56 protein-coding genes (1 of these 56 only partly in view) are annotated in these 56,933 nt (G+C 56.1%); 35 read left to right on the top strand and 21 right to left on the bottom strand.

Features of this window, described 5'->3' with window-relative positions:
• On the top strand, positions 1–1,060 hold the 3' portion of the coding sequence (osmV, locus tag E3U32_RS19555) for an osmoprotectant ABC transporter ATP-binding protein OsmV (RefSeq protein ID WP_134350091.1). The gene continues 89 nt to the left of window position 1, outside the view; 1,060 of the gene's 1,149 nt are visible here — the last part of the coding sequence; its start codon lies beyond the left edge, outside the window; the stop codon is at positions 1,058–1,060.
• 102 nt (positions 1,061–1,162) lie between these two features.
• Entirely contained in the window at positions 1,163–2,473 is a 1,311-nt protein-coding gene (gene clcB / locus E3U32_RS19550) for a voltage-gated ClC-type chloride channel ClcB (RefSeq protein ID WP_134350090.1), read from the top strand.
• On the opposite strand, the gene bioD is transcribed toward clcB, so the two are convergent.
• From bioD to E3U32_RS19535, 3 genes are all read right to left on the bottom strand, one after another.
• Positions 2,408–3,103: a dethiobiotin synthase gene (gene bioD / locus E3U32_RS19545; protein WP_111965730.1), complete on the bottom strand. Its 696-nt coding sequence runs from the start codon at positions 3,101–3,103 to the stop codon at positions 2,408–2,410. The genes clcB and bioD overlap by 66 nt on opposite strands.
• Before the next feature lie 130 nt (positions 3,104–3,233).
• On the bottom strand, positions 3,234–4,454 hold the full coding sequence (mlc, locus tag E3U32_RS19540) for a sugar metabolism global transcriptional regulator Mlc (RefSeq protein WP_134350089.1): 1,221 nt from the start codon (positions 4,452–4,454) through the stop codon (positions 3,234–3,236).
• Between the two features lie 94 nt (positions 4,455–4,548).
• The gene (locus E3U32_RS19535; protein ID WP_134350088.1) at positions 4,549–5,481 is read right to left on the bottom strand and encodes a LysR family transcriptional regulator; all 933 of its coding nucleotides are present in this window, start codon (positions 5,479–5,481) and stop codon (positions 4,549–4,551) included.
• 121 nt (positions 5,482–5,602) lie between these two features.
• Between E3U32_RS19535 and E3U32_RS19530 the strand changes: the two genes are divergently transcribed.
• From E3U32_RS19530 to E3U32_RS19495, 8 genes are all read left to right on the top strand, one after another.
• Positions 5,603–6,856: an MFS transporter gene (locus tag E3U32_RS19530; RefSeq protein ID WP_134350087.1), complete on the top strand. Its 1,254-nt coding sequence runs from the start codon at positions 5,603–5,605 to the stop codon at positions 6,854–6,856.
• A gap of 173 nt (positions 6,857–7,029) precedes the next feature.
• Complete coding sequence (locus E3U32_RS19525) at positions 7,030–7,512, top strand: Hcp family type VI secretion system effector (protein ID WP_047742055.1); 483 nt, start codon at positions 7,030–7,032, stop codon at positions 7,510–7,512.
• A gap of 13 nt (positions 7,513–7,525) precedes the next feature.
• The gene (locus E3U32_RS19520) at positions 7,526–7,975 is read left to right on the top strand and encodes an STM2901 family protein (protein ID WP_134350086.1); all 450 of its coding nucleotides are present in this window, start codon (positions 7,526–7,528) and stop codon (positions 7,973–7,975) included.
• A complete protein-coding gene (locus E3U32_RS19515) occupies positions 7,975–8,304 on the top strand; it encodes a DUF1493 family protein (RefSeq protein ID WP_134350085.1) in 330 nt (109 codons plus the stop codon). The genes E3U32_RS19520 and E3U32_RS19515 overlap by 1 nt, the downstream gene beginning before the upstream one ends.
• Before the next feature lie 101 nt (positions 8,305–8,405).
• The gene (locus E3U32_RS19510) at positions 8,406–9,893 is read left to right on the top strand and encodes a carboxypeptidase M32 (RefSeq protein ID WP_134350084.1); all 1,488 of its coding nucleotides are present in this window, start codon (positions 8,406–8,408) and stop codon (positions 9,891–9,893) included.
• A gap of 164 nt (positions 9,894–10,057) precedes the next feature.
• On the top strand, positions 10,058–10,597 hold the full coding sequence (locus E3U32_RS19505) for a thioredoxin fold domain-containing protein (protein WP_166790963.1): 540 nt from the start codon (positions 10,058–10,060) through the stop codon (positions 10,595–10,597).
• A 166-nt stretch (positions 10,598–10,763) separates the two neighbouring features.
• A complete protein-coding gene (gene asr / locus E3U32_RS19500) occupies positions 10,764–11,177 on the top strand; it encodes an acid resistance repetitive basic protein Asr (protein WP_059311270.1) in 414 nt (137 codons plus the stop codon).
• 279 nt (positions 11,178–11,456) lie between these two features.
• Positions 11,457–12,278 (top strand): trypsin-like serine peptidase, encoded by an 822-nt coding sequence (locus tag E3U32_RS19495; protein ID WP_134350082.1) that lies wholly within the window; start codon positions 11,457–11,459, stop codon positions 12,276–12,278.
• A 1-nt stretch (position 12,279) separates the two neighbouring features.
• Here the strand turns inward: E3U32_RS19495 and E3U32_RS19490 are convergent, their stop codons facing one another.
• The 4 genes from E3U32_RS19490 to E3U32_RS23980 all read right to left on the bottom strand — a co-directional run bounded on the left by E3U32_RS19490 (position 12,280) and on the right by E3U32_RS23980 (position 15,493).
• Positions 12,280–14,442, bottom strand: coding sequence for a bifunctional diguanylate cyclase/phosphodiesterase (locus E3U32_RS19490; RefSeq protein ID WP_134350081.1), 2,163 nt, complete (start codon positions 14,440–14,442; stop codon positions 12,280–12,282).
• Between the two features lie 84 nt (positions 14,443–14,526).
• Positions 14,527–14,856 carry a multidrug/spermidine efflux SMR transporter subunit MdtI gene (gene mdtI, locus E3U32_RS19485; protein ID WP_047348730.1) on the bottom strand — a complete coding sequence of 110 codons (330 nt, stop codon included), beginning with the start codon at positions 14,854–14,856 and terminating at the stop codon, positions 14,527–14,529.
• On the bottom strand, positions 14,843–15,205 hold the full coding sequence (gene mdtJ, locus E3U32_RS19480; RefSeq protein ID WP_134350080.1) for a multidrug/spermidine efflux SMR transporter subunit MdtJ: 363 nt from the start codon (positions 15,203–15,205) through the stop codon (positions 14,843–14,845). The genes mdtI and mdtJ overlap by 14 nt, the downstream gene beginning before the upstream one ends.
• A gap of 117 nt (positions 15,206–15,322) precedes the next feature.
• Entirely contained in the window at positions 15,323–15,493 is a 171-nt protein-coding gene (locus E3U32_RS23980; RefSeq protein ID WP_435659352.1) for a protein YdgV, read from the bottom strand.
• 133 nt (positions 15,494–15,626) lie between these two features.
• Between E3U32_RS23980 and E3U32_RS19475 the strand changes: the two genes are divergently transcribed.
• Positions 15,627–16,661, top strand: coding sequence for an AI-2E family transporter (locus E3U32_RS19475; RefSeq protein WP_134350079.1), 1,035 nt, complete (start codon positions 15,627–15,629; stop codon positions 16,659–16,661).
• Positions 16,662–16,771: 110 nt separating this feature from the next.
• Here E3U32_RS19475 and E3U32_RS19470 read toward each other — a convergent pair whose 3' ends face one another.
• Positions 16,772–17,797: an LLM class flavin-dependent oxidoreductase gene (locus E3U32_RS19470; RefSeq protein WP_134350078.1), complete on the bottom strand. Its 1,026-nt coding sequence runs from the start codon at positions 17,795–17,797 to the stop codon at positions 16,772–16,774.
• Positions 17,798–17,975: 178 nt separating this feature from the next.
• On the opposite strand from E3U32_RS19470, the gene yajD reads away from it, so the two are divergent.
• Positions 17,976–18,323: an HNH nuclease YajD gene (gene yajD / locus E3U32_RS19465; protein ID WP_006808895.1), complete on the top strand. Its 348-nt coding sequence runs from the start codon at positions 17,976–17,978 to the stop codon at positions 18,321–18,323.
• 52 nt (positions 18,324–18,375) lie between these two features.
• On the top strand, positions 18,376–18,654 hold the full coding sequence (locus E3U32_RS19460; protein WP_134350077.1) for a hypothetical protein: 279 nt from the start codon (positions 18,376–18,378) through the stop codon (positions 18,652–18,654).
• A gap of 12 nt (positions 18,655–18,666) precedes the next feature.
• On the opposite strand, the gene E3U32_RS19455 is transcribed toward E3U32_RS19460, so the two are convergent.
• A complete protein-coding gene (locus E3U32_RS19455; protein ID WP_134350076.1) occupies positions 18,667–19,452 on the bottom strand; it encodes a MipA/OmpV family protein in 786 nt (261 codons plus the stop codon).
• A gap of 124 nt (positions 19,453–19,576) precedes the next feature.
• On the opposite strand from E3U32_RS19455, the gene E3U32_RS19450 reads away from it, so the two are divergent.
• The 4 genes from E3U32_RS19450 (at position 19,577) to E3U32_RS19435 (ending at position 25,766) form a co-directional block, all read left to right on the top strand.
• Positions 19,577–20,272, top strand: a complete 696-nt coding sequence (locus tag E3U32_RS19450) for a response regulator (RefSeq protein WP_134350075.1) — start codon at positions 19,577–19,579, stop codon at positions 20,270–20,272.
• A complete protein-coding gene (locus E3U32_RS19445) occupies positions 20,269–21,465 on the top strand; it encodes a sensor histidine kinase (protein WP_134350074.1) in 1,197 nt (398 codons plus the stop codon). The genes E3U32_RS19450 and E3U32_RS19445 overlap by 4 nt, the downstream gene beginning before the upstream one ends.
• A gap of 78 nt (positions 21,466–21,543) precedes the next feature.
• On the top strand, positions 21,544–22,692 hold the full coding sequence (locus E3U32_RS19440; RefSeq protein WP_134350073.1) for an efflux RND transporter periplasmic adaptor subunit: 1,149 nt from the start codon (positions 21,544–21,546) through the stop codon (positions 22,690–22,692).
• Complete coding sequence (locus E3U32_RS19435) at positions 22,689–25,766, top strand: efflux RND transporter permease subunit (protein WP_134350072.1); 3,078 nt, start codon at positions 22,689–22,691, stop codon at positions 25,764–25,766. Before E3U32_RS19440 ends, E3U32_RS19435 begins: the two co-directional genes overlap by 4 nt.
• 22 nt (positions 25,767–25,788) lie before the next feature.
• Here E3U32_RS19435 and E3U32_RS19430 read toward each other — a convergent pair whose 3' ends face one another.
• Positions 25,789–26,556 (bottom strand): arylamine N-acetyltransferase family protein, encoded by a 768-nt coding sequence (locus tag E3U32_RS19430; protein ID WP_134350071.1) that lies wholly within the window; start codon positions 26,554–26,556, stop codon positions 25,789–25,791.
• Between the two features lie 96 nt (positions 26,557–26,652).
• Between E3U32_RS19430 and E3U32_RS19425 the strand changes: the two genes are divergently transcribed.
• The gene (locus E3U32_RS19425) at positions 26,653–28,107 is read left to right on the top strand and encodes a PLP-dependent aminotransferase family protein (RefSeq protein WP_134350070.1); all 1,455 of its coding nucleotides are present in this window, start codon (positions 26,653–26,655) and stop codon (positions 28,105–28,107) included.
• On the opposite strand, the gene E3U32_RS19420 is transcribed toward E3U32_RS19425, so the two are convergent.
• Positions 28,079–28,963 carry a LysR family transcriptional regulator gene (locus E3U32_RS19420; protein ID WP_134350069.1) on the bottom strand — a complete coding sequence of 295 codons (885 nt, stop codon included), beginning with the start codon at positions 28,961–28,963 and terminating at the stop codon, positions 28,079–28,081. The genes E3U32_RS19425 and E3U32_RS19420 overlap by 29 nt on opposite strands.
• Before the next feature lie 135 nt (positions 28,964–29,098).
• Between E3U32_RS19420 and E3U32_RS19415 the strand changes: the two genes are divergently transcribed.
• Positions 29,099–30,079 (top strand): NAD(P)H-dependent flavin oxidoreductase, encoded by a 981-nt coding sequence (locus E3U32_RS19415; RefSeq protein WP_134350068.1) that lies wholly within the window; start codon positions 29,099–29,101, stop codon positions 30,077–30,079.
• 66 nt (positions 30,080–30,145) lie between these two features.
• On the opposite strand, the gene E3U32_RS19410 is transcribed toward E3U32_RS19415, so the two are convergent.
• Positions 30,146–30,592: a hypothetical protein gene (locus E3U32_RS19410; RefSeq protein ID WP_134350067.1), complete on the bottom strand. Its 447-nt coding sequence runs from the start codon at positions 30,590–30,592 to the stop codon at positions 30,146–30,148.
• Positions 30,593–30,667: 75 nt separating this feature from the next.
• A complete protein-coding gene (locus E3U32_RS19405) occupies positions 30,668–31,723 on the bottom strand; it encodes an SDR family oxidoreductase (RefSeq protein WP_134350066.1) in 1,056 nt (351 codons plus the stop codon).
• Positions 31,724–31,820: 97 nt separating this feature from the next.
• Between E3U32_RS19405 and E3U32_RS19400 the strand changes: the two genes are divergently transcribed.
• Both E3U32_RS19400 and E3U32_RS19395 read left to right on the top strand, forming a co-directional pair.
• Complete coding sequence (locus E3U32_RS19400; RefSeq protein ID WP_134350065.1) at positions 31,821–32,723, top strand: LysR family transcriptional regulator; 903 nt, start codon at positions 31,821–31,823, stop codon at positions 32,721–32,723.
• 68 nt (positions 32,724–32,791) lie between these two features.
• Positions 32,792–33,061 (top strand): hypothetical protein, encoded by a 270-nt coding sequence (locus E3U32_RS19395; RefSeq protein WP_134350064.1) that lies wholly within the window; start codon positions 32,792–32,794, stop codon positions 33,059–33,061.
• A 12-nt stretch (positions 33,062–33,073) separates the two neighbouring features.
• On the opposite strand, the gene umuC is transcribed toward E3U32_RS19395, so the two are convergent.
• From umuC to E3U32_RS19380, 3 genes are all read right to left on the bottom strand, one after another.
• Entirely contained in the window at positions 33,074–34,336 is a 1,263-nt protein-coding gene (gene umuC / locus E3U32_RS19390; RefSeq protein ID WP_134350063.1) for a translesion error-prone DNA polymerase V subunit UmuC, read from the bottom strand.
• Complete coding sequence (umuD, locus tag E3U32_RS19385) at positions 34,320–34,754, bottom strand: translesion error-prone DNA polymerase V autoproteolytic subunit (RefSeq protein WP_134350062.1); 435 nt, start codon at positions 34,752–34,754, stop codon at positions 34,320–34,322. The genes umuC and umuD overlap by 17 nt, the downstream gene beginning before the upstream one ends.
• Before the next feature lie 328 nt (positions 34,755–35,082).
• Positions 35,083–35,949, bottom strand: a complete 867-nt coding sequence (locus tag E3U32_RS19380; RefSeq protein WP_134350061.1) for an aldo/keto reductase family oxidoreductase — start codon at positions 35,947–35,949, stop codon at positions 35,083–35,085.
• Positions 35,950–36,092: 143 nt separating this feature from the next.
• Between E3U32_RS19380 and tcp the strand changes: the two genes are divergently transcribed.
• Positions 36,093–37,754, top strand: a complete 1,662-nt coding sequence (gene tcp / locus E3U32_RS19375; RefSeq protein ID WP_134350060.1) for a methyl-accepting chemotaxis citrate transducer — start codon at positions 36,093–36,095, stop codon at positions 37,752–37,754.
• A gap of 27 nt (positions 37,755–37,781) precedes the next feature.
• Here tcp and smrA read toward each other — a convergent pair whose 3' ends face one another.
• Complete coding sequence (gene smrA / locus E3U32_RS19370) at positions 37,782–38,345, bottom strand: DNA endonuclease SmrA (RefSeq protein ID WP_134350059.1); 564 nt, start codon at positions 38,343–38,345, stop codon at positions 37,782–37,784.
• Between the two features lie 355 nt (positions 38,346–38,700).
• Positions 38,701–39,612, bottom strand: a complete 912-nt coding sequence (locus tag E3U32_RS19365) for a LysR family transcriptional regulator (protein ID WP_134350058.1) — start codon at positions 39,610–39,612, stop codon at positions 38,701–38,703.
• Between the two features lie 175 nt (positions 39,613–39,787).
• Between E3U32_RS19365 and E3U32_RS19360 the strand changes: the two genes are divergently transcribed.
• From E3U32_RS19360 to uspE, 7 genes are all read left to right on the top strand, one after another.
• The gene (locus tag E3U32_RS19360; RefSeq protein WP_134350057.1) at positions 39,788–41,098 is read left to right on the top strand and encodes a M20 family metallo-hydrolase; all 1,311 of its coding nucleotides are present in this window, start codon (positions 39,788–39,790) and stop codon (positions 41,096–41,098) included.
• Positions 41,098–42,543, top strand: a complete 1,446-nt coding sequence (locus tag E3U32_RS19355; protein ID WP_134350056.1) for a M20 family metallopeptidase — start codon at positions 41,098–41,100, stop codon at positions 42,541–42,543. Before E3U32_RS19360 ends, E3U32_RS19355 begins: the two co-directional genes overlap by 1 nt.
• Positions 42,544–42,584: 41 nt before the next feature.
• Positions 42,585–44,111: a p-aminobenzoyl-glutamate transporter gene (gene abgT / locus E3U32_RS19350; RefSeq protein ID WP_134350055.1), complete on the top strand. Its 1,527-nt coding sequence runs from the start codon at positions 42,585–42,587 to the stop codon at positions 44,109–44,111.
• A 10-nt stretch (positions 44,112–44,121) separates the two neighbouring features.
• Entirely contained in the window at positions 44,122–44,637 is a 516-nt protein-coding gene (gene ogt / locus E3U32_RS19345; protein WP_134350054.1) for a methylated-DNA--[protein]-cysteine S-methyltransferase, read from the top strand.
• A gap of 183 nt (positions 44,638–44,820) precedes the next feature.
• Complete coding sequence (fnr, locus tag E3U32_RS19340; RefSeq protein WP_006174991.1) at positions 44,821–45,573, top strand: fumarate/nitrate reduction transcriptional regulator Fnr; 753 nt, start codon at positions 44,821–44,823, stop codon at positions 45,571–45,573.
• Positions 45,574–45,719: 146 nt separating this feature from the next.
• On the top strand, positions 45,720–45,902 hold the full coding sequence (locus tag E3U32_RS19335) for a hypothetical protein (RefSeq protein ID WP_014883604.1): 183 nt from the start codon (positions 45,720–45,722) through the stop codon (positions 45,900–45,902).
• Between the two features lie 109 nt (positions 45,903–46,011).
• Positions 46,012–46,962 (top strand): universal stress protein UspE, encoded by a 951-nt coding sequence (gene uspE / locus E3U32_RS19330; RefSeq protein WP_134350053.1) that lies wholly within the window; start codon positions 46,012–46,014, stop codon positions 46,960–46,962.
• A 122-nt stretch (positions 46,963–47,084) separates the two neighbouring features.
• Here uspE and pntB read toward each other — a convergent pair whose 3' ends face one another.
• The gene (gene pntB / locus E3U32_RS19325; protein WP_059312357.1) at positions 47,085–48,473 is read right to left on the bottom strand and encodes a Re/Si-specific NAD(P)(+) transhydrogenase subunit beta; all 1,389 of its coding nucleotides are present in this window, start codon (positions 48,471–48,473) and stop codon (positions 47,085–47,087) included.
• Between the two features lie 10 nt (positions 48,474–48,483).
• On the bottom strand, positions 48,484–50,013 hold the full coding sequence (gene pntA, locus E3U32_RS19320; RefSeq protein ID WP_134350052.1) for a Re/Si-specific NAD(P)(+) transhydrogenase subunit alpha: 1,530 nt from the start codon (positions 50,011–50,013) through the stop codon (positions 48,484–48,486).
• Between the two features lie 535 nt (positions 50,014–50,548).
• Here pntA and ydgH point away from each other — a divergent pair.
• The 3 genes from ydgH to folM all read left to right on the top strand — a co-directional run bounded on the left by ydgH (position 50,549) and on the right by folM (position 53,822).
• On the top strand, positions 50,549–51,493 hold the full coding sequence (gene ydgH / locus E3U32_RS19315; protein WP_134350051.1) for a DUF1471 family protein YdgH: 945 nt from the start codon (positions 50,549–50,551) through the stop codon (positions 51,491–51,493).
• Positions 51,494–51,677: 184 nt separating this feature from the next.
• Positions 51,678–53,060 carry an amino acid permease gene (locus E3U32_RS19310; RefSeq protein WP_134350050.1) on the top strand — a complete coding sequence of 461 codons (1,383 nt, stop codon included), beginning with the start codon at positions 51,678–51,680 and terminating at the stop codon, positions 53,058–53,060.
• 39 nt (positions 53,061–53,099) lie between these two features.
• On the top strand, positions 53,100–53,822 hold the full coding sequence (gene folM, locus E3U32_RS19305) for a dihydromonapterin reductase (RefSeq protein ID WP_134350049.1): 723 nt from the start codon (positions 53,100–53,102) through the stop codon (positions 53,820–53,822).
• Here folM and E3U32_RS19300 read toward each other — a convergent pair.
• On the bottom strand, positions 53,819–54,154 hold the full coding sequence (locus E3U32_RS19300; RefSeq protein WP_063142993.1) for a GlpM family protein: 336 nt from the start codon (positions 54,152–54,154) through the stop codon (positions 53,819–53,821). The two genes, folM and E3U32_RS19300, sit on opposite strands and share 4 nt — an antisense overlap.
• Positions 54,155–54,282: 128 nt before the next feature.
• Between E3U32_RS19300 and rstA the strand changes: the two genes are divergently transcribed.
• From rstA to rstB, 3 genes are all read left to right on the top strand, one after another.
• Entirely contained in the window at positions 54,283–54,999 is a 717-nt protein-coding gene (rstA, locus tag E3U32_RS19295) for a two-component system response regulator RstA (RefSeq protein WP_100170752.1), read from the top strand.
• Between the two features lie 246 nt (positions 55,000–55,245).
• Complete coding sequence (locus E3U32_RS19290) at positions 55,246–55,506, top strand: hypothetical protein (RefSeq protein WP_134350048.1); 261 nt, start codon at positions 55,246–55,248, stop codon at positions 55,504–55,506.
• A gap of 75 nt (positions 55,507–55,581) precedes the next feature.
• Positions 55,582–56,880, top strand: coding sequence for a two-component system sensor histidine kinase RstB (rstB, locus tag E3U32_RS19285; RefSeq protein WP_134350047.1), 1,299 nt, complete (start codon positions 55,582–55,584; stop codon positions 56,878–56,880).
• The last annotated feature ends 53 nt before the right edge of the window (positions 56,881–56,933 follow it).

The following is a 56,933-nucleotide window of genomic DNA, read 5'->3' as shown; positions in this document are numbered from 1 at the left end:
CGAAGGGGAAATGTGCGTCCTGCTCGGCCCCTCCGGCTGCGGGAAGACCACCACCCTGAAGATGATTAACCGCCTGATCGCCCCAAGCAGCGGAACGATCCTGATTAACGGCGAAGACACCAGCGGCATGGACACCGTGACCCTGCGCCGCAATATTGGCTACGTGATCCAGCAGATTGGCCTGTTCCCGAACATGACCATTGAAGAGAACATCACCGTCGTACCGCGCATGCTGGGATGGGATAAAGCGCGCTGTAAAACCCGCGCCGAGGAGCTGATGGATATGGTGGCGATGGATCCGCATAAGTTCCTCAATCGCTATCCGCGCGAGATGTCCGGCGGGCAGCAGCAGCGTATCGGCGTCATTCGCGCCCTGGCGGCGGATCCTCCGGTACTGCTGATGGATGAACCCTTCGGCGCGGTGGACCCAATCAACCGCGAGGTGATCCAGAACCAGTTCCTGGAGATGCAGCGCAAGTTGAAAAAAACCGTCATGCTGGTCAGCCACGATATCGACGAGGCCCTGAAGCTCGGCGACCGTATCGCGGTATTCCGTCAGGGGAAAATCGTTCAGTGCGCAAGCCCCGATGAGCTGCTGGCGAAGCCGGCGAATGACTTTGTCGGCTCGTTTGTCGGCCAGGACCGTACGCTGAAGCGCCTGCTGCTGGTCTCCGCAGGTGACGTGACCGACCAGCAGCCGACCATCACGGTGCGGGGCTCTACGCCGCTTCCCGAAGCCTTTGCGACCATGGATGATAATGACATTCGTGCCGTGACGGTGGTCGATGAGAACGGCAAACCGCTGGGCTTTGTTAAGCGCCGCGAAGCGCGCAACGCCAGCGGTACCTGCGCCGACATCCTGCATCCGTTCCGCATGACCGGCAAAGCGGAAGACAACCTGCGCGTGGTGCTTTCTCGCTTGTATGAGAGCAATACCAGCTGGATGCCGATCGTGGATGAGGACGGGCGCTACAACGGCGAGATTTCGCAGGACTATATTGCCGAGTACCTGAGTTCAGGCCGTACGCGTCGAGCGCTGAATATTCATAGCAACAGCTAACCTTTCCGGCCGGGCATCACCCGGCCTTTTCGCACGCAGACCTTTTGCTAACCCCGCGATTTCCCGCCACAATATCGTATTGTCCTCGTTAAAATACGACTCATGCAACGTCTTCATACCTACCCCGACATCCGCGCGATGTTTCGTCGCCTGCTGATTGCCACCGTCACCGGCGTGCTGGCCGCGCTGGCCGTTGCGGTATTTCGTCACAGCATGTACCTGCTGGAGTGGCTGTTTCTGAGCAATGACAGCGGGAGCCTGGTGAATGCCGCCGCGTCGCTATCTCCCTGGCGGCGCGCGCTGACGCCAGCCCTGGGCGGGCTGGCTGCCGGGCTGCTGCTCTGGGGATGGCAGCGGCTGACTGCACAGCGGCCTCACGCCCCCACCGATTATATGGAAGCCCTGGAGACTGATGACGGCCAGTTTGATTACGGCGCCAGCCTTGTTAAATCCCTTGCTTCGCTGCTGGTCGTTGCCAGCGGAAGCGCCATCGGGCGTGAAGGGGCCATGATCCTGCTCGCCGCCCTCGCCGCCTCCTTTTTCGCCCGGCGCTTTACGCCGAAATCAGAATGGAAGCTCTGGATCGCCTGCGGTGCCGCGGCCGGGATGGCCAGCGCCTACCATGCGCCCTTAGCCGGAAGCCTGTTCATTGCGGAGATTCTGTTTGGCACGCTGATGCTGGCCTCGCTCGGCCCCGTGGTGATTGCGGCGGTGGTGGCGCTTCTCACCACGCAGCTCCTGTCACCGGGTGCCGGCACGCTCTACGCGGTCCATCTGAGCGGCATCCTCAGCGCGGCAGATTATGGCCTGCTGGTCGCCATGGGCCTGCTGGCGGGGCTCTGCGGTCCGCTGCTGATGTGGCTGATGGCGTTCAGTCATTCTTTATTTTTGCGCCTGAAACTTTCTCCGCCCTGGCAGCTGGCGCTGGGCGGTTTGATCGTCGGGCTGCTGTCTCTCCTCACGCCAAAGGTGTGGGGGAATGGCTACAGCGTGGTTCAAGCTTTTCTGCTCGCCCCGCCCCTGCTGACGGTCATTGCCGGGGTGTTTATCTGTAAATTGCTGGCGGTACTGGCAAGCAGCGGTTCGGGCGCGCCGGGCGGGGTGTTTACGCCCACGCTGTTTGTCGGCATGGCGACAGGCATGCTGTTTGCACAACTTTTCGCGCTGTGGTTACCGGGTTCTGAGACGGCGATTTTGCTGGGTCTGGCGGGAATGGCAACGTTACTCGCTGCGACCACGCATGCGCCTATTATGTCGGCGCTGATGGTCTGTGAAATGACCGGGCAGTATTTTTTACTGCCCGGTTTACTGGTCGCCTGCGTGGTGGCGTCCGTGCTGTCGCGGACCTTACGCCACGACTCGGTCTACGGTCAACACGCCACCGAGGGCAGAGAGATCGATGTACTGCGCTAGCTCGCGCTGTTCGGCGCGAGGCAGATAAGGCAGTTCACCCACCAGCGGTCCGGGCAGTTTGGTACTCAGCACGTCGATGATCTCAGCGTAGTGCGCCAGGCCCGGGTTGATGCGGTTTGCCACCCAGCCAATCAGCGGCAGGCCGTCATTGGCAATCGCCTGCGCCGTCAGCAGCGCATGGTTGATGCACCCTTCCTGGATACCCACCACCATCACCACCGGAAGCTGTTCCTGCACCACCCATTCAGAAAGCGGACGCAGGTCATTCATCAGGCTGCGCCAGCCGCCCGTGCCTTCGACCACCACGTGATCGACCTTCTCGCTCAGGTTCGCCAGGCCGTCGGACAACAGGGGATAATTAATCAGGCCGCTGTGCGCTACGCTGCTCTCCTCTTCGCTTAACGCAATGGGATTGACCGCGTGATAAGGCAGTTCCAGTGACGAGACGCTTTGCAGCACCAGGGCGTCTTTATTACGCAATCCCTCTGGCGTCTCTTTACTGCCTTTTGCGACCGGTTTGTACCCTGCCACGCGTTTACCGCTTGCTGCAAGAGCCTGCAGCAATGCGCGGGATACGACGGTCTTGCCGACAGAGGTATCTGTACCAGTAACAAAGAAACGCTTAAGCATGACTCACTCCACCTCTTGGGTATGCTTCGAAAATATAAACCAGGTAAATAATTCAGTGGAGGAAGTCTACGGGATGCGTGCGCTACCCGGCTTGAGATAGCGCAATTTTTCTTACATCTGCGGAAAAGAGTTAACCCTGTAACAGGCGGATCAACAGCGAGCCGTTATACATGGCGTCTTTGACCAGCGCCGCGCCGGCCATCGTACCCTGGTTGGAAAACTGGGTGCTTTCTACCGCAATATTTTTGCTGTAGGCGGGAAGCGACTGCTGATGGATACAGGCCGAGATCGCCGGGAATAAGATCTCCGCCGCCTGGCTGAGCGGCGAGCCAATGAGGATTTTTTGCGGGTTAAAGAGGTTCACCATAATGGCCAGAATGCGGCCAACGTTATTCCCCACGCCGGTAATAATGTCCTTCGCCAGCAGATCGCCCTGGCGCGCTGCGGCGCAGAGGGAATCCACCGTTAAGGGTTGTCCGTGCAGCGAGGAGCTCATGGACTGGCCGAGCCTCACCTGCGCCAGCTCCAGCACGCTTTCCACGCTGGCAATGGTCTCCAGACAGCCGTGGTTCCCGCAGTAGCAGCGCTTGCCGTACGGGTCGACCTGGGTGTGGCCAATTTCCACCAGGCTGCTGCTTCCGGCGTGGAGAAGACGTCCGTCGGTGATCACGCCCGCCCCGACGTTATGGTCGATGACCACCTGAATCACATCCCGCGCACCGCGGGATGCGCCAAACAGCGCCTCGGCCATGGTCCAGGCGCTGATGTCATGCTGAATATAGACCGGCACGCCGGTGTGGTTTTTCAGTACTTCGCCCAGCGGCATCTCTTTGACATCGTCATAAAACGGCATGCGGTGAACGATGCCATTCTCGGTATCAATAATGCCCGGCATAGTGATGGCAATCGCCGTTAAGCGCTCAAGCCGCTGCTGATGGCGAATAAAGAAGTGATCGATGTGAGTGACAATCGCGTCGAGGAGCGGTTCTTCCGCGTTGAGGGGCAGTTCAAGCCGGTCTTCCACCACCAGCTTGCTGCTCAGATCGCGCAGTGCGAGGAAGATCTCGCCCCGACTGATGCGCAGCGACAGGTAGTGCCACGCTTCCGTCTCGACCACCAGCCCGACGGCCGGACGGCCACGGCTGCCCGGCTCCTGAATTTCCGTTTCCTGAACCAGGTGCGCTTCCAGCATTTCGCGGACAATCTTGGTGATACTGGCGGGTGCCAGCTGTGCCAGGCGCGAAAGATCGATACGCGAAACCGGACCAAGCTGATCAATCAGGCGATATACCGCGCCGGCGTTGGTCTGCTTAATCTGATCGATGTGCCCTGGCTGACTATCAGCAACCACCTCGTACTCCCTTATTTTCGAGCTTCGAAATAAACTGTTGGCTATGGTGAAGCACTTGCATGGCTGCCGTCAAATATTTACTTAGCCATGTGATTTACCGCACATTTTTACCCCCTTTCGCCTGAAAATATCGGCCAGCAGAGGCGTTAATTAGCTGCTGTTTGAAGCGCTGTGCGGCATGGCCCTGTTCACGATGTTTTGACCAGACCAGCCACATCTCTGAAACGGCATCCTCTTCGGCGATGGTCACCCAGCGCATTTCGCGTAATTGTACCCGTTTAAAGGAGGCCGGGAGAATAGACACGCCCAGCCCGGCGGCGACCAGACCAATAATGGTCATCGCTTCCCCGACTTCCTGGGTGATGACAGGAGCAAGATCGTAGCGGCGCATCAGACCCAGAATATCGTCATACAGCCCCGTCCCGACCTGCGGGTCAAAAAAGACGAACGGCTCTTTTGCGAGCTCTGCCAGCGAAACCGACGGACGCGACGCCAGCGGGTGATCGTGTGGGATCATGGCCATCAGCGGTTCGCGCAGGATCACCTCCCACGCCAGCGTGTCCGGCAGCTGGGTATTACGCATCAGCCCCAGATCCAAAGAACCTTCATTCAGCGGTGCAATCTGCTCGCGGGTGTTGATTTCACGCGTCTGAATATGAACATCCGGAAAGTGACGACGGAATGACGACAGGGTCTCCGAGACGGCGCTGATAAACGGTGCGGATGAGGTAAACCCGATTCGCAGCTCTCCGGCTTCCCCGAGATACAGCCGTTCTGCCCGGGCGGCTGCATCCTCGACCATGCTCAGGATTTGTCGGCTGTCGTTCAGAAACTGCTTTCCCGCCGCCGTCAGGCTCACGCTGCGGTTAGTGCGGGCCAGTAGACGCGCCCCGACCTGCTGTTCAAGGATCTGAATCTGCTGGCTTAACGGTGGCTGAGAGATATTCAGCCGCGCCGCCGCGCGGCCAAAATGCAGCTCTTCAGCGACGGCGACAAAGTAGCGAAGATGACGCAGCTCGATATTCATATTTTTAAAGTATCATTTGAGATTATTAATATATTAGACAGAATATTTACATTTTCCTACCCTGAACATGTGGTCATACCCGTCACCAGAAATCACGGGGATGTTTAAGCAAGGAAACTGTGTGAGTCGTACAACTACTATTGATATCGATCCGGCCAGAGATATCAATGATTTACCTGCAACATTGCAGCCGGTTCAGTTCATTAAACGTGGTACCCCCCAATTTATGCGCGTCACGCTGGCGCTCTTTTCCGCCGGTCTGGCCACTTTCGCCCTGCTCTATTGCGTTCAGCCGATCCTGCCCGTGCTCTCTCATGAGTTTGGCGTATCGCCTGCCAGCAGCAGCATTTCCCTCTCCATTTCTACCGGTATGCTGGCGATTGGCCTGCTCTTTACCGGCCCGCTGTCCGATGCCATTGGCCGTAAACCGGTGATGGTGACCGCCCTGATGCTGGCCTCGGTCTGTACGTTACTTTCGACCATGATGACCAGCTGGCACGGTATTCTTGTGATGCGCGCGCTGATTGGGTTATCGCTCAGCGGCGTGGCAGCGGTCGGGATGACCTATCTTAGCGAGGAGATCCACCCGAGCTTTGTTGCCTTTTCTATGGGGCTTTACATCAGCGGAAACTCGATTGGCGGTATGAGCGGACGCCTCCTGAGCGGGGTGTTCACGGACTTCTTTAACTGGCGTATTGCGCTGGCGGTCATCGGCTGTTTCGCGCTGGCATCAGCCCTGATGTTCTGGAAAATTCTGCCGGAGTCTCGTCATTTCCGTCCTACCTCCCTGCGCCCAAAAACGCTGTTTATCAACTTCCGCCTGCACTGGCGCGACAAGGGGCTGCCGCGCCTGTTTCTGGCAGGCTTCCTGCTGATGGGCTCCTTCGTCACGCTGTTTAACTATATTGGCTATCGCCTGATGCTCTCCCCGTGGCATCTGAGCCAGGCGGTGGTCGGCCTGCTTTCCGTGGCGTACCTGACCGGCACCTGGAGTTCGCCGAAAGCCGGGGCGATGACCGCACGCTATGGGCGCGGTCCGGTCATGCTGTTCTTCACGGCGATGATGCTGCTCGGCCTGCTGCTGACGCTCTTCTCCTCCCTGTGGCTAATTTTTGCTGGAATGCTGCTCTTCTCAGCGGGGTTCTTCGCCGCCCACTCGGTCGCCAGCAGCTGGATTGGTCCGCGCGCGCGTCGCGCCAAAGGACAGGCATCGTCGCTGTATCTGTTTAGCTATTACCTGGGTTCCAGCATCGCCGGGACGCTCGGCGGTGTGTTCTGGCATAACTACGGCTGGAACGGTGTGGGCGGGTTTATTGCGCTGATGCTGTGCGCGGCGCTGCTGGTGGGGGGGAGTTTGCATCAGCGTTTGAAATAAACAAACGCTATCCCCCGCATGAGCGTAATTGTGCGGGGGGTCGTTTCTTACGTTAGTCACGCTTAATTTAAAATTAATAAAAATCAATTAATTATAGCCATTTCGTGCATTTATCGCCCCTCCCTCTTTTTGTAAGCTCATCGACTCCATCCTAAGAAAAGAAGGGTTTTAAAATGGCTATTCCAGGCAATATGTGGTTATTCGATGACGGTGGTGCACTGATTAAAGGTGGTTGTGATGTGCAGCACAGGGAATACAGCATTGAGTTCAAAGGATTTCACCACAATCTTTCGACTCCGACCGATAACCTGACAGGTAAACCTACGGGTAAACGCATCCACTCCCCGATGATGATCGTAAAGGAATTCGATTACTCATCACCCTATCTCTATAAAGCGGTCGCGACAGGTCAGGCTCTACAAAAAGCCGAACTCAAATTCTATAAGATTAATGACGCAGGTCTTGAAGCAGAGTACTTCAATATTCTTCTGGAAGGCGTGCGGATTGTTTCGGTATCACCTGCAATGGCCGCGCCGGGCGATAATAATAACAACCACCTCGAAACGGTTGAATTGCGCTATGAGAAAATTACGTGGAAACATAACGACGGCAATATCATTTTCTCTGACGCATGGAATGAACGGGCGACAGCGTAACTGGGGTATTGGTATGGATACTACGGAAGAGATTAACGGAACCTACTTCTACAGAGGCCATTCAAACCTCACTCCAGGTGAGTTACTTGAGATCATTTTTCTGGAGGAGTTCTGTATGGAGTTGGGGATAGATGCCGTTTCAGGCGCGGCTATTTTGGGCGGGCAACCATGGCTAGGTACTCGGGCAAAACCTGAAGGCGCTATCCTGGGGACGAGCGTTGTTTCAAAGTACGCGCGAATAATTTTACGGGACGCACGTCTCCCTTTCGGGATTAAAATTCCCACTCCCGTTGGAGTCAGAATGCAGCCAACTAACAAACTCGCTGCGGTAATTGGTCGTTACATCCCCTGGCTAGGATGGACCTCGCTTGCACTGACTCTTCATCGAGTTTCAACACGTACGCAAGAAAAATACAATTTGATTGCACGACCAAAAGACCGCATAGCGTGGACATTTTTCTGATGAGCATCGTAGACGACGTGTTATTTATGTTTCGGGATGAAATTCCTGGCTATCTGGATAAAGACTGGAAAGAAGTTCCTCTGGAACTTGATTCTGATTTATTTGGTTCCCCGGGGGATGACTTTCATGATGCATTAAACCGATACGAGAAAGAGTTTAACGTGGATTTGTCTGGCGTGAACTGGTCTCGTTATTTTCCCTGGCAGAATACCCCATTGTTAGATCGCTGGTTCAAGCTGAAGCGGGAAGAAGTTGAAGCAACCCGCATCCCGTTGACCGTAAGAATGTTTGCAGAGTCCGCAAAAGCAGGCAAGTGGCTCTACGACTGACTGATAAGGGGCTTCGCGCCCCTTGTATCAAAAATGCATTAATCCTCCCTGAATCACGTTACACTCCCTGAACACTCCCAACACGATAAGGAAGAACAAGAATGGAAAAAACATCGGCTTATCAACAACTCACCCGCACCTTCCAGCGCCTCTCCCGCTTCTCCCACCTCTCCTCCATCGCCAGCTGGGACATGTTTACGATGATGCCGCCAGGTGGCAGTGCCGCACGCGGTGAGGCGCTGGCGGAGATGAGCGTCCTGCAACACCAGATCCTGACCGATAAAAAAGTGGCCGACCTGCTGACTGCAGCGGCAGGTGAAGATCTGAATGACGTTGAACAGGCCAACCTGCGCGAAATGACGCGTCAATATCAGCAGGCCTCGCTGCTGCCGGAATCGCTGGTGGAAGCCAAATCCCTCGCGGGCAGCAAGTGTGAACATGCCTGGCGCACTCAGCGCCCCGCTAACGACTGGCAGGGTTTTTCCGCCAATCTGAAAGAGGTGGTCAAGCTCAGCCGCGAAGAGGCTCGTCTGCGGGCCGAAGCCAAAGGGTGTACACCTTACGATGCGCTGCTGGATATTTTTGAGCCCGACATGACCAGCGCCCGTCTGGACGTTCTGTTCGGTGATATGAAATCCTGGCTACCGGACCTGCTGGCAAACGTGGTGGAAAAACAGGCTCAACGGTCGTTTGTTCCCCCGCAAGGTCCCTTCCCGACCGCAACACAGCGCGAGCTGGGCCTGGAAGCCATGAAGATGCTCGGCTTCGATTTTAACGGCGGTCGCCTGGATGTCAGTGCGCACCCGTTCTGCGGCGGCGTACCGGAGGACGTGCGGATCACCACGCGCTATGACGAGGATGAGCTGCTCAGCGCGCTGTTTGGCGTGATCCACGAAACCGGACACGCGCGCTACGAACAAAACCTGCCGCGCGCGTGGGCAGGACAGCCGATTGCGCTGGCCCGCTCAACCGCGATCCATGAATCGCAGAGCCTGTTCTTTGAGATGCAGCTGGGACGCAGTGAAGCCTTCCTCAAACATCTTCTCCCTGCGGTACATGCCCGCTTTGGCAGCCAGGCGGCGTTCAGCGAAGAGAACTTTATTGCCTGGAACCAGCGCGTAAAACCGGGCTATATCCGCGTCGATGCGGACGAAGTGAGCTACCCGGCACACGTGGTGCTGCGCTATGAGATTGAGCGAGCGCTGATCAACGGCGAAATCGAGGTGGACGATATTCCCGCCCTGTGGGATGAGAAGATGCAGGCCTGGCTTGGGTTATCAACCAAAGACAACTACCGCAACGGCTGTATGCAGGATATTCACTGGACCGACGGCGGTTTTGGTTACTTCCCGTCTTATACGCTGGGAGCTATGTATGCCGCGCAGCTGTTCCACGCCGCCAGTACCGCGCTGCCGGGTCTACAGGCCTCCATTGCAGAGGGCGATTTTTCCGCCCTCTTCGACTGGCTGCGTCAGAACATCTGGCAGCACGGTAGCCGCTTTACCACGTCGCAGTTAATTACCCAGGCGACGGGTGAAGATCTGAATATCCGCTACTTCCGCGAACATTTGACCTCCCGTTATTTGTAATTCCCCCCTGCCGGAGTGCGCTCCGGCAATTTCTTTGCTCTTCTACATAAGAATATGATTCTGCACATTCCTTTGCGATCTCACTTGAGGTATGTAGTTTAATCCTGGCTACATAATTAAACCGCTATCAGGCCAGGGTTAAAAAATAAATAAAGGGATGAATAATGAAAGGCATAATGAAAACGATGGCGTTAGCCGTACTGTGCGCGACGAGTTTAAGTACCTTCGCCGCCACGGATAACACCCCGCTAGAAGCATATAACGATATCACCCGTTCTCTCGCAGATCTCCAGCCCATCACATTTCAGGCTCCCGCAGAAAAATACAAGCTGCTGGTGTTTATTGATAACCAGTGCGTTTACTGCAGCAACGTGGTGAAAAACGTGAAGCAGTATACGGATGCCGGCTTGACCATGTCGTTTCTGACCGTTGCCCCTAAACCTATTCGCGACTCGGTCATTGAGGATATGGGGCGCGTCTGGTGTTCAACCGATAAGGTCAAAAGCCTGCAGAAAGCGATGACGGGATTTTTACCGGATAACGAAACAACGCCTGCCTGTTCCGACCGGGTCACTCGCCAGTCTGCTCTGGCTGAAAGGCTGGGCATCAACATCACACCGTTCATGGTGGTCATCGAGCCAGAATCACGCTCGATTATTGGCAGCCAGCCACCGGCTGCAATTCTGGCTGCGCTAAAGAAATAGCCCTCGCGTGTACGAACGTGCCTGTTCGTACACCTTTTTTCCCCTCTGTACATTCCGTTACACGCCGATACCAATCACTCACGGAAACCCCGAGTTTACAGGGATATAGTTATTTCAACGGCCCCGCAGTGGGGTTAAATGAAAAACCAAATTCGAGGGTATGAGAATGAATAAAGTATTAGCTCTGGTTGTTGCCGCTGCTATGGGTCTGTCTTCTGCTGCATTTGCTGCTGACACTACCGCAACTGCTGCACCGGCTGCCGCGCCTGCTGCAACCACCACCGCTGCGCCAGCAAAAGCGGTTCACCATAAGAAACACCACAAAGCTGCAGCGAAAAAAGAAGCCGCTGCACCAGCAACCGCAGCACCAACCGAGCAAAAAGCTCAGGCTGCCAAAAAACACCACAAAAAAGCCGCTAAACCGGCTGTAGAGCAGAAAGCGCAGGCTGCTAAAAAGCACCACAAACACAAAAAAGCGACCAAACCGGCCGTAGAACAGAAAGCTCAGGCTGCTAAAAAGCATCACAAAAAAGCAGTAAAACACGAAGCTGCTAAACCAGCTGCACAGCCAGCTGCGTAAGAGTACAAGCTTAACCGTGCCTTACGGGGCACGTTGGTAAACCGGCGCTGAACCGGAACAGGTTCCGCGCCGTTTTTTTTATCCGGAGGGCGTATGCTGCGACGCTATCGGTTTGAGCTGATTCTGATCCTGCTTATTTTATGCGCGCTCATCGCAAGCCATTTTTATCTTTCCTGATTGTAGCACGCTGATTTTACTCCCACTTTAGCGCTGTCCCGTCTATAGTATTTTCATAGGGTTCACTTTTAATAATCATAATTACCCCCACCAGAGTGTGATATGCGTAAATCTGTTGTGTTGTTACTGGGAACGTTTGGTCTTTTTTCTGGATTTTCACATGCGGATGATGGCGGTGATGACACCATTAGCGCGAAAGAGCTAAAGACGCTTTTTTTCGGTCATGACGATCGCACGCGCGTCACCGACCCGACCCAGGCACCCTGGGACGCTATAGGCCAACTGGAAACCGCCAGCGGTAACTTATGTACTGCAACACTGATCACCCCGCAGCTTGCCCTGACGGCAGGCCACTGTCTGCTAACCCCACCAAACGGCAAGCCGGATAAAGCGGTTGCCTTGCGATTTGTGTCGCAAAAAGGCATCTGGCGCTATGAAATTCACGGCATTGAAGGCCGGGTTGATCCCTCTCTTGGCAAGCGCCTGAAACCGGATGGTGACGGCTGGATAGTGCCACCGGCGGCCGCCTCATGGGATTTTGGTCTGATCATTTTACGCTACCCGCCTTCCGGCATTACGCCGTTGCCGTTATTTGACGGCGACAAAGCCGCCCTCACCGCCGCGCTGAAAGCCGCCGACCGGAAGGTGACCCAATCAGGCTACCCTGTCGATCATCTGGATACGCTTTATACGCATACCGACTGTATTGTGACGGGCTGGGCGCAAACCAGCGTGCTTTCGCATCAGTGCGATACGCTGCCGGGCGATAGCGGCTCACCGTTGATGTTGAAAACGGATAAGGGCTGGCAGTTGATCGGTGTCCAGAGCTCTGCACCGGCGGCGAAAGACAGATGGCGCGCAGATAACCGGGCCCTGTCCGTTACCGGTTTCCGCGACCAGCTCGAAGCGCTGGCACAGCAGTAAATCAACACCTTCTGACCTGATGTAACGCCCTGATTGACTCAATCGGCATCGGCTGGCTGAACCAAAAACCCTGCAGTTGATCGCAGCCAGCCAGCCGCAGCAGTTTCATTTGCTTCTCGGTTTCTACCCCTTCTGCGACCACCGCCATGCCCAGCGCATTGGCGATCCGCACCGTGCCGCTCACCAGCGCGGCCGCCTGTTCATCGTTATCCACCAGCCCGGCCAGCGATTTATCAATCTTGATGGTGTCGAAGTTAAAACGCCGCAAATACCCAATGCTTGAATAACCGGTGCCAAAGTCATCCAGCGCCACCGCGGTGCCCAGCGCTTTAAGATTGGCGATTGCCATGCGGGCACGCTCAGGATTTTCCAGCACATAGGACTCCGTGACCTCAAGCTGGAGCCTGTTAGCCGGGAAACGGGTGGTCTCCAGCACGCTGGCCACTTTTTCTTCGAAGGCAGGATCGCGAAATTGTGCGGGAGAGATATTCACGGAGAGCTTTAAGTCACCGTACGGCTGCAGATCCTGGCAGGCCCGCTGCAGAACAAACTGGCCCAGTTTGTAAATCAAACCGCTGGTTTCCGCAATGGCGATAAAGGTATCCGGGCCTAGCGGCCCGTCCGGGCGACGCGGCCAGCGGACCAGCGCTTCGACGCTGCTCATTTTCTGGCTGCGGGCGTCAATAATCGGCTGATACCAGACCTCAAACTCATCGCGCTCCAGACCGTGGCGGATCTGATTTTCAATCGCCAGCTTGCGTTCCCTGGCGCTGTTCAGCTCCGCGTCGTAGTGGGTGATACGCCCTTTCCCGCTCATTTTGGCGTGATACATGGCAATATCGGCGCGGCGAAACAGCTCGGTGCTGTTGCACTCAATCAGGGTTCCGCTGGCGATACCGATGCTGGCACCAATATGGATGGTGCGTTCCCCCAGATGAATGGGGGTGGTGAGAAAATCCAGCACGGAAACGGCAAAGGCGGTGGCTTCTGCCTCGGCCTTATCACCGCCGATAGTCATGGCAAATTCATCCCCGCCCATTCGCGCCAGCATCCCGCCCGGCGGCACGCGTTCACTCAGCGTTTTCGCAATCGCCACGATGAGATCGTCACCCACGCTGTGGCCGTAGATATCATTCACGTCTTTAAAGCCATCCAGATCGATAAACACCACGCTTTTGACGTCGATATCACCGCGTAAACTCACCCGATCCAGCGCCTCGATGAGCGCACGCCGGTTCGGCAGATGACTTAGCCAGTCCGTTCTTGCGACCAGACGCGCCTGGCTTTCTCCGCGCGCAAGCTTGTAGAGCCCCACGCTGCTCACCAGAATGAAAAGCAGGATCAGGGCCGACGCCAGCACCACAATCTGCCGGATGTCAGAAGATGCCGCCCGAGCGGCCTGCGCGCCCGGAAGCCGCGCCTGCCAGTTGAGATACCCGACTAACTCCCCCGCAGCACTGCGCAGCGGCATGCTGCGATCGTTGATTTTGCCTGGAGAATAGTTGAGGTTATCAATCTGAAAGGTCGCCCCCAGGTCGGATAATATTTTGGCGTTCAGATGACGGGTAATCACCAGATAGCGGCGCGTTCCGTCGGTCACCTGTAATCTTCCGACCATCGGGCGAATCAGCCCTATTCCGACAAAGGCGACACCGTGGCGCGTCTGGCTGATCCCCGCATAGATATTTTTTTCACCGGAGAGCGCTCGCCTGTGCTGGTCAATAAGCGCTTTGAGGCCTTTGCCAAAGAAGTCGAGGTTGGTCTCGTTGAAGTGTTGGCTTTGAAACGATCCCCAGATGACATTGAAATGTTCATCAAGCACAAAGGTACCGTCATAGAGATTGTTGATTTTAAAGCCAGCGCCCCAGGTGTTATACAACCAGTCGGTATCGAGCACTGAACGGTAGGCCTCCCGCACCGCATCGTCCCAGACGGCATTATCGAGTACCAGAGAGGAGACGCGGTTAACCGATGTCTGAATGGCACCCTGCACGGAAAGCGCCGAGCGGTGTTCGTCAATTTCATTGGTTTTCGTACTGATAAGGTGCAGGGAAAGATAGAGAAGCGCGACGATGGAGATGATTAAGCCGATCCCCGCCATGAAGACCATGGCAAACAACGTTCTCGCGGTGGGAATATTGCGCCAGCTTAATGTGCGATACATCAGCCATCCTCTTCAATGTTTTGCTTTTCTAAGAGTAATACAGGCAGCGAATTTCGCTGCCTGTAAATAATGGCTTGAGGTCTGTCAGGCGAGTTTTATCATGATCATGCCGGCAAGCAGCAATATGAGCCCTATCCAGCCCTTGTTATTTAAACGCTGGCCGAAGAGCACCCAGCCTGCAGCCAGCGTGGCGGCGATACCAAAACCACCCCACAGCGCATAGGCCACCGACAGATCGATACCTTTTACCGCCTGGGACAGGGCGCTGAACGCCCCCAGAACCGCAGCAATTGACAGCAGGCCGTATATTTTACGGCGAAAACCATCGGAGAATTTAAGCAGGACGTTCGCCAGAATTTCCAGCACGATGGCGAGCCCCAGCCAGGCCGCATGAACCCACTCAAACTGTTGCATGGTTCTGCTCCTTCTGCTGTTTGACAGGCTTACGGGTGCCCGATTTAATCAGCACAATACCCGCGACCAGCGTCGTTAACCCGGCGATCTTCATTGTTGTTAATGTTTCGTCAAATATCAGCACGCTGAACAGCGTAATCAACAAAATACCGATCCCTTCCCACAGCGCATACGCGACGCCCAGCGCAATTTTCTTCACCGCAAACGAGAGGAAAATATAAGAAAGTGAAATCATCACCAGCATTAAAATAAAACCGGTGTTGCCATCGCTAACGCTTGCCCATTTCATCGACAGCGTGCCGGTAATTTCAGCGATAATCGCCAGGGCTAATAAAATCCAGTAAAACATGTTTTTCTCCTGCTTGAGAATATAATCCATCGTGGCCCGCTGCGAGCAGCAAACCAAAAAATACGAATTGAAATCAGACAGCTAAGCGCTTAGCGCCAGCTCAGGCAGAAGATATGACTATAGTGCGGTGCGCCAGTGTTGCTCACCAGAAAGCAGGAAGAAGGAGGTGAAAAATACAGCGGTGTTGTTTGAAGCGTACGTCCTGAACAGATTGTCCATAAAATTACAATTATCCGCCTTGTTGCTTCTCGTCTTTGCGGATGAAAATTGTCCTCGGTAGTTAAACACACCAAATTTGTACCATAAGCCAGGATTTTACTCAAAGTCTTTGCAATTCTTTACCCATCCCGTTTGATTTTGGTTAGTTTATTGCATCGCCTTTCGCCTTTATTATAAATATAAAGAAAAATACGGAGTCACCATGGCTAAACCCATCATTACCCTGAACGGGTTAAAAATTGTCATCATGCTGGGCATGCTGGTGATTATACTGACAGGCGTTCGCTTTGCCGCCGACATTATTGTGCCCTTTATTCTGGCGCTGTTTATTGCGGTGATCCTGAACCCGCTGGTACAGCGCATGACGCGCCTGCGCATCCCGCGCGTGCTGGCTATCACGCTGCTTATCAGCATCATTATTGTGGCGATGGTCTTGCTGGTGGCGTATCTCGGGACCTCGCTAAATGAACTGGCGCGAACGCTGCCGAAATACCGCTCTTCGCTGGCGATACCGCTGCTGCAGCTTGAACCCTGGCTGCAGCGCGCGGGTATCGAAGTCTCGGTTGAGGAGCTCCTGAAATATATCGACCCCAATGCGGCCATGACTATCGTCACCAGCCTGCTGGCGCAGCTTTCCAATGCCATGACGTCTATTTTTCTGCTGTTTTTAACGGTGGTGTTCATGCTGCTGGAGGTGCCTCAGCTGCCGGCAAAGCTGCAGCAGATGATGGTTCGTCCGGCTGAAGGGATGGGGGCGATCCAACGCGCGCTGGACAGCGTTTCCCGCTATCTGGTGCTGAAAACGGCCATTAGCCTGGTCACGGGCGGTGTCGTCTGGGTGATGCTCCTGGCGCTGGACGTTCGCTTTGCCTTCGTCTGGGGATTACTGGCGTTCGCGCTTAACTATATTCCTAACATCGGGTCCGTGCTGGCGGCGATCCCCCCTATTCTTCAGGTGCTGGTTTTCAGCGGGCTTTATGACGCGCTGATCCTGCTGGCCGGCTATCTGGTCATCAATCTGGTGTTCGGTAATATTCTTGAGCCACGAATGATGGGCCGGGGCCTGGGACTGTCCACGCTGGTGGTCTTTTTGTCCCTGATATTCTGGGGCTGGCTGCTCGGCCCCGTTGGGATGCTGCTCTCCGTCCCGCTGACCATCATCGTCAAAATTGGCCTTGAACAGACGGCGGGTGGGCAAAGTATCGCCGTGCTGCTGAGCGATATGAGCCATCAATAGCGGTCAGTCCGCCAGTGGGTACAGCAAGGTCACGGTGTACCCACTGGCTCGCCAAAACGGCGATACCAGAGGGCCTTTCCATAACGATCTCACAGCTGATAGCGAAGCGACTACTTGCGCCAGCCCATTGCCGGTGCGACATGCTTGAGAATGGACTCAATCACGTGCGCATTATAATCCACACCCAGCTGGTTCGGGACGGTCAGTAAGAGCGTATCGGCTTCGGCAATCGCCTCGTCCTTTTTCAGCTGATCAACCAGCTTGTCAGGCTCCGCGGCATAGCTGCGCCCGAAGATAGCGCGCGTTTTCTCATCCAGGTAACCCACGCTATCGCTGTCGTTGCGGCTGGCACCGAAGTACATCCGGTCACGGTCGTCCATTAGTGCAAAAATGCTGCGGCTAACCGATACCCGCGGCTCGCGCGTGTGCCCCGCATCTTTCCAGGCCTGCCGGTACGCGCGGATCTGTTTTGCCTGCTGAATATGGAACGGCTCACCGGTTTCATCGTCTTTCAGCGTTGAGCTTTGCAGGTTCATTCCGAGTTTCGCGGCCCATACGGCCGTCGCATTTGAACCTGCGCCCCACCAGATCCGCTCGCGCAGCCCTTCTGAATAAGGCTCCAGGCGCAGCAGCCCCGGCGGATTCGGAAACATCGGCTGTGGATTCGGTTTGGCAAACCCTTCACCGCGCAGCACCTCAAGCAGCACCTCGGTATGACGGCGCGCCATATCCGACTCGTTTTCCCCTTCCTGCGGGACATAGCCGAAATGACGCCAGCCATCAATTACCTGCTCCGGAGAGCCCCGGCTGATGCCAAGCTGCAAACGCCCGCCGGAAATCAGGTCCGCCGCGCCCGCATCCTCGGCCATGTACATCGGATTTTCATAGCGCATATCAATGACGCCCGTACCGATTTCGATGGTTTTCGTTTTTGCGCCAATGGCGGCCAGCAGAGGGAAAGGCGAGCTAAGCTGTCGGGCGAAGTGGTGCACGCGGAAGTACGCGCCGTCGGCCCCCAGCTCTTCAGCCGCCACGGCTAAATCGATGGACTGCAGCAGCGTGTCTGCCGCCGAGCGCGTACCGGACTGCGGCGAGGGTGTCCAGTGACCAAAGGATAAAAACCCGATCTTTTTCATAACCATGTGTCCTGATAATGCTTTGCGTACTATCTACTTTACGCAGTATCTGGAGAGAATAAACGGCGTTTATTTAACGGAATGATTCAAATAAATTGATTGAATTGAGGGGTTCGTCATTACGTTCCATAATGGGATATAATATTCCCCACTCTTTTTATGGCAGGTAAAACCGGCAATGGCTTTGATCCCCAAAAACTACGCGCGGCTGGAAAGCGGCTATCGCGAAAAAGCATTAAAAATCTATCCATGGGTGTGTGGACGCTGCTCGCGCGAGTTTGTCTATTCCAATCTGCGTGAACTCACGGTTCACCATATCGATCACGACCATACCAACAACCCGGAAGATGGCAGCAACTGGGAGCTGCTGTGCCTGTTTTGCCACGATCACGAACATTCGAAATACACCGAAGCGGATCAGTACGGTACCACCGTGGTTGCCGGGGAAGACGCGCAAAAAGACGTGGGCGTCGCCACGTTTAATCCCTTTGCTGATTTAAAAGCAATGATGAATAAGAAGAAATAATCGTTCACCGCCCATATCTGCCGTATGGGCGGCTCAGGAAAGGAAAAAGGCCATGGACACCCTCAGTTGCTACTGGGATATGTTTTATACCGCCTACGGTTTACTTTTCTCCAGAATCATTGCCTTCGTACTTCTGGTCTGGCTGTGTCATGATTTTCTGCGCCGCATAAGGAAAAACGCCGCGGATGCCAACGCCGCCGCAGGCCCGATCGCAGAAGCCGATGCCCGGGAGCGGTATCAATGGCGTTTTCAGCTGTGGTCATTGCGAACGGTACAAATCCTCTGCCTGCTCTCTCTTTTCTGGATGCTTATTAAGGGACTCTTTGCCTGACCCTTTCCCTGGTTAAAATGTCCAGGTGATGGCGGCGGTTGCAGACCCCTCATTGCGCCGCATCACGATCGGGCTGTCATTCGCATGGTCGCCAAGCCAGGTATAGTCCGCGCTCAGGACTGTCCCCCAGTGAGCATCGAACTGATGGCTCCAGGTCAGACTGGTATCGACGCCATAAAATCCACCCGGCGCAGCATAGCGGCTATAGCCGGTGCGGCGGCTCTGCTGCTCGCTGACCCCATACCAGGTATTCAGATAACGGCTGTCGCCAAACAGGGCCGCGGACTGAAAGGCGATCGTGTCCTGGTTATTTTGTACCGGGATCAGCGTCACGGAGGCCTGATAGCGTCCCCCCTGGCTGTCCGTTAACGGCAGCGTGGCTCTGCCCTCAACGCTCAGCCAGGGCAGAGCCTGCCAGCCGACGGCAAGGCCGGTATTCAGGGTGGCATCAATGTCACCCATCCCTTTCAGATTGTTTGCGCCCTCACGCCAGCCAGAATTTTTCTCAGCCCTTCCGAAGTCGTAGCCCAGCGTGTGTTCGAAGTACCAACCGCTGTCGTTTTGCAGGTCATATCCCACCCCTTTTTGCGCATCAATAAAGAAAGCGCCTTTACGACCCTGCAGCACCGGAACCACCTGCCACACCTGCTTGTCTGAGCCTGAGTAACGGGGGGCGTACTGCCCTCCCAGCCCGACTGTTAAGGAATCGGACGCGGTGCCATCATCCGCCTGCGCGCCGGATGCCACGACCATCAGAAGCGGGACGGACATATACAGGACTTTTTTTATCGCTATCATACTGCTCTCCATACAGACGCTGGCGTCTCCTGAAACAGGGGCGGCCACACAATGTTGGCGCAGTATGATTTGCCAAAATCAATGAATCGTCGGGATAGTGTTAAGAAACGGTCAAGGAGAACGGATGTTGTCCAGAAGAGTACTGATTATTGAAGATGACGCCGACGCGGCTGGCGTGCTCGAAGCCTATTTACGGCGTGAAAATTACGACGTGACCATTACCGGAGACGGTCTTTCCGGGCTGGAGATGGCGCAGCGGTGGAAACCCGACCTCATTCTGCTGGATGTAATGCTGCCGGGGCTTAACGGCACCGAAGTGCTGGCTGGCCTGCGTCGTAAAAGCGACGTGCCGGTGATCATGGTTACGGCCATGGGAGATACCCCCGATCGCATTGGTGCCCTGCGGTACGGTGCCGATGATTACGTTGTTAAACCTTATCATCCGGGCGAAGTGGTGGCGCGGGTGCAGGCGGTACTGCGACGCAGCAGTAAAAAAGAGACAGAGGAAAAGATCCTTCGCTGGCAAACGCTGGCGGTGGATGTCGCCGCCATTGTGGCGAGCGTGGATAACGGCGACGACGCGCCTGTGATGCTCGATCTTACACCAACGGAATTCTCTCTTCTGGCAACGCTGCTGCGTTCTCCTGCGTACCCGTTTTCCCGCCAGTATTTACTGGAGCACTGTTTGCCGGAAAGCGAGGCGCTGGAGCGCGTAGTCGACACCCATATTTATAACCTGCGCAAAAAACTCGAGGCTGGCGGTATTTCCGGCGTGCTGATCAACGTTCGCGGCGTGGGTTACAGGTTCAGACAGCCATGATAAAACACCGGCACTCCTCTCTGTGGCGCTGGATTTGCGCGCGCATATTAGCCCTGGCCATCGGCAGCGTGATTGTCATCGCGACCTGTATGTGGCTGCGTTATGCGGTCCAGAACTACTGGATAATGGGCAGGATGCCGGCGGCGGTCCGACAAGAGTTTCTTACCCTCAGCCAGAACCCGCAGCTCAACCCGGCCCGTTTCCACACGATTGTGGATACCTGGTGGGGCCTGAGCTATTCCACGCCGTCCATCGCTTCGGCGGACTGGGCCACGGTGGCGCTGCTGGTGCTGGTGATGATCCCGTTTATCGTGGTGATGGGGCTAAAACACGCCCGGCCGCTGGCGCTGCAGTTCAGCCGACTTCGTGATGCGGCAAAGGATGTTGCCGAAGGGCAATTTGGCCGTCAGGCAGAGCTCATCAAGGATGCGCCGGCGGAAATGGTCAGCTTCGCGACGGACTTTAACTCCATGACGGGACGACTCGCCCGCTATGAAAAAGAGCTCCGCGCCTCACACGTGGCGATGGCACACGAGCTGCGATCGCCCCTGACGGCCGCCATCGGGCGGATGCAGGGCATGTTAGACGGTGTGTTTGATGCCAGCCCCGCGCAGCTGGAAATGGTCATGAAGCAGCTCCAGCACCTCAATCGTCTCACCGATGAGCTCCACCTTATCTCGTTGGCCGACGCGGGTAACCTTGTGCTGGAGGACCAGCCGTTCTGTCTGGATGAGCTGATCCAGGAGCGGGCTGCCTGGATCATGCCCCAGGCCGATGCGCATCATTTCAGGATAACGCTGCGTAACCCGCACACCTGCCCCTTCCGGGGCGATGCGTTCCGGATGGGCCAGGTCATTACCATCCTTATGGAAAATGCGCTACGTTACGGACGCGAAGGCGGCCACCTTGATGTGGCGCTGCACTACGCCCGCGGGCATTACACCCTCGAATTTACCGATGACGGGCCGGGCGTCTCGCCCCAGTTCTTACCGGAAATGTTTAAACGTTTTAGCCGCGAGGAGCAGTCCCGCGCACGGCACTCCGGCGGCAGCGGCCTCGGTTTGTCCATCGCCCGGGCGATTTGTCAGGCGCATGGGGGGGAGATTAGCGCGTCATTACCTGAATCAGGCGGCCTCGCGGTGCGCATTTTATTGCCCTGGCATCCGTCCGATAATGAAAATCTTCACTCTTGATAAACCCTTGACACAACATCGAATCTTTCTCGACGTAGCGCGCATTTAATAACGCCATCACCTTTATGGAGCGGCGTTATGTCAGACGAATTTATTCTCTCCCTCCGCCACTGCCTGCATCATTTGTACGGCGTGGCGCGCACCCTTTCCTGGCTGCATTTTCTTCCCCTGGCGCTGATTGCGCTGGCGATTTTTCCGCTGACCGGCTGCGGTGAAAAACACGAAAATCAGCCAGACCCTGTGCGTACGGTACGCTACGTCGTCGTGGGCGCCGCCCAATCGCTTCCCGCGCTGGAAAGAACCGGTGAAATCCATGCCCACGATGAAACGACGCTGAGCTTTCGCACCGGAGGCCGGATACTGACGCGTAGCGTCGATATTGGCGATCGGGTCACCGCCGGACAGCTGCTGGCCACGCTTGATAATACGACCGGGCAAAACCAGCTCGACAGCGCCGCGGCCGACTATGAAGGCGCTAAAGCCTCTGCGCAGGTCGCCGCGCTTAACGTCAGTCGAATGCAAAAGCTCATGCCAACGGGCGCGATAGCCCGCACGCAGCTCGACAGCGCCCGTGCGGACTGGCTTGTCGCCAGCGCGCGCTTAAAAAGCAGCGAGGCCGCATGGCGTAACGCACGCGAAAGCCTGGGCTGGACGCGCCTGATCGCCCCGCAAACGGGCACGATCACGGCCGTGAGCGCGTCTGCGGAACAGGTTGCCAGCGCCGGTCAGTCTGTGCTGACGCTGGCGACCGGTGAAGCCCGCGACGCGGTGTTTGATATTGCCACGCCCGATGCGGTCCCGCCTCTGGACAAGGCGGAGTTGCAGGTTTCCCTCCTCAGCGACCCGTCAGTTCAGGCGTCTGCCGCGCTGCGGGATATCACCCCGCAGGCCGATCCTCAGACCCGCACCTGGCGCGTCAGGGCCACCCTGCAAAACCCGCCAGCGGCCATGGCGCTGGGCGCCAGCGTCACCGTTACGTTGCCCTCCACCGCTCCGCACGGGTTTACCCTGCCCGCGTCGGCGCTAAGCCGCGCCGGCGACAAACCAGCGGTTTTTGTGATCACCCCGCAGTCGCAGGCGCAGCTGCGCGTGGTGGTGCCCGCCAGCTATACGGCCACCTCCGTCATGATTGCCTCCGGCCTTGAGCCAGGCGACAGGGTCATTACGGCAGGCGTGAGCACATTACGTTCCGACGAGCCGGTGGTGCCCGGGGAGGTTCAGCCATGAACGCAGGCGCGGAAGCGAAACTTAACCTGTCCGCCTGGGCGCTTAAGAACCAGCAGATGGTCAGTTTTTTCATGCTGCTGGTCATTGCGATGGGCGTGTTCTGCTATGAGAAGCTGCCGCGTAACGAAGATCCGGCATTCACCATTAAAACGGCCGTCGTCTCCGCGCAGTGGCCGGGAGCATCCGTGGCGGATACCACCCGCCTGCTGACCGATACCCTTGAGAAAAAGCTGCAGGAAACGCCCTGGCTGGATTATCTCGAAAGTGAAACCCATGCCGGACGCACCGTTATCCACGTCAACCTTCGTGACGATACGCCCCCGCAAAACGTGCCGGGCATCTGGTATCAGGTTCGCAAGAAAATGCAGGACATCGCGCCGTCCCTGCCTGAAGGGGTGCAGGGCCCTGCCGTTGACGACGAGTTTGACGACACGTTCGGCACCATTTATGCCTTTATTCCCGAGGGTTTCACCCTGCGTGAGGTCCGGGATCGCGCAGAAACAATACGTCGGGAGCTCATGTCCGTGCCGGATATGGGCAAAACCACCCTGCTGGGCGAACAGCAGGAGCAGTGGGTCCTCGCCTTTTCTCCGGCGCGTCTGGCCGGTATGGGGCTCGATATTCAGGAGGTTGCCGACGCCCTCCGGGCGCAAAACGCGGTTGTCCCGGCAGGGATTATGCGCACCGGACAGGAGAATATCGCCATAAAGGTCAGCGGGGCGCTCTCGACCGAAGAGAGTTTACGCGCCGTCACGCTGCACGTTAACAATCGCTATATTCCGCTGACCGACATTGCCACCATCACGCGGGAAACCGCCGAGCCGCCGGCCCCTGCTTACCGGGTGAACGGCAAACCGGCAATCGGGCTGGCGGTGTCGATGGCGCCGACGGGCAACATGCTGCGTTTCGGTGCGGCGCTGAATGCCAAAATGGCGGCCCTCAGCGCCGGGCTGCCGCACGGTATGGAGATGGTGAAAGTCGCCGATCAGTCGGCGGTGGTCAGTGACGCGGTAAGCGGTTTTATCCGGGTGCTTATCGAAGCCGTTGTTATCGTGCTGGCAGTCTCATTTGTCTCGCTGGGGTTGCGGGCAGGGCTGGTGGTGGCGACGGCCATCCCGCTGGTGCTGGCCATGACGTTTGCCGGCATGATGCTCGCCGGCATCGGCCTTCAGCGCATTTCGCTCGGGGCGTTGATCATTGCGCTGGGTCTGCTGGTGGATGACGCCATGATTGCCGTAGAAACGATGGTCTCCCGGCTGGAAGCCGGGGATTCCCGCCTGCACGCGGCTACCTGGGCCTTCCGGACGACGGCATTTCCAATGCTCACCGGTACTCTGGTGATGATTGCCGGTTTTATTCCCGTTGGTTTTGCGGCCTCCAGCGCCGGTGAATACTGCTTTTCCTTGTTTGCGGTGGTGCTCATTGCCCTGCTCTGTTCCTGGGCTGTCGCAATCCTGTTTTCGCCGCTGACGGGGACGTGGCTGTTGCCGGAAAAAATCAGGCATAGTGCATCAGGCCCCGGCAGGATCGCGCGCGGGTACGGACGGCTTTTGCGCCTGGCACTACGTCACCGGCTCGCTACCGTGCTGTTCGCCCTTTCCGCGCTGGGGCTGTCAGCGTACGGCACGACGTTTATGCAGGGCGAGTTCTTCCCCGCCTCCGACCGGCCTGAGCTGCTGGTCAGCCTGACGCTTCCGGCCAACGCCTCGCAGCAGGAGACGCTAAGGCAGGTGGAAAGGCTGGAAAAGGCGCTGGCCGGCAACGGCAATATCGATCGCTACTCTACCTACGTCGGGTCGGGCGCCATCCGTTTTTATCTGCCGATGGACGTGCTGCTGGAAAATGAAAATATCGCCCAGATGGTTGTGGTGGCTAAAGATCTCGAGGCGCGGGATCGTCTGCATACGCAGTTGAACAGGATCCTGGCGACGCAATTTAGCGACATCATCACGCGCGTGTCACCCCTTGAGCTGGGGCCCCCCGTCGGCTGGCCAATCAAATACCGGGTGAGCGGGCCTGATTATCAGCAGGTCCGGGCGCTCGCGAACCGTCTCACGGACGCGATTGGCCGGTCGCCGTTATCACGCGACGTTAACCAGACGGCCGGAGAGCCGGAGAGGGTCATTACCCTTGAGGTGAATCAGACGGCGGCCAGGGCGGCGGGAATATCGTCTGAGAGTCTAGCCCGCGCGCTGAATACCGTCTGGTCCGGCAGCGTTGTTACCTCGGTCAGGGATAACGATCGCCTTGTTGACGTGGTGCTCCGGGCCGCGGACAGCGCGCGTCACAGCACCGCCACCCTCTCCTCGCTCACGATTCAGGGGAATGACGGTAAAAAAATTCCGCTCAGCGCCGTCGCGACGCCGGTCTGGGGCGTGGACGATCCGGTCATCTGGCGTCGGCAGCGCGTGCCCTTTATCACGGTGCAAACGGATCTTGCCCCGGGACTGAGGGCTGAAGCGGTATCGACAGCGCTGCGTCCGGCGGTCGATACGCTGCGCGCGGGTCTGCCGGCAGGTTACAGCATTGATGAAGGCGGCGCGGCTGCCGAATCGGATAAGGGGAATAACTCCGTCTTTAGCGTTCTTCCGGTGACGCTGGTCATCATGCTGTTGCTGCTGATGCTTCAGCTGCGGCGATATTCCCGGATGCTGCTGGCGCTCCTGATGGCCCCGTTTGGTTTACCGGGGATCGTGCTGGCTATGCTGCCCGGCGGAACGCCGATGGGGTTTGTGGCGCTGCTGGGCGTCATCGCCCTGGCGGGGATGATCGTGCGGAACGCGGTGATATTGATTAGCGAAGTTGACAGCAATCTTGCTCAGGGGATGGCAAGCGATGCCGCGATTATGGCGGCCGCGGAGCACCGGGCCAGACCCATCTGTCTGACCGCCTGTGCCGCCATTCTGGGGATGATCCCTATCTCTCACCAGGTCTTCTGGGGTCCAATGGCCTATGCCATTATCGGCGGGCTGCTGGTTGCGACGCTGGTAACGCTGACCGTGTTACCCGCGTCGTTTAGCCTGCTGTTACAGTGGGGGGCTCAGCGTAAAACCCCAGAAGAGAGGCAGTGCTGAGGCCCCACCGCTTCCCGGCAGATTACGCGGCGGTCAGCGCAAAACGGTCTTTCAGGACATGGCGGATGTCCTCCTCCGCCAGTTTCCGCGTTTCAGTGCCGTTCGCCGTGATGGTTTTCAGCACATCGCCCAGCAAAATCTGGCGTCCTTCCGGGCGATGCTGCACTACCACCAGCTTTTGCACAAAGATGGCATCCGGGTGCGTGGAGTTAAGGTAGTTGGCCGGGACGAAATCAATCCACTCCTGGGGGGAGAGATCGAAGCCGTATTGCCGGGCCCACGCTCCCTCAACCTTCGCCTCAAGCAGATACTCACCCTCCGCGCTGCGGCTTAGCCGAAACGTGTCGAAATCCTGCTTGATATCCACATCAAGCGTGTCCAGCGCCATCGGCGCACGAATGCCGTAGCTGCCGAACCCGAGGTCGCAAAGCCACTGGCGGCTATCCACGTCCGCGATGAGCGCCATATGGGTTTTCGGCCGCCGAGCAGGGTAGAACATCGGGCGCGCCGCCACGAAACGGTAAGGTATCCCTAACGCCGCCAGCGCCATGGCAAAAAGCCCGTTCACCTCATAGCAGTAGCCGCCGCGCCCCTGCGTTAATACCTTATCGGCAATATCGTCTGGCGCCAGCGAGACAACTTTGCCCGCCTGCACGTCCAGATTTTCAAAGGGGACGGAAAAGAGCTGATGACGCATCAGCGCATGCAGGGTAGCCGTGTCGGCAGCCGCTGGCCCGGTGTAGTTTATGCGTTTGAAATACGTGGAAATGTTGAAATTATCGCTGTGCATAATGCCTCCTTGTCCTGAACATGCCGGACACTATAGATGGCGCGCATCATTGGCTGTATAGTCAGTTTTATCGAAAATTAGCCTGAACAGATACCCATGTCTGCCCCGTCACAATCATCCCCACACTATCGCCGAATTGCTGAGATGCTGCGCCTCACGCTGACGTCTGGTGCGCTGCGCGTCGGCGACCGCATGATCTCCGCGCGTAAACTGGCTGAACGTGAGCACGTTAGCCTTCCGACGGCGCTGGAGGCCCTTCGCTGCCTGGAGGCTGAAGGGCTGATCGTTGCGCGGCCGCGTTCAGGTTATTACATCCGCCAGACCAGCCTCCCTCCGCGCGTGGAGCCCGCGCGTTCCCCGCCAGGCCCGGTACCCGTCACTATGTCCGCCGTGGCCCGGTCGCTGTTCAGCAGTGCAGAAGCCCGACTGATCCCGCTGGGCGCCGCTCTGCCCGATCCCGCCTGGCTGCCGGGAGATGCGCTGCAGCGGGCGTTGCACTCTGCGGGCCGTCGTCTGGACGCGCACGGGCAGAGCTACAGCCTGCCTCCGGGAAGGGGAGATTTGCGCAGTAAAATTGCCGCGCGTGCTGCGCAGTGGGGAGCCCGCTTCGGCGCGGACGACCTTATTATCACCGCGGGCGCGACGCAGGCGCTACGCCTGGCCCTTCGGGCGGTGTGTCAGCCTGGCGATGTCGTGGCGATTGAGCAGCCAGCCTACTTTGGTACGCTCCTGCTGCTGGAGGATTTAGGCCTGAAGGCCTTAGCGATCCCCACCGATCCTGTGGAAGGCCTGCTGCTGGAACCGCTGGCTGACGCCATTCGCTGCCACCGCCCCGCTGCCGTTCTGGCCTCTCCAACCGTGCAAAACCCGTTGGGTGCCAGCATGCCCGTCGCGCGCAAGCAGGAACTTGTGTCCCTGCTTGAAGAGGCGGGTATTCCTTTGATTGAGGATGATGTCTACGGCGATCTGGTCGGCGAGGGGCAGCGTCCTCCGGCCTGTAAAGCGTTCGATCGCAGCGGGAACGTGATTTACTGCAGTTCCCTGTCTAAAACGCTTGCGCCGGGCTGGCGAATCGGCTGGATTGCCGCCGGACGCTACCACCCGCAGGTCTTACAGGCCCGCATGGCCGGAGACTGGGCTGGCACGCCGCTGCTGGAAGCCGCGACGAGTGAGATGCTGGCAAGCGGCGACTACGATCGTCACCTGCGGCGGCTAAAGCGCCGGGTCGCAGAGGGAATACGCGCCGTCGTGGCGCGGGTCGAGGCCAGTTTCCCTCCCGGTACGCGCGTTAACGTACCCGCTGCCGGTTTTCTGCTGTGGGTGGAACTTCCTCAGCAGGTCAACGCGCTGGAGGTGCATCGTCGCGCGCTGGCGCTGGGCATTGGCGTCAGCCCTGGCCCTCTTTTTTCCCCTGGCGCAGAATTAACGCATTTTCTGCGGCTAAACTGCGCAAACGAACCCACGCCCCGCCTGCTGAACGCTGTGGAACAGATTGGCGCGCTGTGCCATGAACTGGCTGCTTTTACACCAGACTCTCCAGCCACTCGGTAAAGACCCGCACCTTGCGGGAGAGATGACGGTGTGGATAGAGCAGTGACAATTTGCGGTCCGGAGAGCGATAGTCCGGCAGGACTTCAACCAGAAGACCGCGGTCTATGTAAGGCTGAAGAAAGAGATTCATCCCCTGCATCAACCCCAGCCCGGCCAGGCCTGCCGCGATGTAGGCCTCGGAGTTATCCACGACAAGCTTACCGGGCAGCCTAATCTCCGCGGTACCCTCTGGCGTGCTAAACGTCCACGGATGAATTTGTCTGCTGCTGTTATTAATCCAGTTGATGGCCTGATGATTCTGTAAATCATCCAGCGTTTCCGGCGTACCGTGTTTTGCCAGCCACGCCGGGCCGGCACAGGTCGTAATTTTAATGTTCCCGATTTTACGCGCGATATAGTCGCCGTCGTCCAGCTCGCCCACCCGCAGCACACAGTCCAGACCATCCCGCAGCATATCCCGACGGCGGTCAGAGCTGCTCAGAATGATGTCAATCTCAGGATGCTGACGATAAAAATCAGGCAGGTTGGGTATCACCCGCAGCGCCGCAAAAGAGATGGGCATATCCACACGCAGCTGGCCGTGTATTGCCCGGTCAGCACCAAACGACTCCAGTAATTCGTCCGCCTGCGCCAGCAGGGGTTTGCTCCGGCGATAAAACGCTTCTCCATCCGGCGTCAGGCTAATCCGACGCGTTGTGCGTTGCAGTAGCCGCGTTCCGCTGTGTTGCTCCAGAAGCTGTAACGCTTTGGTAACGGCCGGGCGATGGACCTGTAGATTCTCCGACGCCTGGGTAAGGCTCCCTGACTCGACAATCTCAATAAAAATTCTTATAGATTCAAAGAGGTTTATTTGCATAAGGGATAGTTTTGCCGCGAGCAGGATAAAATTATTGTTATTAATTTTATAACAGTGATGAATGTTTTTGGCTATTTTTCCTAACAATCTTGCGCCCTACACTCTCCCCCATTCAAACATGAGGAAGAGTCTGCTATGAAAAATAACCGTATTTGCCAGATCCTGGGTATCGAAAAACCTGTTATTCAGGGACCGCTGTCCTGGCTCACCGACGCCCGTTTAGTCGCTGCGGTCAGCAATGCCGGCGGGCTCGGCGTGCTGGGACCCAACGCGGGCTTAACCGCCGACACCGCGGTCTCCACGCCGGAAGCGACCGCCGAAAAAATGCGGGAAGAAATTCGTAAAACTAAACGGCTGACCGAAAAACCCTTTGGCGTGAACCTGATCCCCACAGCCGTTAATGACGTCTGGACAGGGCCTATTCTTCAGGTGGTGAAAGAAGAAGGCGTCAGGGTCGTGGTGTATACGGGCTATGGGGAAGGCAGCATTATTCCGGCGCTGTTCAGCGAATTAAAAGAGGCGGGTATCGCCATTATCTATCGCGATATCAACCCCACGCCGGAGAACACCCGCCTCGCAGAAGATATGGGAGCAGACATTATTGTCGCCACCGGTTTTGACGAGGGCGGAACGTTACCCGCAACGGTGCTTGGCACCTTTTCCATCGTGCCGCTGATTGCCGATGCCGTGAAGCATATTCCGGTGATGGCGGCGGGCGGTATTACCGATAATCGCACCGCCAGAGCGGCGCATGCCTTAGGTGCTGAAGGCGTATTTGCCGGTTCGGTGTTTATCAGTACCGAAGAAAGCCGCGTGCCGCAGGGGGTCAAAGATAAAATTGTTGCCGCCAACGGTCTCGACTTGCTGCTTTTTCGCACCGTACCCCATTACTACCGCTCTCTACCCGGCAGGCTGGCGGAAAAACTGGCGGCGATGGATAAAGCAGGCGCAAGCAACGAAGCGCTGGGCAAGGCGATGGGCGGATTACGGGGCCTGCGCCTGGGCATGCTGGAAGATAACACCGATGAAGGCTATATCGCGCTCGGCACGGGGATTGGGAACATCCAGAGCGTGAAAAGCGTGGCAGAGGTGGTTAACGCGTTAACGGTTGAGTAAGACCTTCCCCCTGATGCTATGGACGCTGCACAAGAGCGGCGTCCGCATACCGTCTGCGGTTGTTTTTCACAAATTGAGGATTGCGCGTTCTTTAACGACAGCATCAGGATTGGCAGTTTTCACCGCAGCCAGAAAAGCCGTGAAGTTATGATTCCAGAGGGTGAGATTGTTATAAAACTGCACTTGCTTTTCATTAACACCGTCACGGTAAATAACAATCCAGACCCGTCTGCTATTTATCTCGGTATTCCCCGGCCCGATTTTAATGATATTAGCCAGCGCAATCTGGCGGGTGGCGTTGTTTTTAACTTCATATAAAAACTGGTCATCATAAAACCAGGTTTTACCTGCATTCCCGCCAAATAGTGAGGGGTTGGCAGATATCTTTTTCATCCCGTTACGCTCTGAAATAATGCTTTTTGCCTGGCGAATGCGTCTGACAAAAAATCTTAACAGTATGAAAAGCGCAATAAGGGGCAGCGCGACTGATAGTAATTTTAAACTCTCGTGCATATCCCTGCCCCGCCATACTTTTTTATCAACGCGTGAGTATAACGCGCCGATCGTTGATGACAACACCTCTTACGGTCAGGGAATAATCCGCGCGGCTCTCAGCTGCGCGAACAGGCTGAAGAACATCTCATCGGTCGCCTGCATTCGCGTGAAGCCCGACCGCCGGAGCTTGCTCCCGTCACCGAACATGTCGTAATCCCAGCTAAAGACGAAATCGGCAAAATGCCCGTCGCTCAGCTGCATAATATCCGCTTCCACCAGCCGTTCCCCGGCAAGGTCGCGCCATACGCCGCGATAGTCCGTAAACAGCTGATGAAATGACAGCCTCACCGGCGGCGCAGAGTCCAGCTCAAACCAGCGTGCGATGCGCGGCCACAGCTCGCTCCAGCGCCAGATATCGCCATTATTCACGTTGAACACCTGATTCTGTGCCACAGGTGACGTGGCGGCCCACAGCGTTGCTTCGGCCAGCAGCCCGGCGTCAGTATGATCGACGATGCTGTGCCAGGCTTGTTCCGAACCGGGAAAACGCAGCGGTAAACCCAGCGCCTTACACAGTGAGGCGTACAGGGCGATGCTCAGCGCAAGGTTCATGGTATTGCCGGATACAGCACTTCCCACCACGCCCGGCCTGATGGCGTTCCAGTGCCAGCCTTTCCCCCGCTGAAACTGGCTGAGCCATGTGAGCTGCGCGGCGTTAAATTCGGCCCCCGGTACGCCGGGATCGCTTTCCCGCGCCGGGGTTTTAAACGGCCCCAGATGCGCACCATAGACTTTGTATCCCTGCATCAGGCTTACCGTCTGCAAAGATGCCGTTTTTTCGAGGGTGCTGACCAGATTACGCAGCATCGTGACGTTCGGCTCAACCATGTCTGTCCAGTTCGCCGCGTTCGCCCAGGCGCTGTAAAAAATGTGGGTGACGCCGTTCAGGGCGTGCAGCGCCCGTGCAGTGTCCTGCGCATCCAGTAAATCGACGTTCACCATCGGAATACCGTCCGGATGGGTTACCGCCTGGCGACTGAGGCCGATAACCTCCCACTGATGATGCAGGAGCGTGTTGACAAGCTGTCTGCCGACAATGCCGCTGGCCCCCGCAACCAGGGCGACGTTGTGTTGCTGCTTTTTATCCATGGTATTTCTCCAGAATGGGTGACAGACGCAGTGTCATATATTATTTTTTTAGCGGATATCCCTTACAGCCGATGGCACTTATCAGAAAAACCATTAAATGAATAATAAGCTCAACGCCATTTCCACTTTTCTCTGCGTTGCACAGGCGGGTTCCTTTTCGGCAGCCGCCCGCCAGAGCGGGATGAAACAATCCGCCGTTAGCCAGCAGATCGCCGCCCTTGAGCAAGAGCTCGGCGTGGTGTTACTGCATCGCACAACGCGCACAATGAAGCTGACCGAGCAGGGAGAACGTTACCGGCGCGACATGCAGCTGCTGCTGGACGCCATGCGGGAAGCGGAAAGGCGGCTGAATCCCGTTGACCACAAATTTCAGGGAAGCGTGCGTGTCCAGTTGCCAAGCGGCCTGGGTCAGATTGTTTTGCCCCCTTTACTGGCGCTGCAACGCCTGCATCCAGAACTGCATCTGATGATTTCCCTTGATGACCGCATTGCCGATCTGGTGACGGAGGGCGTGGATGTCGCGATACGGCTGAGCAGCGAGCCCCCGCAGGCGCATGCGGCTCGCGTGCTGGCGCGTATTGAAACCGCACTGTTTGCCGCCCCCGGTTTTCAGGCGGTGCACGACGTCAGCGAGCTGGCGACGCTGCCGCACGTACGATTTAGCGGCATCCCGCCGGATGCTCCGCTGAAGTTGATATCTGAGGAGGACACCCTCGATGTGAAGGTAAACACCGTTTTCCGGGCCAATACCAGCGACGCGCTGCTGCAGGCGCTGGAGGCAGGCATTGGGATCGGCGGCATGCAGCGCCCTCTTGCGGCCCGCGCGCTACAGGCCGGCACGCTGGTACCGGTATTATCCGCCTGGCGGTTACCCGATCGCTTCCTTTATGCCGTCTATCCTGACGCCCGTTTTATTCCGCAACGCGTCCGGAGCGTCGTGGGCGTGATTGAGCAATTACTGCCTGAAATAATAAATAAAAACCGATCGTTTCCACCGTAAATCACGTGCGTTTTTTAACCGCAAGGAATAGAGTATTTTCACCGTATTCTTCTCTATCTGGAGCACCTATGCCGGATTACCGTTTTTTCCAAAAAGGCCCGAACCTCATTGCGATCGAGAGTGCAAACACCGACTCGGCCGCTCAGCTCATCGCTCAGGGGTTTGAAAAACAGTTTGAGGAGATCGGCGCCGCGGATGAAAAAGAGGCGCTGACCCGCCTTGCTGATATCCGCAGAAATAATGAAATCGATCGCCATAACTTCCTGGCCGGGGCGGGCGAAATGCCGTTGATCGGCGTACTGACGGCTGCGGCAACCTGGTTGACGCAAAAGAAATAACGCAACCATCCTCTACCTCGCCACCGGTAAATCCGCGTACCGCGTCGTATAGGCCGGTGACAGCATCTCACGCTTCATCGCCCAGGATTTCTCAATACCCTGCCCGGCAAACCACACCTTCCCTTTACCGGAATGATTTAAACTGTCGATTATCTCCATCAGCGCCGCGCTGTTGGCGCGCAGACGATTATCGTCAAACAGGTTCAGCTGGGCGACGCCGCTGCTGAAAAAGTCCGCCAGCATCACCCCGGCTTTCATATAGCGATACCCGTCGCGCCATATGCGCCCCAGCGCCTCCGTGGCGGCACGGATGATATCCCGCGAGTCATTGGTGGGCGTCATCAGGGTGACCGAAGCCTGATTGCCGTAATAAATTTCGTTGTCCGCATGCGGGCTGGTGCGCACAAACACGCTGATAAAACGGCAATATTGATGCTCGCCGCGCAGTTTTTCTGCTGCCCGCTCCGCGTAGGCGCAAATCGCCTGATGCATCTCTTCATATTGGGTAATACGGTGTCCAAACGAACGGCTACAGATAATTTGCTGCTTCGTGGGGGTGAACTCTTCCAGGTCAAGGCAGGGCTCACCGCGAAGCTCGCGCGCCGTGCGTTCCAGCACCACGTTAAAATGTTTGCGAATGACCCAGGAAGACGCTTCCGCCAGATCCAGCGCCGTGGTAACCCCCATCGCGTTAAGCTTTTTCGTGATGCGCCGCCCTACGCCCCACACCTCCTCTACCGCAACCTTTGCCAGCAGCTTACGCTGCCGCTCCCGATCAGAGAGATCGACCACGCCGCCGGTGCCGGCCCACCGCTTCGCCGCATAGTTAGCCAGCTTCGCCAGCGTTTTTGTCGGGGCAATACCGACGCCAACGGTTAAGCCCGTATTTTTAAAGACCTGCGTGCGCATCTGGTGACCAAACGCTTCCAGCGATATGCAGTTATTGACTCCTGATACGTTCACGAACGCCTCATCAATCGAGTAAATCTCTATTGCCGGGGCGAGATCGGTCAGCGTCTGCATCACTCGACTGCTGAGATCGGCATACAGCGCATAGTTCGAGCTAAAGACGTAAACCCGCGACGGATAGCCCTTCTCTTTGAACTTAAAATACGGCTCACCCATTTTTATGCCGAACTGCTTTGCCTCCCGCGACAGGGAAATAATGCAGCCGTCATTATTGGAAACCACCACGATGGGCTTCCCCTGTAGATCGGGGCGGAACACCTTCTCGCAGGAGGCATAGAAGCTGTTCACATCAACCAGCGCGAACATGTTTATGCGTTTTGAGGGTGTGGGTGACGACACCGAAGATTTGCAGCTCCTCTTCGGACTGAAAGGTAATCGGCTGATAGCGGGCATTATGTGGCATAAGTCTCAGAACCGGACGGGTCTGCAGCTCTTTCACCGTAAACTCACCGGCGACCGACGCGACGACGATATCCCCATGTTCGGCGTTTAACGAACGGTCAACCACCAGCAGATCGCCGTCGCCGATCCCCGCCCCAATCATGGAGTCTCCGCTCACCTTGATAAAATAGGTCGCACTGGGGTGTCTCACTGCCAGCCGGTTAAGATCGAGACGATCTTCCACATAATCCTGCGCCGGGCTGGGGAAACCACAGGCAACACGCTCTAAAAATAAAGGTAATTCAATGCATTGGTTTGGATGATAAGAAAAGAGAGTGTCCATAATGCCTTTCTCGCCAGATACTGTATATAAATACAGTATTACGGATTATGGCCAGGGATCAAGGTCATTTCCGGAAGCGAACCCAAACGCGTTGAAGTTTGAGCGGATTTAATTTAGCTGCATCCTCTGTCCGGAACTCGCCTCAGGGTTCTTCCTGGTTAGCGTTAATAGCCCTCATAACACAAGTCACTTTAAAGTCACAAGCAAATGACTTATTTGTGACTTGCAAAAAAGTAAATTCACAAAAATTGAATCACTTAATATTGACTTTAATGTCAGATAAAATCATATAGCACGCAAAGCCCTTCGGGCCTTGCGTATGTCACGATCAGTCCATCAGCGAATTCAGCGTTTCCAGGGCCTCAGGCGGTAACCGCAGCTCGCCCGCCGCAAGGTTTTGCCGCAGATGCGCCACGGAAGAGGTGCCTGGGATCAGCAGGATATTCGGGGAACGTTGCAGCAGCCATGCCAGCGCAACCTGCATTGCCGTCGCGCCCAGTGAGTCTGCAACAGCCTGTAGCCCGGAAGATTGCAGTGGCGTAAAGCCCCCCAGCGGGAAGAATGGCACATAGGCCACCCCCTGCTGCGCCAGCAGATCCACCAGCGCGTCGTCGCCCCGGTTCACAATGTTGTACATGTTCTGCACGCACACTACCGGCACCATCTTCTGCGCTTCCGCGACCTGAGTGGCCGTGACGTTGCTCAGGCCAATATGACGCACCAGCCCCTGCTGTTGTAATTCTGCCAGGGTGGAAAGCGGTTCAGCAATCGACCCTTCCGCCGGCCCGTGCACGCTAAACATGATCCGCAGATTCACCACATCCAGCACGTCCAGCTGCAAATTACGCAGGTTGTCATGCACCGCCTGAGTCAGTTCCTGCGCGGAGAACGCCGGTAGCCAGGCGCCTTTGCTATCGCGACGGGCACCAATCTTGGTGACGAGCGTCAGATCGTCCCGGTAAGGATGCAGTGCCTCGCGGATCAGCTGGTTCGTCACGTGGGGGCCATAAAAATCACTGGTATCAATATGGTTAACCCCCGCTGCCACAGCTTCGCGTAACACGTCCAGCGCGGCCTGTTTATCCTTCGGAGGACCAAAAACGCCCGGCCCGGCCAGCTGCATCGCGCCATAGCCCAGTCGTTTAACCGTTCGCGTTCCGAGCGCGTACGTCCCGCTTTTATCAATGCTGCTCATGTTGACCTTCCTCATAAAAATGATCCGGGTTTACAACAGGTTCCTTCAAAGAGCCCTTAGTTAAGCGCAAGTTAATTAAAGTTTAAATTCTCTACGACGATAGTAATTAAGTACCCCTGCATCTTCTCTAACGGACGACCGCCATGCTGAAAAATCTGCACGTGATTACCGGTATTATCTTTGCCCTCACCATATTCTGTCTGTTACAAGTTGTCACGGGAGGGTTGTTCTACTCTGCCGTCAGCAACGATCGCCATAACTTCCAGAACTCCGGCGTACTCAATGCCCAGCAGGAAAGCCTGAGCGACAGCGTGAACACGCTGGTGAAAACGCGCGTCACCGTCACCCGTGTGGCGATCCGCTACCTGAAAAACCAGCGTGACCCGGCTTCCCTTGCGGCAATCAATAAATTGCTTGGCACCGCAGGTGACTCGCTGGCAAAAGCCGAAGCCTATAACAAAGAGTGGCAGAAACTGCCGCAGGTTAAGGGCCAGGATGCGGCCCTAACCGACGAGATGCAGAAATCCTGGAATCAGATGCACGAAGTGATGCGTTTGTCGATTGAGTATCTGCGCGCCGACAACTACCAGGCCTATGGCGATCTGGACGCACAGCAGGCTCAGGACGATATGGAGGCGGTCTATAACCGCTGGCGCGCCGAAAACAACACCCTGCTGAAGGCCGCCACCGAAGAGAACCAGAGCAGCTTCACGCAGATGCAGTGGACGCTGGCCGCTATTCTGCTGGCCGTTATCGCGGTACTGGTGGTTATCTGGCAGGGTTTACAACACCTGCTGTTAAAACCACTCAACACCATTATGAACCATATTCGCGCCATTGCAGGAGGCGATCTGACGCAGGATATCGCGCTTTCCGGCCGCAATGAGATGGGTCAGCTGGCCGCTGGCCTGCATGAGATGCAGCAGTCGCTGGTGACCACCGTCAGCGCCGTACGCGGAAGTACAGATTCCATCTACACCGGCGCAGGCGAAATTGCCGCAGGGAGCAACGATCTTTCCGCCCGCACCGAGCAGCAGGCGGCCTCGCTTGAAGAGACCGCCGCCAGCATGGAAGAGCTGACGGCGACGGTTAAGCAGAACTCCGATAACGCCCGTCAGGCTACGCTGCTGGCGAAGAACGCCTCTGAAACCGCTGCGCGCGGCGGCCACGTGGTGGATAACGTGGTGAGAACCATGACCGAAATCGCCGACAGCTCGCAGCAAATTGCGCATATTACCGGCGTGATTGATAGCATCGCGTTCCAGACGAACATCCTGGCGCTTAACGCGGCGGTGGAAGCCGCACGCGCCGGGGAACAGGGTCGTGGATTTGCGGTGGTTGCGGGAGAAGTCCGTACGCTGGCGAGCCGCAGCGCACAGGCGGCGAAAGAGATCAAAGGACTGATAGAGAACTCTGTCAGCCGCGTGAGTACCGGCTCTGAGCAGGTTAGCGAGGCTGGCACCACCATGAAGGAAATCGTCGCCGCCGTCACCCGCGTTACCGACATTATGGGCGAGATTTCATCAGCCTCTGACGAGCAGAGCCGCGGCATTGAACAGGTGAGCCTGGCCGTTTCGCAAATGGACAGCGTGACGCAGCAAAACGCCGCGCTGGTGCAGGAGTCCGCCACGGCGGCCGCGGCACTGGAAGATCAGTCAGAACAGCTGCGCCAGGCAGTGGCCGCGTTTCGTCTGAACGGAAAAGAAAAAGCGGTAGCCCCACGCCCGGCCAATGTGAAAACGCCACAGCTGTTGCGCCCGGCAACGACAACCGCCTCTACCGACAGCAACTGGGAAACGTTCTGAGTTTCAGGCGGGCGAGGATATCGCCCGCTAGCGGCTGCGCTTGGCGTGCCGCTCCCAGTTATCCTGTTTCGCTTCATCGGATTTGCGCAGCGAGACATAGCATGCCCCGCTGCCACCGTGATGCGGCAGCGCCACGCAAAAAGCCTGCACTTCCTCAAACTCGGTTAACCAGCGCGCCAGATAGCTGCGCACCACGTTAGGATGTGAGTTCTGCTCGCGTCCTTTCCCGTGAATGATAATCAGGTTGCGTAACCCGTCGCGCCCGGCCTGACGAATGAAAGAAAAGAGCATCTGGCGGCAGCGTTCGGCGGGCTGGCGCAGGAGGTTTAAGCTGGCCTGGCGGGCGTATTTGCCCGAGCGCAGCTTATCAATAACGCCCTGTTGTACTCCTTCGCGCCTGAACGCCAGCGGCTCTTCGAGGGGCAGAAGGTCAAGAAAATCCAGCGTCAGGAAGTTATCCAGCTGTTCATTATCCACCTCCTCACGCGCCCGGGTATTGCGGCTCGGCTGCCAGTGAATATCCGCGCAGCGCTTCAGGGGCTGGACATCTTCCATGGCGTCAAGAAAAAATGATTTGTCGTCAGGGTTCATGGACATCCTCCGGCTACAACTGAGGACGGTACTATACCTGCGCCTGAGGCCGGCCTCAATCGCCGCTATACGCCGTCGTGCGCCATAAATATTAACCCGATGAATATATATAGTATTTATAAAGTGAACTTAAACATCACTTAACTAAAATTTCAGCAAAGGTAAAATAAGTGATTTGTGTTAAATTTTCGTAAAATCAAATACTCAATACCCTTCCATTTTTCGGGAAAGGTGTTATACCTAAATAAACCTGCTTCATGGAAATAATACTCAGGATTGGCGAAAGGACGCACTGCTGTGTGTACTGGAGGGTCTGTCAGATGTCGGGCAGACCCTGTTTTTTATGATCGGATTTTCACGCCACAACTATTTTCCTCGCTTCCCTTCTGAATTGCGTAATTAATGATTCGGCAAGGGGCGTCTGACGTGAATCACGTCGCTGAATTAAATAATATGCTGCTTTTGGAAGCGATTCGACAACTGGCAGCATGACCAGTCGGTGCGCCAGCAGCGGGTCACAGCCCAACTCCTGCGGTAATATGCTTAAAAAATCGCTTTGCGCGACCAGGCTAATACAGGAGGAAAAGGTTTCGCAGACAACGCCTATTCGCGGTATTTGCGAGCGATGACTAAATACCTCTTCCAGTTGCTTATAATAACTTCCCCGTGGCGTCGGCATTGTCCAGTTATAATGCAGCAGTTCATTAATAGAGGTTGCCCCCGTTGCCGGGTGCCCTTCTCGGCAAAATACCGCAAACGGCTTTTCGAAGAGTTTTTCAAACGTAAACTCGTGGTCATAAGGCCCCTGATAATAGGTGTTGATGGTGAAATCCAGCTCACCCTGGCGTAATTCATTGATCATCGACACCAGCTGCCCTTCCATAATCCGCACCTTGACCTGCGGATGTTGCGCATGAAAGCGAGTGATAACGGCAGGCATCAGGCTTCGTGAAACGCTGGCTCCCATCCCGATATTGATCTGCCCGGCCAGTTCACCCTGCCGCTGACGGATATCATCCTGCGCCGCGCGCAACTCTTCCAGAATCAACCTCGCGCGCTGGTAAAAGCCCTCACCGCATTCGGTTAACGCGACGCCCTTGCTCCTGCGCACGAAAAGCTGCGCCGCCATGCCCTCCTCCAGCTCTTTAATGGATTTGGTCAGCGCCGGCTGCGAAAGATTCAGCGTCCTGCTGGCACCGCGAATGCTGCCCTGACGCGCGACTTCAACGAACGCCCGGATTTGATGAAATTTAATCTGAAATGACATAGCCCGACCGATAACCGTTGTTTATCAGAGTAAAGAAACTGTCATCTACTTTAATGGAAAGGGATGTGCGAGGGTAATTCCTGAACGGTTAAAACTGTGAAAAATCGGTTAGTGATAAGTAAAAACTATCACAGCGTGAAGCAGTTCACATATTTTAATGATGACAGGAACAGATATGGACACACTGGCGCAGTACATCCAGACGTTAGCCCCGCAGCTGAGCGCATGGCGTCGCGATTTTCACCATTTTGCGGAATCCGGCTGGGTAGAGTTTCGTACCGCAGCGAAAGTTGCGGAAGTCCTGGACTCGCTGGGTTACGAACTGGCGATGGGCCGCGACGTGGTGGATGCCGAGAGCCGTATGGGGCTGCCCGACGATGCCACCCTTTCGCGAGAGTTTGACCGCGCCCGCGCACAAGGTGCGCCTGAGAAATGGCTGGCGCCGTTTGAAGGCGGGTTTACCGGCATCGTGGCGACCCTCAATACCGGCCGCCCTGGCCCCACCCTGGCGTTTCGCGTGGACATGGATGCCCTTGATTTAAGCGAAGCGCTCGATGAGAGCCATCGCCCGTTCCGCGACGGTTTTGCCTCATGCAATCCGGGCATGATGCACGCCTGCGCACACGACGGCCACACCACGATTGGGCTGGGGCTGGCGCAGGTACTTAAGCAGAAGGAAGCGCAGCTCAGCGGGACCATCAAGCTGATCTTCCAGCCAGCCGAAGAAGGGACGCGCGGCGCGCGCGCCATGGTTGCCGCCGGGGCGCTGGACGACGTGGACTATTTTACGGCTATCCATATTGGTACCGGCGTGCCTGCCGGGACGACGGTCTGCGGCAGCGATAACTTTATGGCGACCACCAAGTTCGACGTGAGCTTTACCGGTGTTGCCGCACACGCAGGCGGTAAACCGGAGGACGGGCGTAACGCCCTGCTCGCCGCCGCACAGGCCGCCATCGCCTTGCACAGCATCGCCCCGCACAGCGAAGGGGCGTCCCGGGTGAACGTTGGCGTACTGCAGGCGGGCAGCGGGCGCAACGTGGTGCCCGCCGATGCCCTGATGAAGGTTGAAACGCGCGGCGAAAGCGAAGCGATTAATCAGTATGTCTTTGAACGCGCGCAGGCAGTTATTAACGGCGCGGCCGCACTCTACGGCGTTAAGGCAGAGATGCGCCTGATGGGTGCCGCCACCGCCAGCTCGCCGACACCGGCCTGGGTTGATTATCTGCGCGAACAGGCCAGTCAGGTTTCCGGGGTTGTTCACGCGATCGATAAGGTGAAAGCCCCGGCCGGTTCCGAAGACGCCACGCTGATGATGGCCCGCGTGCAGCAGAACGGCGGCATGGCGTCGTATATGGTGTTTGGCACAGATTTGAGCGCCGGACATCACAACGAAAAATTCGACTTCGATGAGCAGGTCATGACTATCGCCATCGAAACGCTGGCGCGGACTGCGCTCAATTTCCCGTGGACGCGAGGTGTTTAATGCAGGACAACTACGCTTTTATTGCCGATGCGATCGACACGCGATGTCGCACGTTAAGCGATATTGCCGATGAGATCTGGGATCGTCCTGAAACCCGCTTTGAAGAGTTCTGGTCCGCCGAACGGCTCGCCAGCGCGCTGGAAGCCGAAGGTTTCACGCTCACGCGCGAAGCGGGCGGCATTCCCAACGCCTTTATCGCCAGCTTCGGCAGCGGGAAACCGGTTATCGCCCTGCTCGGTGAATACGATGCGCTGGCAGGGTTAAGCCAGCAGGCACACTGCGCAACGGCGCAATCCGCCACGCCGGGGGCTAACGGCCACGGTTGCGGGCATAACCTCTTAGGCACCGCGGCGCTTGCGGGCGCGGTGGCGGTAAAAAGCTGGCTGGAGCAGCACGGCGGCAGCGGGACGGTGCGTTTTTACGGCTGTCCCGGTGAAGAAGGCGGCTCCGGGAAAACCTTTATGGTGCGCGAAGGCCTGTTTGACGACGTCGATGCCGCCGTCACCTGGCACCCGGAAGCCTTTGCCGGCATGTTTAACGTCAGCACGCTGGCTAACATCCAGGCCGCGTGGCGCTTTCACGGCGTGGCGGCTCATGCGGCCAACTCTCCCCACCTGGGGCGCAGCGCGCTGGATGCCGTAACGCTGATGACCACCGGCACCAACTTCCTCAACGAACACGTCATTGAGAAGGCGCGCGTCCATTATGCCATTACCGATACCGGCGGAATTTCGCCCAACGTGGTGCAAGCGCAGGCCGAGGTGTTGTACCTGATCCGCGCCCCGGAGATGGCCGATGCGCAGCAAATTTACGAGCGTATCGAGAAAATCGCCCAGGGCGCGGCAATGATGACCGAAACCACCGTCGAGTGCCGCTTTGACAAAGCCTGCTCCAGCTACCTGCCGAACCGCACGCTTGAGGCGGCAATGTATCGCGCCCTGCAACACTACGGCACGCCGGCCTGGACGGAGGAAGAACGCGACTTTGCCCGCGAGATCCGCGCCACGCTGACGCCAAACGATCTGCAAAACAGCCTCAAAAATATTGCCGCTACGGGAGGTGAAGCGGGGAAAGCCTTTGCCCGTCGTCATCAGGAGACGCTGCTGGTGGATGAAATAGCCCCATATGCCATTACCGACAACGTGCTGGCGGGCTCAACGGACGTGGGTGACGTCAGCTGGAAAATGCCGGTTGCCCAGTGCTTCAGCCCCTGCTTTACCGTCGGCACGCCGCTGCACACCTGGCAGCTGGTGGCGCAGGGGCGAACCTCCATTGCCCACAACGGTATGCTGCTGGCCGGGAAAGTCATGGGCGCAACCGCGCTCAATCTGCTGCAGGACGCAGCGCTGCTGAAAAAATGCCGTGAAGAGTTTGAACAACAAATACAAGAAAAACCGTACGTGTGTCCTATCCCACAGGGCGTGACACCGTCACCTTTAAAATAAAAAAACACAACACAACAACACAACACTCCCGAGGAACGCCCATGAGTATGTCATCCATACCTTCGCATTCCCCATCCGGTAAGCTCTATGGCTGGGTTGAAAGGATCGGCAATAAAGTGCCGCACCCTTTCCTGCTTTTTATCTATCTGATTGTGATTTTGATGGTCGCTACCGCCGCGCTCTCCGCCTTTGACGTTAGCGTGCGCAGCCCGGCTGACGGCAGCCTGGTGGCGGTGAAAAACCTGCTAAGCATTGAAGGGCTGCACTGGTTTTTACCCAATGTGATTAAAAACTTCAGCGGTTTCGCCCCGCTGGGTGCCATTCTGGCGCTGGTGCTGGGGGCCGGGCTCGCCGAGCGCGTGGGCCTGTTACCAGCCCTGATGGTGAAAATGGCCTCTCACGTCAGCGCGCGTTACGCCAGTTACATGGTGCTATTTATCGCCTTCTTCAGCCATATCTCCTCCGACGCCGCGCTGGTGATCATGCCGCCGATGGGGGCGCTGATCTTCCTCGCCGTCGGGCGTCACCCCGTGGCAGGCCTGCTGTCGGCAATTGCCGGCGTCGGGTGCGGTTTTACCGCCAATCTGCTGATTGTGACCACCGATGTCCTGCTGTCCGGCATCAGCACGGAAGCGGCGAAAACCATCGATGCGGCAATGCACGTCAGCGTAATCGACAACTGGTACTTTATGGCCAGCTCGGTGATTGTCCTGACGATTGTTGGCGGGCTGATTACCGATAAGATCATCGAGCCGCGCCTCGGTAAATGGGAAGGCCGTAGCGATGAAAAGCTCGAGACGCTAAGCAAAGAGCAGCGCTTCGGCCTGCGCGTGGCCGGCGTCATCTCGCTGGCCTTTATCGCGCTGGTGGCGCTGATGGTGGTGCCGGAAAACGGGATATTGCGCGATCCGGTTAAACATACCGTCCTGCCCTCGCCGTTTATCCAGGGCATTGTGCCGCTGATTATTCTGTTTTTCTTTGTCGTTTCGCTCGCCTACGGTATCGCCACTGGCAAAATCCGCCGCCAGGGCGATCTGCCGCAGCTGATGATCGAGCCGATGAAAGAGATGGCGGGCTTTATTGTGATGGTGTTCCCGCTGGCGCAATTCGTTGCCATGTTTAACTGGAGCAACATGGGCAAGTTTATGGCCGTTGGCCTGACCGACGCGCTGGAGGCCGCCGGGTTAAGCGGTGTGCCGGCGTTTGTCGGCCTGGCGCTGCTGTCATCTCTGCTGTGCATGTTTATCGCCAGCGGCTCCGCCATCTGGTCGATTCTGGCCCCGATTTTCGTGCCGATGTTTATGATGCTTGGGTTCCACCCGGCCTTCGCGCAGATCCTGTTCCGCATCGCGGACTCCTCGGTCATTCCGCTGGCGCCGGTTTCACCGTTTGTTCCGCTGTTTTTAGGCTTCCTGCAGCGCTATAAACCCGAGGCCAAACTGGGTACCTACTATTCGCTGGTTTTACCCTACCCGCTTATCTTTTTAGGGGTATGGCTGGTGATGCTGGTCGCATGGTATCTTGTCGGCCTGCCGATTGGGCCGGGGATCACCCCGAGGCTGAACTAAAGGAATGAGGATGCTGAGATTACTCGAAGATAAGATTACGACGCCGCTTGGGCCGCTGTGGGTGATCGCGGACGAGCAGTTTTGTCTGCGCGCCGTTGAGTGGGAAGAGCACAGCAACCGCATGGAAGAACTGCTCGATATTCATTACCGCTCACAGGGGTATGAACGCATCCGCGCCACCAACCCGGGCGGACTGAGCGACAAGCTGGCGGCCTACTTCGAAGGCGATCTCAGCATCATTGACACCCTGCCAACCGCCACGGCAGGCACGCCTTTTCAGCGCGAAGTGTGGCAGGCGCTGCGGTCCATTCCCTGCGGACAGGTCATGCATTATGGGCAGCTCGCGGAACAGCTAGGTCGCGCAGGAGCCGCACGTGCAGTGGGCGCCGCAAACGGCTCCAACCCGGTCAGCATCGTGGTGCCCTGCCATCGCGTGATTGGCCGCAACGGTACCCTGACCGGCTATGCCGGAGGGGTGCAGCGAAAAGAGTGGTTACTGCGTCATGAAGGGTATCTGTTGCTCTAGTTCCCAGGCTTTTTGTGCTTAATTTTCTTCCGGTTAGGCTAAAAATCCATAATCAAGCTGTGGAATTTCAAGAAGATGGCGACACGTTGCCGTCACTTGTCCTTATTGACGGTTTGTCAGGCTTACGTACTTACCAAAAAGATGTTAAAATTGACCAATATCAATTAAGGCTTGAGCAAACCTATGATCCCGGAAAAGCGAATTATACGACGCATTCAGTCTGGCGGTTGTGCTATCCATTGCCAGGATTGCAGCATCAGCCAGCTCTGTATCCCGTTTACCCTGAATGAGCATGAACTCGATCAGCTTGATAACATCATCGAGCGCAAAAAGCCTATTCAGAAAGGGCAGACGCTGTTTAAAGCGGGAGACGAACTGAAATCGCTCTATGCTATCCGTTCTGGCACCATCAAGAGCTACACCATCACCGAACAAGGTGATGAGCAGATCACCGGCTTCCATCTGGCGGGCGACCTCGTGGGCTTTGATGCCATCGGCACAGGCCATCACCCGAGCTTTGCTCAGGCACTCGAAACCTCGATGGTTTGCGAAATCCCGTTTGAAACCCTGGACGATCTGTCCGGTAAGATGCCTAACCTGCGCCAGCAGATGATGCGTCTGATGAGCGGTGAGATCAAAGGCGATCAGGACATGATTCTGCTGCTTTCCAAAAAGAATGCAGAAGAGCGCCTGGCTGCGTTTATCTACAACCTCTCCCGCCGCTTCGCCGAGCGTGGCTTCTCGCCGCGTGAGTTCCGTCTGACCATGACGCGTGGCGATATCGGTAACTACCTGGGCCTGACCGTGGAAACCATCAGCCGTCTGCTGGGCCGTTTCCAGAAAAGCGGTATGCTGGCCGTTAAGGGTAAATACATCACTATCGAAAACGGTGAAGCGCTGGCCGTTCTTGCCGGGCATGCCCGCAACGTGGCATAACTTTCCGCATGTTGATGACTAGACTGATAAATTTTTGTGATTTATTGGTCTGGTATAATCACTTCCGTTTCAAGATATTTTCACCGTAGCACGTCCCCATACAGCGCCCGATAGGTTCTCGTTGAGGTTATGAATTGAGAGAAAGTTTGTTTTTCGTTTCAGTCGTGATTGCCTCAGTAACCTTTATCTTCATCTGGATCATGCTTGTTGGCCCAATGAAGGGGGAGGAAAAAACCTACGTTCAGGACTCCACGACCTTTGCGATAGCGGTGATGGTGCTGCTGTTTATTGCGTTTATCGCGGTCACCACGACGGTGCTATTCCTCTGATAATTTTTCATGAATTATTGATCTGGCAAAACCTCCCCTCTGTTTCATTCAGGATATATAGGTTACTCTTTTAATTACAGACTGTGGTGACAGTAGTAAGGAGACCTGTATGGCCAAGTATCAAAACATGCTGGTAGCTATCGATCCTAACCAGGACGATCAGCCGGCATTACGACGTGCTGTGTATTTACATCAACGGATTGGTGGCAAAATCAAAGCGTTTTTGCCGATCTATGACTTCTCGTATGAGATGACCACCCTTCTGTCGCCTGACGAGCGCACTGCTATGCGTCAGGGCGTCATCAGCCAGCGTACCGCGTGGATCCGTGAACAGGCCAAATATTACCTGGAAGCGGGTATACCCATTGACATTAAAGTGGTCTGGCATAACCGACCTTTCGAAGCCATCATCCAGGAGATCGTTGCCGGTGGGCATGACCTGCTGCTGAAGATGGCGCACCAGCACGACAAGCTGGAGTCCGTGATCTTTACCCCAACCGACTGGCATCTCCTGCGTAAATGCCCTTGTCCGGTGTGGATGGTGAAAGACCAGCCGTGGCCTGAAGGTGGGAAAGCCGTCGTGGCGGTTAACCTCGCCAGCGAAGAGGACTATCACAATTCGCTGAACGAAAAGCTGGTGAAGGAGACAATCCAGCTTGCTGACCAGGTCAATCACACCGAAGTGCATCTGGTTGGCGCCTACCCGGTCACCCCGATCAATATCGCCATTGAGCTGCCTGAATTTGACCCGAGCGTGTACAACGACGCGATCCGCGGTCAGCACCTGCTGGCCATGAAAGCGCTGCGTCAGAAATTCAGTATTGATGAGAAAATGACCCATGTAGAAAAAGGGCTGCCTGAAGAGGTAATCCCGGATTTAGCCGAACATCTGCAGGCCGGGATTGTGGTGCTGGGTACCATAGGCCGGACCGGTATTTCTGCCGCGTTCCTCGGCAATACGGCTGAACAGGTGATCGACCATCTGCGTTGCGACCTGCTGGTTATTAAGCCGGATGAGTACCAGACGCCGGTTGAGCTGGACGATCCGGAAGACGATTGACTGGCAAGATGAAAAAAACCGTCGGGGAACCGGCGGTTTTTTTTTGCCGGGTGGCGGCTTCGCCTTACCCAGCCTACAGGTTTGCCAGGCCCGGTAAGCTTGCGCCACCGGGCTTTACTCTGTCAGAGTGATTTCAGAATCGCATCCACGCTGGCTTTGGCATCACCAAACAGCATGTGGGTGTTCTCTTTGAAGAACAGCGGGTTCTGAACCCCGGCATAACCGGTATTCATGGAGCGTTTAAAGACGATCACGTTCTGCGCCTTCCACACTTCCAGAACCGGCATCCCGGCAATTGGGCTACCCGGATCGTCCTGTGCAGCAGGGTTAACGGTATCGTTGGCACCAATGACCAGGACCGTGTCGGTATCAGAGAAATCATCGTTGATTTCATCCATTTCGAGCACGATGTCGTATGGCACTTTCGCTTCCGCCAGCAGCACGTTCATATGGCCAGGCAGACGTCCTGCCACCGGGTGAATACCAAAGCGAACCTTGATACCCCGCGCGCGCAGCTTCTCTGTGATCTCCGCAACCGGATACTGCGCCTGCGCCACCGCCATGCCGTAGCCCGGGGTGATAATGACCGTATGCGAGTTTTTCAGCATGTCTGCGGTATCTTCCGCTGAAATTTCACGGTGCTCACCTACTTCTTCATCCGCACTGGAAGAAGCTCCGTCGGTACCGAAACCACCGGCGATAACGCTGATGAACGAACGGTTCATTGCCTTACACATGATGTAAGACAGAATCGCACCCGAAGAACCCACCAGCGCACCGGTGACGATCAGCAGGTCGTTGCTCAGCATAAAGCCCGCCGCCGCCGCTGCCCAACCGGAGTAGGAGTTCAGCATCGATACGACCACTGGCATATCCGCACCACCGATGGACGCCACCAGATGCCAGCCAAACGCCAGCGCAATAATGGTCATTACCAGTAACGCCAGCACCTGCAGGCCCACGCTTTCGGTACGCACGAAGACCACCAGCAGCACAAACGACACCACCAGCGCCGCCAGGTTCAGCTTATGACGGTTTGGCAGCATCAACGGTTTAGAGGAGATCTTCCCGCGCAGTTTGCCGAACGCAACAATGGAGCCGGTGAAGGTCACCGCACCGATGAAGATACCGAGGAACACCTCCGTCAGGTGGATGTTCACCAGAATCGGTTCCAGGCCCGGCGTGTGGTACAGGTAGCTGTTGAAGCCCACCAGCACCGCGGCCAGACCCACGAAGCTGTGCAGAATGGCAACCAGCTCCGGCATTTCGGTCATTTCAACGCGTTTTGCCAGGCGAATACCAATCGCGCCACCGATGATCATCGCCACCAGGATCCACGCCACGTTGCCGGTGTCCGGCCCGAAGATGGTGGCAATCAGCGCAATCGCCATCCCGGCGATACCAAAGTTATTTCCCTGCTGAGACGTTTCGTGTTTGGAAAGCCCCGCCAGACTGAAAATAAACAGGATTGCAGCAACAATGTATGCAGCTGTTACTAATCCTCCAGACATATGCTACCCCTTAGCCTTTACGAAACATTTTCAGCATGCGCTGAGTCACGGTGAAACCACCGAAAATATTGATACTGGCGATCAGCACCGCGATAAAGCTCAGGAAGCTGATCCAGCCGCCGTGACCAATCTGCAGTAACGCCCCCACGACAATGATCCCGGAAATAGCGTTGGTTACCGACATCAGCGGCGTATGCAGCGCATGAGAGACGTTCCACACCACGTAATACCCTACGACGCAGGAGAGCGCGAAGACGGTAAAGTGGCCGAGGAACTCTTTCGGCGCGACGTCAGCCAGCCAGCCGAACAGAATAATCACCAGCGCCATGATCGCGTATTTGCGCCACGGGGAAGCCGGTTTGGCGGGTTCTTTAGGCTCTGGCGCCGCTTTTGGAGCGGCCTGAGGCTGGGCAGAAACCTGAATAGGTGGCGCAGGCCAGGTGATTTCACCTTCACGGACCACGGTGACACCGCGCACCACCACATCGTCAAAATCAACGGTGATGTTGCCGTCTTTCTCTTTGCAAAGCAGCTTCAGCAGGTTGACAAGGTTAGTACCGTACAGCTGAGAAGACTGCGTTGGCAGGCGACCCGGCAGATCGGTATAACCGATCACCTTCACGCCGTTAGCGGTCGTGGTCACCTGATTCGGCACGGTATATTCGCAGTTACCGCCGTTTTGCGCGGCCAGGTCGACGATCACGCTGCCCGGCTGCATGGAATCAACCATCTCACGGGTGATCAGCTTCGGCGCCGGTTTACCCGGGATCAGCGCGGTGGTGACAATAATGTCGACCTCTTTTGCCTGGGCGGCGAAGAGTGCCATTTCGGCTTTGATAAAGGCTTCGGACATCACCTTCGCGTAACCGTCACCGCTGCCTGCTTCTTCCTTAAAGTCCAGCTCAAGGAATTCGGCCCCCATACTCTGGACCTGCTCCTTCACTTCTGGACGGGTGTCAAACGCGCGCACGATAGCGCCCAAGCTATTTGCCGCACCGATTGCGGCAAGACCCGCCACGCCCGCACCAATCACCATCACTTTTGCCGGAGGAACTTTACCCGCAGCCGTGATTTGACCCGTAAAGAAGCGACCAAACTCGTGGGCAGCTTCCACAATGGCGCGATAGCCAGCAATGTTTGCCATGGAGCTCAAGGCATCCAGCGACTGCGCGCGCGAAATACGCGGCACGGAATCCATCGCCATCACCGTCACGCCACGGGAGGCCAGCTTCTCCATCAGCTCAGGATTTTGCGCAGGCCAGATAAAGCTCACCAGCGTCGTTCCCGGATTCAGCAGCGCAATCTCACTCTCTTCCGGTGCGTTTACCTTCAGAATAACCGGCGACTGCCAGACGTCAGCACCGTCGACCACTTCCGCGCCAGCCTGGATAAAGGCCTCGTCATCGAAACTCGCCAGTTTGCCCGCGCCGCTTTCAATCGCGACGGTAAAACCCAGTTTAAGCAGTTGCTCCACCGTTTTCGGTGTTGCCGCTACGCGGGTTTCATTGGCTAACCGTTCTTTTGGTACCCCAATACGCATAGTTTTCCCTTCCATCGGTTTTTGATGATGGTTTATCGATAAATGCCCGCGGTTTGTATCAATTTTCACCGTCGCGTGAACAACGAGATATGATTAACCCCGGAAAATAAAACAGTAACAAACTGTCTATAACCTACTGAAAATAGCGCCTGCGATCTACCGTCAGAAAACACTATTTCTTACTTTATCTGTGAAAAATAAGCGATCGGCGTCACTGACAGTGATATTTACCTTAAATTCATCGCCGGAACCGATAAATCGCGCAAGCGAAGCGGTAAAAACATGATATAGCGCCATAAGAGAACAACTCATTAACATTAAATTAACTTGTAAAAGTCATATGCTTTATCAGTTTTACTTGTCAAACGCCTGTTTTTTCAACATATCACTAAATGTTATCGAATTCGGTGATTCAGTGAGCACAGGCTGTGAAAAATGGCGCAGACAGCGACGGGTTTTAAATGCAATAATCGGGACCGTCTCAAATTAACAACAATACCAGTACATGGTTTGCGCAAGGCGAAGGATTATTTTTATGAAGCTTAAGAACACACTCCTGGCGTCCGCACTTCTTTCCGCGACCGCCCTGTCTGCGAATGCCGCGACAGAGTTAACGCCGGAGCAAGCGGCAGCGTTAAAACCTTTTGACCATACGGTCATTGTGGGTCGTTATAATTCTATTGGCGATGCCGTCGCCGCTGCATCAAAAGCCGCTGATAAAAACGGAGCGGCCTCGTTTTATGTTGTTGACCAGTCTGATTATGGCAACAGCGGTAACCAGCGCGTGACCATTGCGCTGTTCAAAGACAATGCGCCAAAAGCTGACGCACCGAAAAATCGCGTGATCAACGGTGTCGTTGAGCTGCCAAAAGATCAGGCGATTGAGCTGGAACCTTACGACACAGTCACCGTTCAGGGCTTCTATCGCAGCCAGCCTGAAGTGAACGATGCCATCACCAAAGCCGCGAAAGAGAAAGATGCATACTCTTTCTATATCGTGCGTCAGGTCGATGCTAACCAGGGTGGCAACCAGCGTATTACCGCATTCATCTATAAAAAAGATGCGAAAAAACGTGTTCTGCAGAGCCCGGATGCCATTCCAGCTGATTCAGAAGCCGGTCGCGCAGCGATAGCGAAAGGTGGCGAAGAAGCGAAGAAAGTTGAAATTCCTGGCGTAGCAACCTCTGCAGCACCAAGCGCTGAAGTGGGCCGTTTCTTTGAAACGCAATCCACGAAAGGTGGCCGTTATTCCGTCACTCTGCCAGACGGCACCAAAATTGAAGAGCTGAACAAAGCCACTGCTGCGCAGATGGTGCCGTTCGACAGCATCAAGTTTACCGGCAACTACGGCAACATGACGGAAGTCTCTTATCAGGTCGCGAAGCGTGCGGCGAAGAAAGGGGCGAAGTATTACCACATCACCCGCCAGTGGCAGGAACGTGGTAACAACGTCACCATCAGCGCCGATCTGTACAAGTAACAAAATCGTTTATGAAAGGCGGCGCAATGCCGCCTTTTTTGTTACTTTTTTTGAATTTCTGCCCCACGTCATTGCATGCTTTCGTTACACTCCGTAAAATCCCGCGCCTTAGTGTGATCCACCATTTTTATGCGCCTGTGCGAAATAATTATTCTGGATTTTGACCTTTCATAACAGGAAGCCAATGGAAAAGAAACTTGGCCTGAGTGCTCTGACTGCACTCGTTTTAAGCTCAATGCTGGGTGCAGGCGTATTCAGTTTGCCGCAGAACATGGCGGCCGTTGCAAGCCCTGCCGCGCTTCTCATTGGCTGGGGCATTACGGGGGTTGGGATACTGCTGCTGGCCTTTGCCATGCTGCTGCTCACCCGCATTCGCCCGGATCTGGACGGCGGCATATTTACCTATGCACGTGAAGGTTTCGGCGAGCTGATTGGCTTCTGTTCCGCGTGGGGATACTGGCTGTGTGCGGTTATCGCCAACGTCTCCTATCTGGTCATCGTCTTCTCGGCGCTGAGTTTCTTTACCGATACGCCTGAGCTGCGCTTCTTTGGCGACGGCAATACCTGGCAGTCTATTGTGGGCGCCTCGGTATTACTGTGGTTCGTCCACTGGCTGGTGCTGCGTGGCGTACAAACGGCCGCCAGCATCAACCTGGTGGCGACGCTCGCGAAGCTGGTTCCGCTCGGCCTGTTTATCGTTCTGGCCTTTATTGCGTTCCGTCTCGACGTGTTTACGCTCGATTTCAGCGGTATTGCGCTGGGCGTCCCTGTCTGGGAGCAGGTGAAAAACACGATGCTGATAACCCTGTGGGTGTTTATCGGCGTTGAAGGGGCTGTCGTGGTTTCAGCCCGGGCCCGGAATAAACGTGATGTCGGCCGCGCCACGCTGCTGGCCGTGCTGGCTGCACTGGGGGTGTATCTGCTGGTGACGCTGCTGTCGCTGGGCGTGGTGGCGCGTCCTGAACTGGCTGAAATGCGTAACCCGTCAATGGCAGGGCTGATGGTGAAAATGCTCGGTCCCTGGGGCGATGTGGTGATTGCTGCGGGTCTGATCGTCTCCGTCTGCGGGGCTTACCTGAGCTGGACCATCATGGCGGCTGAGGTGCCGTTCCTGGCCTCAACGCACAAAGCGTTTCCACGCCTGTTTGCTCGTCAAAACAAAAACAGTGCACCCTCTGCGTCACTCTGGCTGACCAACATCAGCGTTCAGGTTTGTCTGGTGCTGATCTGGCTCACAGGTTCAGACTATAACACCCTGCTGACCATCGCCTCGGAAATGATTCTGGTACCCTATTTCTTAGTGGGTGCATATTTGTTAAAAATTGCCACACGCCCGGCGCATTATGTCGTGGGTGTCGGAGCCTGTATTTACGGCCTGTGGTTGTTGTATGCTTCCGGGCCTATGCATCTGCTGCTGTCGGTGGTGTTGTACGCGCCGGGTCTGCTGGTGTTTATCTACGCCCGCCGCACGCATCAGCTGGAGAATGCGCTGAAGCGCCGTGAAATGGCATTAATTGGAATGTTACTGGTTGCTGCCGTACCGGCAACCTGGATGTTAATGGGATAGCATCGCCTTTCCCATTGTTGAACTGCAAAGGAGAATACGATGGGAAATGCACAGCTTCGCCCAATACTGATCACCGGTGGAGGCCGACGTATCGGCCTCGCCCTCGCCCATCACTTTCTCAACCTTCGCCATCCGGTCATTGTCAGCTACCGTACGGAATACCCGTCAATTGAAGGGTTACGTAAAGCCGGGGCGGTTTGCATTCAGGCTGATTTTTCGACCGATGACGGCATTCTGGCCTTTGCGGAAAAGGTGAAATCCACCACCACGGGGTTGCGCGCCGTGATCCATAACGCCAGCGCATGGCGGGCCGAAAAGCCCGGTACCTCACTCAGCGAAACGCTCTCCGCCATGTTGCAGATCCACGTCAATACCCCTTATCTGCTCAACCATGCCCTGCAGGATCTGCTGCGCGGCCATGGACATGCTGCGGGCGACATTATTCACTTTACCGATTATGTGGTGGAGCGCGGAAGCGACAAGCACATCGCCTATGCGGCCAGTAAAGCCGCTCTGGATAACATGACGCGCTCGTTTGCCCGTAAGCTCGCGCCCGAGGTGAAGGTGAACGCGATCGCCCCGGCGATGATTTTGTTTAATGAAAATGATGATGCAGAATATCGCCAGCAGGCGCTGAATAAGTCGCTCATGAAAATTGCCCCGGGCGAGAAAGAGGTGATCGACCTGGTGGATTACCTGCTCACCAGCTGCTATGTCACCGGCAGAACGTTTGCCGTGGACGGCGGCCGACCGCTGCGCTAGTGAAAGCGGCTCCAGAAGAAAATTAACACCCAGGCGCTGAGTCCCCAGCACACCACCGCCCCGCTCAGCGCCAGGGGAAGTCGCAGAAAACCGGTGAAATACCACAGCGAAAGCAGATAAAGAAAATAAGGGATGATAGACCACATGCCAAACACGATGGTCGTGCGTAGCGCTTCCGTACCCCGCTCAGACGCCACAATATAGTGGGCAATGAGCGCAAAGGTTGGGAAGAGTGGGATCAGCCCGGCAATATAGTAGTTTTTCGTTTTTGCCAGAACGCCAATCAATAACACCACCAGCGCCCCCAGCGCGGCTTTAATCACCAACCCCATACTTTTTCCTATTACAATCAAGTAACAATATGACTCAGAATAACGGAACCGGCGTTAATTTTGAAAGATTAATGGAAGGTTAAGGTTTCGCGGTGTATGTTGGCTTTTTTCACGAAAACAGACGTTGTATGAATAAGATTGTTTATGTTGAAGACGAACCCGAAGTCGGGCAATTGATCGCCGCCTATCTGGGTAAACATGATATGGACGTCATTGTTGAACCTCGCGGCGATCGTGCCGAAGAGGTGGTCGTCCGTGAAAACCCGGATCTGGTACTGCTGGATATCATGCTGCCAGGAAAAGACGGCATGACGCTCTGCCGCGACCTGCGCGCCCGCTGGGACGGTCCAATCGTACTCCTCACCTCCCTGGACAGCGATATGAACCATATTCTGTCGCTGGAGATGGGTGCTAATGACTACATTCTGAAAACCACACCGCCTGCCGTTCTGCTTGCCCGCCTGCGCCTTCACTTACGCCAGCACGCCAGCATCGAACGCGAAGCGCCCGCGCCGTCTCTGACGCCGCACAAAGCGATGCGTTTTGGTACGCTGTCCATTGATCCGATCAACCGTCAGGTTCTGCTTTCCGGCGAGCTTATCGCCCTCTCCACCGCAGACTTTGACCTGCTGTGGGAGCTGGCAACGCATGCCGGGCAAATCATGGACCGTGACGCGCTGCTGAAAAACCTGCGTGGCGTAAGCTATGACGGGATGGACCGCAGCGTTGACGTTGCGATTTCGCGGCTGCGGAAAAAACTGCAGGATAACGCCACCGAGCCCTACCGTATCAAAACCGTGCGTAACAAGGGTTATTTGTTCGCCCCGCACGCCTGGGAAACCTGATCGCGTTATCCGGTCAGGATAACCTGCGCGAAAAGAAGGCATTACACGTTGGTGCTTTTTCTTTCGCGCGTTAATTTGCCCGTTTGCGCAACCATTCACTTGCTAAGCCCGCGAACTATTCCATAATTAAATACTCTACTGCCCTTTCTTCAGCTGGCACCGCCCCGGCTATCACGCAGTTTCACCGTGAAACGTTCACGATATCTCTCCCATAAATCTTGAAATGAGGATTTAAGCCCATGAAATATGTATAACTACAGTCAGGTAGAAGTCATCAAAACCAATCTTGAATGGATTGTTAATCAGGCCGCACTTAACCATCCTTCTCCCTCGCGCCCCGATCAAAAAGCGCTCTTTGATCTCCTTGAACTCATCCAGTCTTATGAAATTCTTCTGGATTTAATTCACGAATTCGGGACTGACGTGATTGATATGCACATTGCGGAAGGCCTGGCCGTGACCGAAAAGCTCATCGCAAAGGTAAAAAACAGCGCGAATGCCATGTAACACGCTTCACAGACATAAAAATATCGAAGGGTTTTCATGTATATTCTGCATGTATTGTTTTTTCGGTGAGATCCAATGAAAAAGCTGTTTGTGCAGTTTTATCTTTTGCTGTTTGTCTGCTTCCTGGTGATGACCATGCTGGTCGGGCTGGTTTATAAGTTTACCGCCGAGCGTGCGGGCAGGCAGTCTCTGGATGACCTGATGAAAAGCTCGCTGTATCTGATGCGCAGCGAGTTAAGAGAGATCCCGCCACACGACTGGGCTAAGACCCTGAAAGAGCTGGATCTGAATCTGTCGTTCGATTTACGCATCGAGCCGTTGAAAGATTTCGAACTGGACCCGCCCGCCATGCAGCGTCTGCGTGACGGGGACATCGTCGCGCTGGATGAGAAATACACTTTTATCCAGCGAATTCCGCGTAGCCATTATGTGCTGGCCGTCGGGCCGGTACCCTATCTCTATTATTTGCACCAGATGCGTCTGCTGGACATGGCGCTGATGGCCTTTATCGCCATTTCGCTCGCATTTCCGGTCTTTATCTGGATGCGCCCACACTGGCAGGACATGCTGAAACTCGAATCCGCCGCGCAGCGTTTTGGCGAGGGGCATTTTACCGAACGTATTCACTTCGACAGCGGCTCCAGCTTTGAACGTCTGGGCGTGGCCTTTAACCAGATGGCCGATAATATCAATGCCCTTATCGCCAGCAAGAAGCAATTGATCGACGGGATTGCGCACGAGCTGCGCACGCCGCTGGTCCGTCTGCGCTATCGTCTGGAGATGAGCGAGAATCTGACCGAAGCGGAGTCTCAGGCACTCAATCGCGATATTGGTCAGCTTGAAGGGCTGATAGAGGAGCTGCTGACCTATGCGCGCCTTGACCGCCCGCAGAACGAACTGAACCTCAGCACGCCGGACCTGCCTGACTGGCTGCAAACCCACATTGATGATGTCCAGAGCGTGAACCCGCAGCGCACGCTGTTGACCCGCGTCACGCCAGGTGATTACGGCGCGCTCGATATGCGCCTGATGGAGCGTGTGCTGGATAATCTGATCAACAACGCCATGCGCTACAGCGAAAGTACGCTACAGATTGGCCTGGATTTGCAGGGCAATCAGGCCAGCCTGACGGTTGAAGATGACGGACCGGGGATTGCCCCGGAAGCGCGTGAAACCGTGTTTGAACCGTTTGTACGCCTCGACCCGAGCCGCGACCGCGCCACCGGAGGGTGTGGCCTGGGGCTGGCGATTGTCTACTCTATCGCGCAGGCAATGGGCGGCACGGTGCATTGCGAAGAGAGCGAGCTCGGCGGTGCGCGCTTCTGCTTTAGCTGGCCGGTATACCATAACATCGCCCTTCCCATTCCTGCCTGACCTAAACCGCACGCTGGCCTGACCCGGCGTGCTGTGCTATATGATAAGTATGT

It is taken from the genome of Lelliottia nimipressuralis (assembly GCF_004402045.1).
GTDB classification, from domain to species: Bacteria; Pseudomonadota; Gammaproteobacteria; order Enterobacterales; family Enterobacteriaceae; genus Enterobacter; species Enterobacter chinensis.
Note: the sequence above shows the minus strand (reverse complement) of the source record. Positions and strands in the feature narration are given on the sequence as shown.

Coding starts and splice junctions, on each gene's coding strand:
- clcB (WP_134350090.1), top strand. CDS start 1,163: ATGCAACGTCTTCATACCTACCCCGACATCCGCGCGATGTTTCGTCGC.
- bioD (WP_111965730.1), bottom strand. CDS start 3,103: ATGCTTAAGCGTTTCTTTGTTACTGGTACAGATACCTCTGTCGGCAAG.
- E3U32_RS19535 (WP_134350088.1), bottom strand. CDS start 5,481: ATGAATATCGAGCTGCGTCATCTTCGCTACTTTGTCGCCGTCGCTGAA.
- E3U32_RS19525 (WP_047742055.1), top strand. CDS start 7,030: ATGGCTATTCCAGGCAATATGTGGTTATTCGATGACGGTGGTGCACTG.
- E3U32_RS19520 (WP_134350086.1), top strand. CDS start 7,526: ATGGATACTACGGAAGAGATTAACGGAACCTACTTCTACAGAGGCCAT.
- E3U32_RS19515 (WP_134350085.1), top strand. CDS start 7,975: ATGAGCATCGTAGACGACGTGTTATTTATGTTTCGGGATGAAATTCCT.
- E3U32_RS19510 (WP_134350084.1), top strand. CDS start 8,406: ATGGAAAAAACATCGGCTTATCAACAACTCACCCGCACCTTCCAGCGC.
- E3U32_RS19505 (WP_166790963.1), top strand. CDS start 10,058: ATGAAAGGCATAATGAAAACGATGGCGTTAGCCGTACTGTGCGCGACG.
- asr (WP_059311270.1), top strand. CDS start 10,764: ATGAATAAAGTATTAGCTCTGGTTGTTGCCGCTGCTATGGGTCTGTCT.
- E3U32_RS19495 (WP_134350082.1), top strand. CDS start 11,457: ATGCGTAAATCTGTTGTGTTGTTACTGGGAACGTTTGGTCTTTTTTCT.
- E3U32_RS19490 (WP_134350081.1), bottom strand. CDS start 14,442: ATGTATCGCACATTAAGCTGGCGCAATATTCCCACCGCGAGAACGTTG.
- mdtI (WP_047348730.1), bottom strand. CDS start 14,856: ATGCAACAGTTTGAGTGGGTTCATGCGGCCTGGCTGGGGCTCGCCATC.
- mdtJ (WP_134350080.1), bottom strand. CDS start 15,205: ATGTTTTACTGGATTTTATTAGCCCTGGCGATTATCGCTGAAATTACC.
- E3U32_RS19475 (WP_134350079.1), top strand. CDS start 15,627: ATGGCTAAACCCATCATTACCCTGAACGGGTTAAAAATTGTCATCATG.
- E3U32_RS19470 (WP_134350078.1), bottom strand. CDS start 17,797: ATGAAAAAGATCGGGTTTTTATCCTTTGGTCACTGGACACCCTCGCCG.
- yajD (WP_006808895.1), top strand. CDS start 17,976: ATGGCTTTGATCCCCAAAAACTACGCGCGGCTGGAAAGCGGCTATCGC.
- E3U32_RS19460 (WP_134350077.1), top strand. CDS start 18,376: ATGGACACCCTCAGTTGCTACTGGGATATGTTTTATACCGCCTACGGT.
- E3U32_RS19455 (WP_134350076.1), bottom strand. CDS start 19,452: ATGATAGCGATAAAAAAAGTCCTGTATATGTCCGTCCCGCTTCTGATG.
- E3U32_RS19450 (WP_134350075.1), top strand. CDS start 19,577: ATGTTGTCCAGAAGAGTACTGATTATTGAAGATGACGCCGACGCGGCT.
- E3U32_RS19445 (WP_134350074.1), top strand. CDS start 20,269: ATGATAAAACACCGGCACTCCTCTCTGTGGCGCTGGATTTGCGCGCGC.
- E3U32_RS19440 (WP_134350073.1), top strand. CDS start 21,544: ATGTCAGACGAATTTATTCTCTCCCTCCGCCACTGCCTGCATCATTTG.
- E3U32_RS19435 (WP_134350072.1), top strand. CDS start 22,689: ATGAACGCAGGCGCGGAAGCGAAACTTAACCTGTCCGCCTGGGCGCTT.
- E3U32_RS19430 (WP_134350071.1), bottom strand. CDS start 26,556: ATGCACAGCGATAATTTCAACATTTCCACGTATTTCAAACGCATAAAC.
- E3U32_RS19425 (WP_134350070.1), top strand. CDS start 26,653: ATGTCTGCCCCGTCACAATCATCCCCACACTATCGCCGAATTGCTGAG.
- E3U32_RS19420 (WP_134350069.1), bottom strand. CDS start 28,963: ATGCAAATAAACCTCTTTGAATCTATAAGAATTTTTATTGAGATTGTC.
- E3U32_RS19415 (WP_134350068.1), top strand. CDS start 29,099: ATGAAAAATAACCGTATTTGCCAGATCCTGGGTATCGAAAAACCTGTT.
- E3U32_RS19410 (WP_134350067.1), bottom strand. CDS start 30,592: ATGCACGAGAGTTTAAAATTACTATCAGTCGCGCTGCCCCTTATTGCG.
- E3U32_RS19405 (WP_134350066.1), bottom strand. CDS start 31,723: ATGGATAAAAAGCAGCAACACAACGTCGCCCTGGTTGCGGGGGCCAGC.
- E3U32_RS19400 (WP_134350065.1), top strand. CDS start 31,821: ATGAATAATAAGCTCAACGCCATTTCCACTTTTCTCTGCGTTGCACAG.
- E3U32_RS19395 (WP_134350064.1), top strand. CDS start 32,792: ATGCCGGATTACCGTTTTTTCCAAAAAGGCCCGAACCTCATTGCGATC.
- umuC (WP_134350063.1), bottom strand. CDS start 34,336: ATGTTCGCGCTGGTTGATGTGAACAGCTTCTATGCCTCCTGCGAGAAG.
- umuD (WP_134350062.1), bottom strand. CDS start 34,754: ATGGACACTCTCTTTTCTTATCATCCAAACCAATGCATTGAATTACCT.
- E3U32_RS19380 (WP_134350061.1), bottom strand. CDS start 35,949: ATGAGCAGCATTGATAAAAGCGGGACGTACGCGCTCGGAACGCGAACG.
- tcp (WP_134350060.1), top strand. CDS start 36,093: ATGCTGAAAAATCTGCACGTGATTACCGGTATTATCTTTGCCCTCACC.
- smrA (WP_134350059.1), bottom strand. CDS start 38,345: ATGAACCCTGACGACAAATCATTTTTTCTTGACGCCATGGAAGATGTC.
- E3U32_RS19365 (WP_134350058.1), bottom strand. CDS start 39,612: ATGTCATTTCAGATTAAATTTCATCAAATCCGGGCGTTCGTTGAAGTC.
- E3U32_RS19360 (WP_134350057.1), top strand. CDS start 39,788: ATGGACACACTGGCGCAGTACATCCAGACGTTAGCCCCGCAGCTGAGC.
- E3U32_RS19355 (WP_134350056.1), top strand. CDS start 41,098: ATGCAGGACAACTACGCTTTTATTGCCGATGCGATCGACACGCGATGT.
- abgT (WP_134350055.1), top strand. CDS start 42,585: ATGAGTATGTCATCCATACCTTCGCATTCCCCATCCGGTAAGCTCTAT.
- ogt (WP_134350054.1), top strand. CDS start 44,122: ATGCTGAGATTACTCGAAGATAAGATTACGACGCCGCTTGGGCCGCTG.
- fnr (WP_006174991.1), top strand. CDS start 44,821: ATGATCCCGGAAAAGCGAATTATACGACGCATTCAGTCTGGCGGTTGT.
- uspE (WP_134350053.1), top strand. CDS start 46,012: ATGGCCAAGTATCAAAACATGCTGGTAGCTATCGATCCTAACCAGGAC.
- pntB (WP_059312357.1), bottom strand. CDS start 48,473: ATGTCTGGAGGATTAGTAACAGCTGCATACATTGTTGCTGCAATCCTG.
- pntA (WP_134350052.1), bottom strand. CDS start 50,013: ATGCGTATTGGGGTACCAAAAGAACGGTTAGCCAATGAAACCCGCGTA.
- ydgH (WP_134350051.1), top strand. CDS start 50,549: ATGAAGCTTAAGAACACACTCCTGGCGTCCGCACTTCTTTCCGCGACC.
- E3U32_RS19310 (WP_134350050.1), top strand. CDS start 51,678: ATGGAAAAGAAACTTGGCCTGAGTGCTCTGACTGCACTCGTTTTAAGC.
- folM (WP_134350049.1), top strand. CDS start 53,100: ATGGGAAATGCACAGCTTCGCCCAATACTGATCACCGGTGGAGGCCGA.
- E3U32_RS19300 (WP_063142993.1), bottom strand. CDS start 54,154: ATGGGGTTGGTGATTAAAGCCGCGCTGGGGGCGCTGGTGGTGTTATTG.
- rstA (WP_100170752.1), top strand. CDS start 54,283: ATGAATAAGATTGTTTATGTTGAAGACGAACCCGAAGTCGGGCAATTG.
- E3U32_RS19290 (WP_134350048.1), top strand. CDS start 55,246: ATGTATAACTACAGTCAGGTAGAAGTCATCAAAACCAATCTTGAATGG.
- rstB (WP_134350047.1), top strand. CDS start 55,582: ATGAAAAAGCTGTTTGTGCAGTTTTATCTTTTGCTGTTTGTCTGCTTC.